The organism is Arthrobacter sp. A2-55 (assembly GCF_025548615.1).
Classification (GTDB): domain Bacteria; phylum Actinomycetota; class Actinomycetes; order Actinomycetales; family Micrococcaceae; genus Specibacter; species Specibacter silviterrae.
Map to the genome: position 1 here is coordinate 1 of NZ_JAJLOZ010000023.1, position 55,033 is coordinate 55,033.

Here is a 55,033-nt window from a genome sequence, read left to right on the forward strand (position 1 = left end):
ACCGGCGCCCCCGCCTCCCATGCCTCCGCCCCCGCCATTGCCGGACCCTCCGAAGATGCGGCCCAGCCCGTTGTAGCCCAGGGCCAGGTCCCAGAAGCTGTTGTTTGAGGACCCTGCCATGTAGGGCCGGATCGACACGGGAGTGAGCTCAAAGGCCAGCAGGTAGGCACCGGCGACAACAACAATTCCCCCGACGGCCGCCAAAAGGTGCAGCAGACGCCGTCCCAGGCTGGTGTTGGCCGCCCACAGGTAGGCCAGTCCCATGGCCGGGATGGTGAGGAAACCCTGCATCATCTTGCTGAGGAAGGCCAGACCGACCAGCGCGCCGGCCAGTGCAAGCCAACGCCAGCCGGGTTTTCCGATGGCCCGGACCACGGCATATGCGGCGGCCACCAGGCACAGTGTCAGGAGCGCATCCGGATTGTTGAATCGGAACATGAGTGCCGCCACGGGGGTCGCGGCAAGCGCCCCACCGGCGATCAGCCCGGCCGCCGGCCCGCTGACGCGTTTCACCGCTGCGTACAAAAGCGCGACGGCGGCCACTCCCATCAGTGCCTCCGGCAGCAAGACCGTCCAGGAAGAGAATCCAAACACCCGTCCCAGCAGGGCTGGGATCCACAGTGACGCGGGCGGCTTGTCCACCGTAATGGCATTGCCGGCGTCGAGGGAGCCGAAGAGCAGGGCCGTCCAATTCTTGGTGCCCGCCTGGACTGCAGCGGCGTAGAAGCTGTTGCCGTAGCCCGAGTTGTTGAGGTTCCACAGGTAAAGGAAGCCTGTGGCCACGATGAGTGCCAACGCACCGGGGCGCTGCCACCGCGGCTTGGCGGCGGATGAATTGATTTCGGGTTCAGTTGCCGCCGGCAGGCCGGACCCAGGCTGTCCCTGGGCCGGTGCCGCCGTGGGGCCTGTCGGTCTTGTCATGGCGCTCATTTGTCTGCCTCTGCCGTGGTTGAGAATTGGTGTGCGGGGGTGCGGAAGATCCAGAGCCGGAACGCCAGGAATTTCACCAGCGTCGCCACCAGGTTTGCCAGCACCACGGCCACCACTTCGATGGTCCGGTTGGGGCTGCCCAGCCCGTGGATGCCCCACAGCGCGCCCGCCGTCAGGACCCATCCGATGCCGAAGACAAGCAGGCCCAGGAATTGGTGGCGGAGCACTCCCTCCGGGCCGGTCCGGCCAAAGGTGAAGCTGCGGTTGACGGTGGTGTTGGCCACGGCGGACACCAGCAGGGCTGCAAAGTTGGACCACTGGGGGTCGGCCACCAGCCGGAAGCCGAGAAACAGCAGCACATAGAAGAGTGTGGATGCCACGCCCACGGCGCCAAAGCGCATGAGCTGGCCGAACAGCCTGTGCCGCGCCGCACCGCCGTCGTCCTCAAGGGGTTTTCGGGCCAGGGCTGCCCGGAGTTCGGCCACGGGTATGCGGCCGTTGACCAGGTCCCGGCTGATCCTGGCAATGCCGCGCAGATCGGCCACCGCCGTCGCGACAATGTCCACCTTGGAGTCGGGGTCATCGGTCCAGTCCACCGGCACTTCGTGGACCCGCAGCCCGCACCGCTCAGCCAGCACCAGCAGTTCGGTGTCGAAGAACCAGGCATCGTCAGTGGTGTGCGGCAGGAGCTGGCGGGCCACGTCGGTGCGGATGGCCTTGAAGCCGCACTGGGCGTCACTGAAATGCGCTGCCAGCACCCCGCGCAGGAGAAGGTTGTAGCTGCGCGAGATGAACTCCCGCTTCGGGCCGCGGACCACCCTGGAGGTGCGTGAGAGCCGCGTTCCCACCGCCAGGTCTGAATGCCCTGACACCAGCGGCGCCACAAGGGTGCCCAACGCGTTCAAGTCCGTGGACAGGTCCACGTCCATGTAGGCCACAATGGGCGACGGCGACGTCAGCCACGCCGTCCGCAAGGCGTGCCCGCGGCCCTTCATGTCCAGGTGCAGCACGCGGATGCCGCTGATCTCGCCCGCCAGGGCCCGGGCTATGGCCAGCGTGGAATCGGTGCTGGCATTGTCCGCCAGCGTGATGGAGCAGGTGTAGGGAAAGTTCTCTTCGAGGTGGCTGTGCAGCCGCCGGACACAAAGTTCCAGGCTCCGTTCCTCGTTGTACACCGGGATGGTGATGTCCACCAGGGCCGGCGCCGTGGGGGTTGGGCTGCTGCCGGAAAGGGCGCCCTGCGGCCCGTGCCCGGGGCGCGGCCGGGCCTCCAGCATGGTCGGGGGGTTCGATGTTGTTGTCATGGTTCAACCATCGCGGGGCAAAATCAGCCCAGTTTAAACCGAAGTTAAGTGCTGGCTGTGCATATTTTCCCGGCCGTCCTGGGATGGCCCGTCCTGGGACGGCCAGGTCCGTGTGCGTCAGGGACGGGCCGCAGGCAGGGCGATGGTGAATTCGGTGCCGGAGGGACCGCTGGTGACGGCGATGGTCCCGCCATGGGCCTCGACGATCGCCTTGACGATGGGCAGCCCTAGCCCCGTGGTCCCGTCCGTGCCGGAGCGGGCGGTGTCCGCGCGGGCGAACCTGTCGAAGATGCGTGGCAGGAATGCCGCGTCCATCCCCTTGCCGCAGTCGCGGACAGTGACGGCGGCTGTCCCCTCCGGGCGCGTTTCCAGGACCACCGTGACGGAGGTGCCCGGGTCCGTGTGCTTTTTGGCGTTGCTAAGCAGGTTGGCCACCGCCCGGTGCAGCTGGGACTCGTCGCCACGCACCATGACCGCCTCGGCGGGGACGTCGATGTTCCAGCGGTGCGGCACCGTTCCCGTGCGTGCGGAGGCAGCGGCGTCGGCTATTTCGGCATCGGTTGCCGCCTCGACCACCAGCTCGGTGAGGTCGAGGTCGGCCAGGGCCGGTGGCCGGCCTTCGTCATACCTGGCCAGTAGCAGCAGGTCGTCCACGAGGTTTTGCATGCGCAGGGCCTGGGACCGCACCCTGTCCATCGAGTCCCGGCCGCCGTCGTCCAGCTTTTGCGTGCGCACCACCAGGTCCGAATAGCCCCGGATCGATGCCAGCGGGGTACGCAGTTCATGGCTGGCGTCCGCCACAAAGCGGCGCACCTTGCTTTCACTTTCCTGCCGGGCCGACAGGGCTCCGGAAAGATTGTCCAGCATGCGGTTCAGGGCATTGCCCACGCGGCCCACTTCGGTGTCATTGTCGCTTGGCTCAATGCGTTCCACGAGTTCCACCTCGCCCGAATCCAGGTGCAGCTCGGCAATCCTGTTGGCCACGGTGGAAACCTCCTCCAGCGGCTTGAGGTTGTGGCGGATCAGCACGGTGCCGGCCACTCCGGCCGCGAGCAGGCCCGCCGCGGCCACCAGCGCCATGGTCAGGCCCAGGGAAGACAGCGTCCCGTCGAGCGTCCCGAGTGGCAGGCCCACCGTCACGATGCTGCCGTCGGAGGCCTCGAGCGACTCGACGCGGTAGGCGCCAATCCCCAGGTCCACGTTCGACGGCGACGCGCCGGGGGTCAGTGCCCGCAGCGCTGCAACGTCCGCGGAGCCAATCACATGTTGCTGGTATTGCAGGTCGATCCAGCCGGAGCGGGCGGTGTCCACGACGCCGTCGGTCACCCGCATCATGAGGATCCCCTCACCCTGGCCGGGGGCCTGAAGCGGGTTGGGCGGAACAGCCCCGGAACCGCCCGGCTGCCCGGGGTCCGGCACGTGGTCGGTGGCGGCATGGGCGGAGCGGCGCAGCTGCAGGTCGAGCTGGCCCGTCAGGTACGTTTCCATGGACAGGTAGCTCACCACGGCGATTCCGGCGCCGACGAACGCCAACAGCAGCAGCGAAACAGCTATCAACTTGGTGCGCAGCCTCATGCGGCGCCGGACCGGCCAGGGGCCGCGGCGGCTCATTTCTGGAGTCCTTCCCGCCACAAGATAACTCCCAGGCAGGGACTATCTTGCCGGCTTGAGCACATAGCCCGCCCCGCGAACCGTGTGGATGAGCGGGTCCCGCCCGGCGTCCACCTTCTTGCGGAGGTAGGAGATGTACAGTTCCACAATGTTTCCGTGGTCCCCTCCCGTGGACTGCCAGACATTGTCAAGGATCTGGCCCTTGCTCACCACCGTCCGGGCGTTGCCCATCAGGTAGCGGAGCAGCTCAAACTGCGTGGCGGTCAGCGCGATTTCCTCGCCGCCCCGGCGAACTTCACGGGTGTCTTCGTTGAGGACCAGGTCCCCGACCACCAGTTCGTTGCCGCCAAGGTCGGCCAGCCCTGACCTGCTGATGAGCCGGTACAGGCGCAGAAGCACCTCTTCCATGCTGAACGGCTTGGTGACATAGTCGTCGCCGCCGGCCGCCAGCCCGCCCACCCGGTCCTCGGCAGAGTCCTTGGCCGTCAGGAAGAGGGCCAGGACGCCGGGCTGGAAACTGCGGATGCGCTGCAGGGCTTCCAGCCCGTCAAAGGTGGGCATCATGACGTCCAGGACCAGGATGTCGGGCCGGAATTCCTTGGCCAGGCTGACGGCCTCCGGCCCGTCCGAGGCCAGCTCGACGCTCCAGCCGGCCATCCTCAGGCCGATGCCGATCAGCTCGGCCAGGTGGGGGTCGTCGTCGGCCACCAGTGCCCTGATGGGGGATCCGTCGGGATGGGAAAGGGTGCGCAGCTTGCCCAGAAACGCATCTGTGCCTTGTGGTTGTGCCATGGTCCCATCCTCCTTGGTGTTCGTACCGCCATCTTAAGCGCAGGATGTGTGGAAGCTGTGGGAAAGCGAAACGGGCCGGCTCAGAGGTTGCGGATCATGCGGGTGTTGCCCAGAGTGTTGGGCTTGACCCGGGCCAGGTCAAGGAATTCGGCAATGCCTTCGTCGGCGGAGCGCAGCAGTTCCGAGTACACCGCGGGATCCACGGCGCTTTGGTCCGCCATCACCTCAAAGCCGTGGCGGACAAAAAAGTCCACCTCAAACGTCAGGCAAAACACGCGGCGGACGCCAAGGTCCACCGCCTTTTCAAGGAGCCGTTCCACCAGCGCATGGCCCACGCCCTTGCCCCGCCAGGCGTCGGCGCTGGCCAGGGTGCGGATTTCGGCCAGGTCCTCCCACATGACGTGCAGCGCGCCGCAGCCTACGACTTCCCCGTCCAGCTCGGCCACCAGGAACTCCTGGATGGACTCGAAGTAGGTGACGGACTCCTTGGAAATCAGGATTCGCTTTTCGGCCAGCGGCGCCACCAGTTCCTTGATGGCCTGCACGTCGGAGGTGCGGGCGGGGCGGAGTGCAATGTCAAGGGCGGTAGCTTCAGCGGTCACGTGTTTAGTCTATGACGGAGCCGGCCCTGCACCTTGAAGCACCCCTTAAAGCACGACGCCGGTGACCCGCCTTGGGAAGGCGGGTCACCGGCGTCGTACTTTATTTAGGCGGAAGCGGTGATGGCATCCGGGATGGACGGCTTGGCCGTGCCCACGAATGTGAACTGGGCGTCGTCGCCTTCGCCTTCGACGTCCACTGCAATGACGTCGCCGGCCTTGATGTCGCCGAAGAGGATCTTCTCGGAGAGGTGGTCCTCGATCTCGCGCTGGATGGTGCGGCGCAGCGGCCGGGCACCCATGGCCGGATCGTAGCCGCGGGTGGCCAGGAGCACCTTGGCCGCGGGGGTGAGCTCGATGCCCATTCCCTTGTCCGCCAGGCGGCCCTCGAGGCGCGCCACCATGAGGTCCACGATCTCGATGATTTCATCCTGGGTCAACTGCGGGAACACCACCACGTCGTCAACACGGTTGAGGAACTCGGGGCGGAAGTGCTGCTTGAGCTCTTCCGTGACCCGGGCACGCATCCGGTTGTAGCCGGTCTGGGTGTCCGAACCTGACTGGAAGCCGGTGGCCACGGTCTTGGAAATGTCCCTGGTGCCCAGGTTCGTGGTCATGATGATGATGGTGTTCTTGAAGTCCACCACCCGGCCCTGGCTGTCCGTCAGGCGGCCGTCTTCCAGGATCTGCAGCAGCGAGTTGAACAGGTCCGCATGGGCCTTTTCCACTTCGTCGAACAGCACCACGGAGAACGGGCGGCGGCGCACCTTTTCGGTCAGCTGGCCACCTTCCTCGTAGCCCACGTAGCCCGGAGGGGCACCGAATAGGCGGGAGACCGTGTGCTTCTCCGAGTATTCAGACATGTCCAGCGTGATGAGCGCGTCCTCGTCGCCGAACAGGAATTCCGCCAGTGCCTTGGCCAGCTCGGTCTTGCCCACGCCGGTGGGGCCGGCGAAGATGAACGAGCCGCCGGGGCGCTTGGGATCCTTCAGTCCGGAACGGGTGCGCCGGATGGCCTGGGAGATCGACTTGATGGCCTCGTCCTGGCCGATGACGCGCTTGTGCAGTTCGTCTTCCATCTTCAGCAGGCGCGAGGACTCCGCCTCGGTCAGCTTGAACACGGGGATTCCGGTGGAGTTGGCCAGCACCTCGGCGATGAGTTCCTCATCCACCTCGGAAATGTCATCCAGCCCGCCGGACTTCCACTGGCGTTCCTTTTCGGCACGCGCCGAAATCAACTTTTGCTCGTCGTCACGCAGCGCCGCGGCACCCTCAAAGTCCTGGGCGTCAATGGCGTCTTCCTTGCGCTTCTTTACAGCCGCAATTTCACCGTCCATGGCCTTGAGCTCCGGAGGGGCCGTCATGCGGCGGATGCGCAGTCTGGCGCCGGCTTCGTCGATCAGGTCGATGGCCTTGTCCGGCAGGAAACGGTCGCTGATGTAGCGGTCCGCCAGCGTGGCGGCCGCCGTCAGGGCACCGTCCGTGATGGAGACTCGGTGGTGTGCCTCGTAGCGGTCGCGCAGGCCCTTGAGAATCTCAATGGTCAGCGGAACTGTGGGTTCCTGCACCTGGATGGGCTGGAAGCGGCGCTCAAGGGCCGCGTCCTTCTCAATGTGCTTGCGGTACTCGTCCAGCGTGGTGGCGCCGATAGTCTGCAGTTCCCCGCGCGCCAGCATGGGCTTGAGGATGGAGGCCGCGTCGATGGCGCCCTCCGCCGCTCCGGCACCCACCAGCGTGTGGATCTCGTCGATGAAGAGGATGATGTCGCCGCGGGTGCGGATTTCCTTCAGCACCTTCTTGAGGCGTTCCTCAAAGTCGCCGCGGTAGCGGGAGCCTGCCACCAGGGAACCCAGGTCAAGCGTGTACAGCTGCTTGTCCTTGATGGTTTCCGGGACGTCCCCGCGCACGATGGCCTGGGCCAGGCCTTCGACGACGGCCGTCTTGCCGACGCCGGGCTCGCCAATGAGGACTGGGTTGTTTTTTGTTCGTCGGGAGAGGACCTGCATGACGCGTTCCATCTCATGCTCGCGCCCAATGACGGGGTCGAGCTTGTTTTCGCGCGCAGCCTGGGTCAGGTTGCGGCCAAACTGGTCCAGCACCACGGATCCGGCAGGGGTTCCCTCCTGCTGCTGGCCGCCGCTGGCGACCGGCTCCTTGCCCTGGTAGCCCGAGAGCAGCTGGATGACCTGCTGGCGGACACGGCCCAGATCGGCACCCAGCTTCACCAGCACCTGCGCCGCCACGCCTTCACCCTCGCGGATCAGGCCCAGCAGGATGTGCTCGGTGCCAATGTAGTTGTGGCCCAGCTGGAGTGCTTCCCGGAGCGAGAGCTCCAGCACCTTCTTGGCGCGCGGAGTGAACGGGATGTGCCCGCTGGGGGCCTGCTGCCCCTGGCCGATGATCTCCTGAACCTGCTCCCGGACACCGTCCAGCGAGATGTTCAAGGACTCCAGGGCCTTGGCGGCAACACCTTCACCCTCGTGGATGAGGCCGAGCAGAATGTGCTCCGTGCCGATGTAATTGTGGTTGAGCATGCGGGCCTCTTCTTGGGCCAGCACAACAACGCGTCGGGCTCGATCAGTAAATCGCTCAAACATTTCGCCACACTCCTAGCTACTGCGTACCTTGATGCTACGCAGTGCCGGCCCGCCGTGGGGGCATGTTCGCCACAGGGGAAATAAGGGCGCCCTGCGCCCGCGCAGTTTAAAGCACGACGGCGGGGCCTCCCCAGGTGGGTGCCCCGCCGTCGTGCCGGTCCGGACGCTGCCGTCAAGGGCAGTCCCGGGCCGTTGTTGCTTGTTGGTCAGCCCTGCGCAGCCTGGTAGGCGTTGCGGATCTCGGCCTGGATGCGGCCGCGTTCGTGGACTTCATAGCCGTTGGCCTTGGCCCAAGCGCGGATGTCCCCAACATCGCTCTTGGCCTTGACGACCGCCGGTCCGCGGCCGCGCACTGCACGCCCACCTGCCCGGCGACCGGCCGAAATGTATTTGGCCAATGCCTCGCGCAGGGCTGCGGCATTGCCTGCGGACAGGTCAATCTCGTAATTGATTCCATCCAGGCCAAAGGTGATGTTTTCATCAGCCGGAGTTTGGTCAATGTCATCGACGAGTGTTACGTGAATCTTCTGTGCCATGGGGAATAGTCGCCTCACATATAATCGGAGCATTTTGCTTCACACCAAATTATGGTCGGTAAATGAGCCCCCGTCAAAGGAGAAACGCCTAAAGCTTATTGCAGGGGACGTTCTTCACTGCCTTCGGCTTCACGCTCGGCCTGCGCCAGGGCGTCACGCTCTGAACGGTCGGCATTAAAAATGGCCTTCATGGCGAAGTAAAAAAGAACTCCCACGCCTAATGAGGGGACAATAACTGCAACATAGTCCATAACGGTGCCGCTTCTACTCTGGTTTCATCAATGGAAAGAGGATTGCCTCGCGAATTCCCACGCCGGTAAAGAGCATGACCAGCCGGTCAACGCCCAAGCCGATGCCGCCCATGGGCGGGGCGCCATATTCCAGGGCGCGCAGGAAGTCTTCATCAAGGGCCATGGCCTCGGGATCGCCCGCGGCTGCCGCGAGTGACTGGGCAGTCAGGCGTTCACGCTGGATGACCGGGTCAATCAATTCCGAGAAGGCCGTCCCGGTTTCCTTGCCGTCAATGATCAAATCCCAGGCTTCAATGAGATTCGGCTTGTCCCGGTGGGGGCGGGCCAGGGGCTGCGCCGACGGCGGGTAATCGCAAACAAAGGTGGGGGAAATCAGCGTGGGTTCCACGATTTCCCCGAACAATTCAATGACCAGCTTTTCCGCATCCCAGGCCGGGTCAATTTTGATCTCGCGGGCGGCGGCAACGGCGCGCAATTGGGCCGCCGTCGTTGCGGGGGTAATTTCCTCGCCGACCGCATCTGACAACCCCTTGTAAACAGGCAGCCAGGGCCATTCACCGTCCAGGCTGATGGGCCCGCGGGCGGTCTCGATGATGCGGGATCCGACAGCGTCGGCAGCTGCCAGGATCATCCGTTGCATGACCTTTGCCATGGTGAACTGATCGCCGTAGGCCTCATATAGTTCCAGCATGGTGAATTCCGGGCTGTGGGTGGAATCAACGCCCTCATTGCGGAAAATGCGCCCCAGTTCAAACACCTTGTCCAGGCCGCCCACCACGGCGCGCTTGAGGTACAGCTCAATGGCAATGCGCAGGGTCATGGGCTGGTCAAATGCGTTCAGGTGCGTGCTGAACGGGCGGGCCGCGGCACCGCCGTGGACCAGCTGGAGAATGGGGGTCTCCAGCTCAATGTAGCCTTCGCCGTGGAGGGTGTCCCGGAGTGCCTTGACAATGGCGGAGCGCTTACGCACCTGCTCGCGAGCGGTGTCGCGGACAATCAGGTCCACGTAGCGCTGGCGCACCCGCATTTCCTCGGAAAGTTCTGCGTGCAGTACCGGCAGCGGGCGCAAGGCCTTGGAGGCCATCTGCCAGGAATCGGCCATGATGGACAGCTCACCGCGGCGGGAGCTGATGATCTCACCCTTGACAAAGACATGGTCGCCCAGGTCCACCAGCGCCTTCCAGTCCGCCAGCGCGGCTTCCCCGACATTGGCCAGCGACAGCATGACCTGCAGGCGGGTGCCGGCACCGGATTGCAGGGTGGCAAAGCACAATTTGCCGGTGTTGCGGACAAAGACCACGCGGCCGCTCACCCCGGCAATGTCACCCGTGGTGGAGTCAGCCTCCAATTCAGGGTATTTCTCCCGGATTTCCTCCAGCGTGTGGGTCCGTGCCACCCCAACGGGGTATGCCTCTTCACCCCGCTCGAGCAATTTGGCTCGCTTTTCCAAACGGACATGCATTTGCTCGGAAACGTCACTGGGCTCGAGGGTCACGGTTTTTTCTGCGCTCACAAGTCAATAGTTTAGTTGGTGAATCTGAATGAACCCTCCGTGGAGGGCGACAGCCGGCTGGAAGTGTCCCGGCGCCGGCTATGGGCCCGGGGCAGCTGAACCCGCGGTGGAGCCGCGCACCACCAGCTCGCTGTCCAGCGTCAGCGAGCGGCCGGCAGCACCGGGCCCGTCCAGCTCCTCCCCTGCCAGCAGGCGCAGCAGCTGCCGCCCGGCCGCACGGCCCAGCTCCGCTGCGGGGAGCCGGACGGTGGTCAGGCCCGGGCTCGACGTTTCAGAATATGGCAGGTCGTCAAACCCCGTGACGGCCAGCTGCCCCGGCACGTCCAGCCTGGCCACCCGGGCCTCCTGCAGCACCCCGTAGGCGTGCGTGTCGGTGCAGCACACTACGGCAGTCACTCCCTGGCGCTGCCACTGCGGCCACGCCCCCGCGAAGGCCTGCGCGGCCGCGGAGACGTCGATGGTGGTGCCTGCCTGCGCCGCGACCTCCATCCCGAGGGTGCGGGCATGCCGGCAAAAGGCCTCCCTGCGCACGCGGAAAGTTTCAGTGCCCGTGGTGCTGTCCAGGTAGGCCACCGTGGTGTGGCCCAGCCCGGCCAGGTGGTCAGCCAGCAGGACGGCGCCGGCGGCAACGTCAAAGTTGACCGACGGGGCGGCGCTCTCCACCCCCGCAGTGTCCAGCAGCACCATGGGCCCGGCGGCCGGCAGGGCCGCCAGGAATTCGGCGCTCGGGGCGTCCACCAGCAGTCCGGCCGGCCGCAGGGACAGGAGGGTCCGCACCTCGGCCGGCGTTGGCATTTGGCCGGCCTCCGTCACGGAAAGCAGCAGCTGGAAGGCGGCGCCGATCTCGGAGCGGACGCCGTCGATCACCCGGGCGAAAAACGGGTTTGAGACGTCGGGCGCCACCAGGATCACAATGTTGCTTCGCCCCCGCGCCAGTGAGCTGCCCAAACCGTCCACAACGTAGCCAAGCTCGCTGACCGCCTGCTCCACCTTGGCAATGTTGTCGGTGGAGACACGCCCTGCCGTCTTGCCGCTGGTGACCAGGGAAACCGTGGCCGTGGAAACCCCCGCCCGGGCGGCCACCATGGCCGCCGTGATGCGGGGCGGGCGCGCGCCGTCGGACGGCGGCATGGAGGCGGGGTGCATGCATCGATGGTACCGGCCCTGGACGCCACGGCGGCGCCCCCATCGCGTCAAGCGCTTGACGAAAATCACGTTAAGCGTTTGACGTAATTCCCCGCAGGGTGTCACACTGGATTTTCGGAACCCCGGGACAGCCGGGGAACGCCCCTGGCGCACACCCAGGCCGCCCGCCCCAAAGACGTGGAGAAAAATTGAGCACGACGCTGCCCCCTCAGCCCGCCGGCGCCCCTGCCCGCAAGATCATCCTGGACTGCGATCCCGGCCATGACGACGCCGTGGCCCTGCTGCTGGCCCACGGCAACCCGAACATTGAGCTGCTGGCCGTAACCACCGTGGTGGGCAACCAGACTCTGGAAAAGGTCACCCGCAACGCCCTGTCCGTTGGCACCATCGCCGGCATCACCGGCGTCCCGTTCGCTGCCGGCTGCGACCGCCCCCTGGTGCGCACCATCGAGAACGCCCCGGACATCCACGGCGACAGCGGCATGGACGGCCCGGACCAGCCCGAGTCCACGATCGAGCTGGACCCGCGCCACGCCGTCGACCTCATTATTGAAACGGTCATGGCCCATGAGCCGGGCACCGTGACCCTGGTGCCCACGGCCGGGCTGACCAACATTGCCATGGCCGCCCGCAAGGAGCCGCGGATTGTGGAGCGCGTGAAGGAGGTTGTCCTCATGGGCGGCGGCTACCACGTGGGCAACTGGAGCGCAGTGGCCGAGTTCAACATCAAGATCGATCCGGAGGCGGCGCACATTGTGTTCAACGCCGGCTGGCCCGTGGTCATGGTGGGCCTGGACCTCACCCACCAGGCGCTGGCCACCCCGGACGTGGTGGCCAGGATCGAGGCCGTGGGCACCAAGCCGGCCAAGTTCGTCATGGAGCTGATGGAATTCTTCACCAAGACGTACAAGGACGCCCAAGGCTTCGACTACCCGCCCGTCCACGACCCCTGCGCCGTGGCGTACGTCATCGACCCCACCGTCATGACCACCCGCAAGGTGCCCGTGGACATTGAGCTCACCGGCACGCTGACGCTGGGCATGACAGTGGCCGACTTCCGCGCCCCTGCCCCGGCAGACTGCAAGACTTCCGTGGCCGTGGACCTTGACCACGAAAAGTTCTGGAACCTGGTCACCGACGCCCTGGTGCGCATTGGCGAGGTGGACGCATGAGCGCCACCCAGGCCCTGGCCGGGGCGCGGAAGGGTTCCGGCAATGTCACGGCACTCATGGTGGCCCTGCTGACCGCCTGCATTGCCTTCCAGCTCAACGCATCGATGCTGAGCCCCGCCCTGGTCACCATGGGCGAGGAACTGCACACCAACCAGGCGGCCATCGGCCTGTCCCAGACCTGGTTCTTCACGGCCGCCGCCGTTTTCTCCCTGTTCCTGCCCCGCCTCAGCGACATCGTCGGACGCAAGAAGGTGCTCATCGCCATGATGGCCCTGATGGGGATCGGCTCCGTAGTCTCGGCCATGGCCCCGGACATCACCTGGCTGTTCCTGGGCCGGATCATCCAGGGCGTGTCGGGCCCCACGGTGCCGCTGTGCCTGATCATGCTGCGCTCCGCGGTTAAGGAACCCAAGCGGTACGGCGCCCTGATGGGCCTGATCACTGCCGTGAACGGCGGCATCGCCGGCATTGACTCCTTTGTGGGCGGCTACTTCGCCGAACACTTTGGCTTCCGCAGCATCTTCTGGCTCATGGTGGCCATCGCCGCCGTCGCCACGCTGTTGCTGTTCCTGCTGGCCGGGGAGAGCAAGCCCGGCGAGGGCACCCGGATGGACTGGCTGGGCGTGCTCTTCATCGTTGTTGCCGTGGGCGCGCTGCTGACCGCCCTGAATGAGGCCACCAAGCTGGTGGGCGGAGTCACCGCGGGCCCGCTGGTGGCCTCCCTGGGCCTGGCCGTGGTGGCTGTTGCCGCATTCATGGCGTTCTGGGCCGTGGAGCAGCGGTCCCGGCAGCCCATGGTGGAGATCGTGCACCTGCGCCAGCGCTCCACCTGGGCGCCGCTGCTGACCACCACGCTGACCATGACGGGCATCTTTGCCGTCATCAACGGCATTGTGCCCGCCTACGTCCAGGCGGCAGACCCCGGCTTCCACATTGGCGCCACCGAGATGAGCCTGCTGATCCTGACCCCCTATGCGCTGCTGGGCTGGGTCTTTGGACCCATCACCGGCCGCCTGGCACCCGTGCTGGGCTATACGAAGATGCTGCGGATCGGGCTGCTTGGCAGCGTGGCGGCACTGGCCGTCATCGGCTTCCTGGGGCTGCACAACCTGCCTGCCATGATTGCGGGCACGGTGTTGCTGGGCATCATGTACGCCGGTACCGTGAACATCATGCTCAACGGCCTTGGCGTGGTGCTCTCCCCCGAAGGAAACCCCGGCTTCCTGCCCGGCATGAACGCGGGCGCGTTCAACCTGGGCGCCGGACTCAGCTTCCTGGTGCTGCCCGCCATCCTGGTAGCCACGGCTCCCCTGGGCGGACAGGGCTCCTACCTCACCGTCGTGGTGGTTTCCCTCGCCATCACCGTCGCCGCCCTGGCCGCGTCGCTGCTGGTGCCCCAGCCCGTTGACGCGGAGGTTGCCCCGTGAGCGCCGCGGAACCGGGCGCACGCATTGTGGTGGCGGGCTCGCTCAACGCGGACCTGACCATCTATTGCGAACGCCTGCCCCTGCCCGGCGAGACCCTGCACGGCACCGGCTTTGCCGTCAATCCCGGCGGCAAAAGCGCCAACCAGGCCGTGGCGGCGGCCCGCCTGGGCGGCCGCGTCACGCTGGTCGGCGCCGTGGGTGCGGACCCCAACGGCGACATGCTGGTGGCGTCCACGGCCGGTGCCGGAGTCGACGTCAGCCATGTCCGGAGGGTGCCCGAACCCACCGGCGTGGCGGTCATTTCCGTGGAGGACAGCGGCGAGAACAGCATCATCATCTCCGCCGGGGCCAACGGCACGCTCGGCCCCGGGGCGATGGACCCGGCCCTGTTCGACGGCGCCGGCGTGGTGTGCCTGTGCCTGGAAGTCCCCCTGGAGACAGTCCTTGCCGCCGCCCAGGCCGGGCACGACGCCGGAGCAACAGTTCTGTTGAACCTCTCGCCTTACGCCCCGGTCGGGGATGCGCTGGCACACCTCACCGACGTGCTGCTGGTCAACGCCCACGAGGCCTCGGCGTTCCTGGGCGGGCTGGACATGCCGTCCGCCGACGCACCCCTCCCCGAGTGGCTGGCCGCCGCCGGCGCCTTTGCCGGTCGGGGCCTCACCAAAGTCCTGGTGACGCTGGGCTCCGCCGGCTCGGTGGTGCTGGATGTGGACAACACGGCCGAGCCCGTGGTGCGCATTGCCCCCACGAAGGTTGACGCCGTGGACACGACGGGTGCCGGAGATGCCTTCACCGGCGCGGTGGCGGCCCGCCTCGCGGCCGGCGACGCCCTGGCGGATGCAGCGCGCTACGCCTCGGTCGCCGCAGCGCTGGCCGCCACCCGGAAGGGCACGCAGACCGCCTACCCGTCCGCCAAGGAAGTGGCAGCGGCCATCACGGAATAACGCCGAGGTGGGCCGCCGCAGCGCGGAGCGGAATTGGGGGCTGGCGGCGCGGTGCGGGCACCAGCCCCCAATTCCGTGCAGCGCGGAGGTCCGCCGCGCCCGCTACCCCAGCGTGACGTTGTCGATGAGGCGCACCGGCCCCACCTGGGCGGCGATCAGGGCGAGGGCCTGTCCCGTGAAGGGCGTGTCCTGGCAGTTTTCGGCGCGCACGGCCAACGTTTCCGGGTCCACCACTTCCAGGTAGTCCAGTGCCACGCCGGGAATCATGTGGACCAGTTCCTCCGCCGACGGGATGTCCAGGGGCTCGTGGGCGTCGGCACGCCGGCGGAGCAGGCGCAGTGCGCGGGAGAGCACCAGGGCGTCCTCCCGCTCCCTCCCCGAAAGGAAGCGGTTCCGGCTGGAGAGGGCCAGGCCGTCCGGATCGCGCACAATGGGCACGGGAACAATGTCCACGGGGAAGTCCAAGTCAGCCACCATGCGGCGCACCAGTGCCAGCTGTTGGGCATCCTTTTGGCCGAAGTAGGCACGGTACGGCTGCCGTGTGCCGCCGTCGCGCGCTGAAAGGCCGGTGCGGGGGTGCGCCAGGTGCAGCAGCTTCGCCACCACCGTCAGGGCGCCGTCAAAATGTCCGGGCCGCGAGGCCCCCTCGTAAAGGCTTCCCAGCTTCCCGGCGGTGATGCGCACGGCCGGCTCGCCGGTGGGGTACATTTCCTCCACTGAAGGGGCAAACATGATGTCCACGCCCGCAGCGTCCAGCAGTGCCAGGTCGGCCTCCGTGGTGCGCGGGTAGCGGTCCAGGTCCAAGGGGTCGCCAAATTGCAGCGGGTTGACGAAAACGCTGGCCACCACCACCGCGTTTTCGGCCACGGCGGCCCGCGCCAGTGCGCCGTGGCCCTCATGGAGGGCGCCCATGGTGGGCACCAGGCCAAGCGTGCCGGGGTGGGTGGACGTCTTGGCGGCCAGCAGGGAAGCGCTGGCAGCCTTCAGTTCGGCAACGGTGGTGACCAGGGTGGTGCTCATGTCAATCGCTTTCTTCGGTGGTTGGTTCCTGCGGGTGCTGCGCGTCGGGCGCGCCGCTGACGTCCGTGCCGCCGTCGTCCATGCCCAGGGCGGCCTGCACGCCCAGGTAGGCCTCGGCGGACAGCAGTCCGCGGCGCGCGGCCCGGACCGCCGTAGCGGAGGACAGCGCCAGGTACGCGTCCACAATGTCCGTGGCGGAGGTGTCCAAGGCGTGTTCGCGCAGCGCCTGCGTATGGGCGGCGACGGTGCCGTAGTCCCCCCGCGCCACGGGCCCGGTGAGCGCCTGCTCCCCCGACGCCAGCGCGTTTTCCAGCGCGGCGCGCAGCAGCGGGCCCAGGACCTGGTTGGGCGCCTCGACGCCGATCTCGCCCAGGATTTGCGCGGCCTGGGCAACGAGCGTCACGAGGTGGTTTGCCGAGTGTGCCAAGGCGGCGTGGTACAGGACGCGGTCTGCCTCGGCAATGACCACGGGCTCGGCGCCCATTTCCACCACAAGGGCCTGGGCGATGGGCAGCATGGGCGCATCGGCCGTGACGCCGAAGGTGCAGTCCAGCAGGCGCGTCAGGTCCAGGCTCATGCCGGTGAACGTCATGGCCGGGTGCAGGGCCAACGGGATGCCGCCTGCAGCCTTGACGGGGGCCAGCACGCCCGTGCCGTAGCGCCCTGACGTGTGCGCCACGAGCTGGCCCACCTGCCACGCCCCTGTGGCGGCGAGGCCGGAAACCAGCCCCGGCAGGGCGTCGTCGGGCACGGCCAGCAGCACCAGCTCCGAGCGTTCCACAATGTCCGGGATCTCCAGGACGGGGACGCCGGGCAGCAGCAGTTCGGCCCGGTCCCGGGATGCCTCGGACACTGCCGCCACCCCGACCACGGCGTGCCCGGCAGCGCGCAGCGCCGCACCCAGCACCGCCCCCACCTTGCCGGCGCCGATGATTCCCACGCCTAGGCGTCCGGGCTTAATGGCCATGGTTGTTCTCCTGCGGGGCTGGTGGGATGAAGGGGTCCATCGCCGGCGCCAGCCAATGCTCGGAGCGGTGGATGCGCCGGGCGGTGGCGGCACGGAGGGCTTGTTCGTCGAAGAGGCGGCGCCCGGCGTCGGCTGCCATGTGGCGGACCACCGGGCGGATGGGGCCGGCGGTGGAATGAAGTTCAAAGTCGACTAGGCCAAGAGCTGCCATGAGGGGGCCCTGGCGCAGGCTCAGTGACTGGGTGCGCTCGTGCGGGACCACCTGGAGGCGGCGGAAAAAGAAGCCGTGCCGGCACAGCAGGGCGGTCCGGGTGGCGCAGTAGGCGTTGCGGCGCCAGGCAAGCGGGTCAATCCAGCGGGCCGGGCGGGGGCTGTGGATGAAGCCGTGACCCTCAAACGGCCCCTTGAGCCCGGCCGTGAACACGTCAAAGGGGTTGTCCACGCCGGGGTCGGGGAACACCAGGGCCAGCACGGCCATGACTTCATCGAGCGTCCCTGCAGGCAGCAGCACCGTACGGTTGCCGTGGTCAGAGCGGTCGTCGCCGTAGCCGGCCACGTTGACGTGCACCCGGTACCAGCCAAACGGCCGCCAGAGGGGGCCCTGGCTGATGCCGACTGCCTGCACCCGGCCCGGGGGGATGGTCTGGGCACGGGTTTCCAGCATCCCGTAGTGCAGCCGCACGCCGTCGGGCGAGAGTGCCACACGGAAGTTGAAGTCGCCGGTGATGGCCTTCCAGTAGGAGGCGCCGAAGCCGATGAAGATGGGAACGAAGCCGATCAGCACGCCGATTTCCCGGCTCCAGACGGCCAGCACGACGGCGGCCGCCAGCGCGGCAATGACCACAATGGTCAGGCTGCCAAACACCACGGAGCCGATGATGCGCCCCGGGGACAGCGACAGCACCGCCCGTTCGGGCGCCTCGGTGACATCCTGCGGGGCGTCAGGGTCGATGGCGACGCCGGCTGCCCGGGCCAGGATGGCCGCGCGCAGCCGTTTGGCCTCGGCCAGCTTGAGGAAGGACAGCTTGAACGCCGACTTGCCGCCGTCGGCCACGTCAAACTTCAGCTCCGCAAGGCCGAAGGCACGCGCCACCAGGGGCTGGACCACGTCGATGGCCTGCACCCGGTCGATGCGGGCGCGGCGCTGCTGGCGGAAGATGACGCCGGAGTTGATGTGGACGTCGCGGTCGGTCACCTGGTAGCGGGTAAAACGCCAGGAAAGGAAGAAGCCAAGGCCGAAAACCACCACGGCGGCACCCACCACGGCGAGCACGGCGCCCACGGGGGCGCCGGCGGCAAGGCCTTGCCCGCCCTGCCCGCGGGGCCCGCCGGAAAAAAGCGTGTCCAGGGAGTTGCGGCCAAAAATGAACAGCACGGCCGCCACGGCCACCCAGCCGCGCACCAGCGGCGAGACGGGATGGACGCGGTGCCAGTCTTCGGGCCCGTCGGTGCGGAAGCCCTCCCGGCCCGGCCGGCCGTCCAGGCCGACAGGGGGCTGGGCGTTCACAGCCCGGCCAGTTTCGCCTCACCGCGCGCGGACAGCTGTTCGCGCAGGCGGGCGGCCTCCGCGGCGGGGAGCCCGAACAGCAGGGCGTTGGTGCCGGGGGAGGCCGTGTGGAGGTGGATGGTGCTCAGGCCCAGCAGGCGCTCCAGCGGCCCCATGGTGACGTCAACGTACTGCATGCGTCCGTAGGGCACCACCATGATCCGGTGGAACATGATGCCGTGGCGGATCAGCAGGTCCTCATTGCGTTCAGCGTAGCCAATGGCGTGCACCTGCCGGGGCACCAGGGCCAGCACCCACACAACAACAAGCAGTGCGGCGGATGGCAGAGCCCAGGCCAGCCAGGCAGGAAAGCCCGGCCACACGCCGGAGCTGAGGAAGACAAGGGGAAGCGCCGAGACGGCAAGAATCGCCAGCCCGCCCAGCCCGCGCTGGATGAGCCGGGCCGTGATGAGCTTGCTGGAGACGCGCAGGAAGGTGACATCCGCGGGGTCAATGGCGCTTCCCTGGTGCCGGTTCCCGTGTTCGAGGCTAGGCAAACTCTTCCTCCCCGCGTCCTTCACGTTTCTCCCGCGGCTTCGGCGCCGCGTCGGTGTCCTCCGGCGGCAGCTTGCAAAAACGTTCCACGACCAGGCCCGCGGCCACCATGGCCGCGCCTCCCCCCATCATGACCACAATGTGCCAGATGACCGCGAGGTCGGGGCGCAGGGAAATGGTGGGCAGCTGGTCCAGCAGAATGCCCGCATGCCAGCCCAGCAGCACGGCGCCGGCGTAGGCACAGGCCTGGGCCAGGACCAGTGTGCGGGCCGCCAGCAACGGGTCCAGGTGCTTGTTGCGGTTTCCGTCGCGCCAGCGCCGGACCTTGAAGCCGAGGATCAGGCATACGGCCACGATGAGTCCCATCGTGGCCAGTGAGCTCAGTGGCAGCACGGGCAGGGCAAGGCTGGCCCGCTGCGTCAGCTCCGTTGCCACCCACCCAACCGCCGCCAGGACGATTGTCACCACCACCAGCCATGCAGGCCGGATGGTCCGCATTGTGCCCTTCATGATTGCCTCACCCGTTTGCGTTGCTTGTCATGATTCAACCGTACAGTTTTTTCCTTAGGGCAGCGCCGTGCCAAGGCCCGGTGGTTCCAGCTCGGCATGTTCAATCCCGGCCATGTCCGCCGCGGCCGCGGCCAGGGCGGCCACGGGCTGGCCGGAGAGGACGGCGCCGGGGTCCATGAGGGACCACGGGTAGAGCACAAAGGCCCGCCCGGCAGCCCGGGGATGCGGCAGCGTCAAGGCAGGGTCGTCGCTGACCAGCTCGCCGTACGTGATGATGTCCACGTCCAGGGTGCGCGCACCCCAGCGGACCTTGCGTTCGCGGTGGTGCGCCAGTTCCACGCCCTGGCAGTGGGCCAGCAGTTCCAGCGGCGCCAGCGTGGTGTCCACCGCAATGACCATGTTCAAAAAGTCGGGCTGGCCCTCGGGTCCGCCCACGGGCTTGGTGGAAACCACCGGCGAGACATCCACCAGGCGCACTTCGGGGCGGTCCACCAGGTCGGCGACGGCGGCCGAGAGGGTTCCGCGCCGTTCCCCGAGGTTGCTGCCCAGGGCCAGGATGGCCCGCGTCCAGGAGCCTGGCCCGCTCATGCCCTGCTCCGGAAAACGTTGATGCTCACGTCGCCAAACGGCACCTGGATGGGTGCCTTGGGCTTGTGCACGGTCACCTCGACGGCGGAGACCGGGGGGAAGTCCGCCAGGATGCGTTCGGCAATGCGCACGGCCAGGGTTTCAATCAGGTCGAAGGCGTCCCCGCGGATCAGCGCGGCAATGGCCTCGGCCACCTCGCCGTAGTGGGCGGTGTGGGCGAGGTCGTCAGTGGCGGCCGCCTCGGCCAGGTCCGCGTGCAGCACGGCGTCAACAATGAACGGCTGGCCGTCGCGTTTTTCGTGGTCAAACACGCCGTGGTAGCCAATGGCCGTGATGCCCGTCAGGGTGATGGTGTCGGGCCGGCTCACAGGGCGGCCCCGGCCTGCCCGGCCAGGCGCGCCTCACGGTTGCGCCCTCCCACCAGCAGGCGGGCGGCGACCTTGGCAGCGTCAAGGCTCGCACCGACGTCGTGCACGCGGACGCCCCAGACCCCCTGTGCGGCGGCAAGGGCGGTGGTGGCCGAGGTGGCGTCGTCGCGCTCCTTGGGGGCCGCGGCCTTGCCTGCCGTGGTCAGCAGCGAGCCCAAAAAGCGCTTGCGGGAGGTGCCCACCAGAACCTTGTTGCCCATTTCCGCCACCCGGTGGAGGTTGGCGAGCAGTTCCCAGTTTTGCTCGGCGTTCTTGGAGAAGCCGATGCCCGGGTCCACAATCAGCATTTCCGGCTTCACGCCTGCTGCATAGAACCGTTCGCGGACTTCGCCCAGCTCACGCACCACGTCGTCCACCACATCCGTGTAGGTGGTCAGCGAATCCATGTGGCGTGAATCGCCGCGGCTGTGCATCAGCACGTAGGGAACCTGGCGTTCGGCGATCAGGGCGATCATGTCAGGGTTGACATTGGTGCCGGATACGTCGTTGATGAGCCCGGCACCGGCGTCGAGCGCCAGCGCCGCGGTGGAGGCGTGGCGGGTGTCAACGCTGACCAGGGCGCCGGCCTTGGCAAGCGTGGCAATGACGGGCATGATCCGCCGCTGCTCCTCCTCCTCATCCACATCCAGGGCGCCGGGCCGGGTGGACTCCCCGCCCACGTCAATGATGTCCGCGCCGCCATAGAACATCCGCAGGCCGTGGGCTATGGCGGTGTCAATGGAGTCGTATTCGCCGCCGTCGCTGAAGGAGTCGGGGGTGCAGTTGAGGATCCCCATCACCAGCGTGCGGTCGGTGGGCAGGGCGGCAAAGCTTGCCATGGCGGTGCGTGCCCGCAGCACGGGCAGCGGGGAGGTGGCCGGACCGGTGCCCGGTGCGGCTGCGAGGGAATCCATTGTGGTGTTACCTTCCGAGAATCAGGCTCATGGCCTCGGCCCGCGTTGCGGGCTCGTGAAGCAGGCCGCGCACCGCGCTGGTGACGGTTTTGGCCCCTGGCTTGCGCACGCCCCGCATGGACATGCACATGTGTTCGCATTCAATGACAACGATGGCCCCGCGCGGCTTCAGGTGCGCCACGAGGGAATCGGCGATCTGGCTGGTGAGGCGTTCCTGGACCTGGGGCCGCTTGGCGTAAATGTCCACCAGCCGCGCCAGCTTGCTCAGCCCCGTGACGCGGCCGTCGGAGGACGGGATGTAGCCCACGTGGGCGCTGCCGTGGAAGGGCACCAGGTGGTGCTCACAGGTGGAGTAGAACGGGATGTCCTTCACCAGCACCATTTCCTCGTGGGAGATGTCAAAGGTGGTGCCCAAAACTTCGCCCGGATCCTGGTGGAGCCCGGCAAAAACCTCGGCATAGGCCTTGGCCACCCGCTTGGGCGTGTCCATCAGCCCGCTGCGGTCAGGGTCCTCCCCCACGGCCAGCAGGATTTCACGGACTGCCGCCTCGATGCGTGGCAGGTCCATGTGCCCGCCGTGGCCGTCCGGGGGGGAAGCCTGGGCGGCGGGCGCAGTGAAGTGGGGTTCGTCGAAATTGGTCACGGGTGTGATCCTATCCGCTATTGCGGCCGGCCCGGGAGTTGTTCGCCGTCGGGCTTGCCCAGATCGCGGCCGGGCACATGCCCCGGCGCATCCACTTCGCCCTGCATGTGGGCGTTGGCCAGCTGGTCCTGCGGCGCCACGGAATCGGGGGACGGTTCACCGGCAGCCAGGGCCTCGCGGCGTTCCTTTTCGGTGACCACGGGGGGCAGTTCGGAGACCGGCCGGGACTCCTTGGACAGCCAAACCTTGCGCTGGGCCGGCCTGCGCAGATCGGCGAAGATCTCCGCAATCTCAGCCTGGTTCAGGGTCTCGCGCTCCAGCAGTTCCAGGGCCAGCCGGTCCAGGACGTCGCGGTTCATGATGAGCGCCTCGTAGGCGTCGTCGTGCGCCTGGTCGATGAGCTTGCGCACCTCCTCGTCCACGATGGCAGCCACCGATTCGGAGTAGTCCCGCTCGCTGCCGCCGCCGGCGCCCAGGAAGGGCTCACCCGCGCCGGCGCCGAGCTTGACGGCGCCAATGCGTTCGCTCATGCCGTACTGGGTGACCATGGCGCGGGCCGTGCCGGTGGCCTTTTCGATGTCGTTGGAGGCACCGGTGGAGGGGTCGTGGAACACGATTTCCTCCGCCACACGCCCGCCCATGGCGTAGGCCATGTTGTCCAGCAGCTCGTTGCGGGTGATCGAGTACTTGTCATCCTCCGGCACCACCATGGTGTAGCCCAGGGCACGGCCGCGCGGCAGGATGGTGATCTTGGTGACGGGCGCCGTGTTGTGCATGGCCGCCGCCACCAGGGCGTGGCCGCCCTCATGGTAGGCGGTGATCTTGCGTTCCAGTTCCTTCATGACGCGGGTGCGCTTTTGCGGCCCGGCCATGACGCGGTCAATGGATTCATCCAGGGCACGGTCGTCAATGAGCTGGGCGTTGGAGCGGGCCGTGAGGAGGGCGGCCTCATTGAGCACATTGGCCAGGTCGGCGCCGGTGTAACCTGGCGTCTTTTTTGCCACGGCGTTCAAGTCGACGCCGGGTGCCATGGGCTTGCCCTTGGAGTGGACCTTGAGGATTTGCTCGCGGCCCAGTCGGTCCGGAGCTTCCACGGGAATCTGGCGGTCAAAGCGGCCCGGGCGCAGCAATGCCGGGTCCAGCACGTCGGGGCGGTTGGTGGCGGCGATCAGGATCACGTTGGTCTTGACGTCAAAGCCGTCCATTTCCACGAGCAGCTGGTTGAGGGTCTGCTCGCGTTCGTCGTTGCCGCCGCCGATGCCGGCACCGCGGTGGCGGCCCACGGCGTCGATCTCGTCCACAAAGATGATGGCCGGGGAGTTGGTCTTGGCCTGTTCGAAAAGGTCGCGGACGCGGGAGGCGCCGACGCCGACGAACATTTCCACAAAGTCCGAACCGGAGATTGAGTAGAACGGCACGCCCGCCTCGCCGGCAACCGCGCGGGCCAGCAGGGTCTTGCCGGTCCCGGGAGGGCCGTACAGCAGCACGCCCTTGGGGATTTTGGCGCCGACGGCGGCAAACTTGCCCGGATCCTGCAGGAATTCCTTGATTTCGTGGAGTTCCTCCACGGCCTCGTCGGCACCGGCCACGTCATTGAAGGTGACCTGGGGGTGGTCCTTGGTGATGAGCTTGGCCTTGGACTTGCCAAACTGCATGACCTTGGAGCCGCCGCCCTGCATGCGGGAGAACAGGAACCAGAAGATGAGGCCGATCAGCACGAACGGGATCAGCAGTGACAGCATGCTGGACCAGAAGTTGTTGGATGCCGGCTGGTCGTCAAAGTTTTTCAGGTTCGCGCCGTCGATCACGGCCGCCACCGTGGTGGCGCGGTAGCCGCCGTAGTAGAACTGCACGGTTTTGCCGGCCTTGGTGCCGTCCGGGGTGGTGTAGTCGTCCTTGAGGATCATGTCCACCCGGCCCTCGGAGCCAAAGATCTTCGCCGAAACCACCTGGTCGTTCTTCAGCAGGGCCAGGCCGTCGGAGGTGTTGATCTTCGTCTGGCCTCCGCCGGCCAGCGTGGCCAGGCCTGCGCCAATGAGGATGACCACCACAATGATCCAGATGAATGGACCCTTGAAGAGTTTCTTGACTTTCATGTGTTCGGGGCCAGGCCCCGTCCCTCCCGCTCAACCAATGTGAAAAAACGACCGGCGGCACAGCCGCTTGCACGCGATACTAGCTTTACACCGTTCACAGTCCAACACGTACGGGAAGCGGCAATAGTTCCCTGAGGGCATAACGAATTGCGGCGCATTGCCAAAAATGCGCCCGTTCCCGCTTTCCGCCCCCGTTGGAACGGGCGGGCAAAGCGGGAACGGGCGCAGCCGGTGCGGATGCTATTCGTAAATGTGCGGTGCCAGCGTGCCGATGAAGTCCAGGTTGCGGTACTTCTCGGCAAAGTCCAGGCCGTAGCCCACCACAAACTCGCTCGGGATCTCGTAGCCGACGTACTTGACGTCAATCTCCACCTTGGCGGCGTCCGGCTTGCGCAGGAGCGTGCAGATCTCCACCGAGGCGGGGCCGCGGGAGATGAGGTTGGCCTTGAGCCAGGACAGGGTCAGCCCGGAGTCGATGATGTCCTCAACAATGAGCACGTGCTTGCCCATGAGGTCCGTTTCCAGGTCCTTGAGGATCCGCACCACGCCGGAGGACTGCGTGCCGGAGCCGTAGGAGGACACTGCCATCCAGTCCATGGTGATGTGGCTGTGGAGTGCGCGGGAGAGGTCGGCCATAACCATCACCGCGCCCTTGAGGACACCGACCAGCAGGACGTCGCGGCCGGCGTAATCTGCATCGATTTCCGCGGCCAGCTCGGCTACACGCGTTTGGATTTGTTCCTTGGTGTAGAGAACGTGCTTGAGATCGGCTTGGACGTCTTGTGAATCCACCAATTGCTCCTGTTTGTGAAGGATTTTGTGACATGTGTGTTGCTGCTGGGCAGTGTATTCGGGCGAGTCTAGGGCACGCCTGCACTGCGTCTCAGGACAAGCTTCCCATAGGCGGCGCCCTCGTGTGGAACTGCCTGGCTGCGGGAAATTCGGTACGCGCTGACTTTTCCCGCCATTTGCACAGGCCCGGCGGAGCCTTTCCGATCCAGCAGGGCTGCCGCCGCCAGCAGCCGTTCCTGGCTGGGCTGGACGCCACCAAGCGCGACGGCGGCCAGCGCCAGGACCCTCATCCGCAGGGCCGGGGCCAGGGCCGCCAAGTCATTTTCACCGAGCCTGATTTCCGCCGGTTCAGCGCTGCCGGCTGGGGTTGAAGCCTCGGCAATGCGGGCATATTCGGCGCCGGCCAGCTCATCCAGGTAGTCGGCATCCGGACCCAGGATGGCTGCCGAGCGCGCCAGTGATTCAACGATTCCCGGGCCCAGCTCCGCCGCGAGGAACGGCAGTACGTGGTGCCGCACGCGCACGCGCAGGTAGGCGTCGTCGAGGTTGGCGGGGTCATGCCACGGCTCCAGGCCCAGGGCCTCGCATATGGCCAATGTCTCATCCCGGCGCAGGGCTAGGAACGGCCGGCAGTAAACGCCGCGGCGTTCGCGCATGCCGGCCAGGGACCGTGTGCCGGAGCCGCGGGCCAGTCCCAACAGTACGGATTCCGCCTGGTCGTCCAGGGTATGGCCCAACAGCACGGTCTCCGCCCCCAGCTCACGGGCGGCCGCGTCCAGCGCGGCAAAGCGGGCTGCCCGGGCGGCAGCTTCCGGGCCGTCGCCGCCGTCGTGCAAGTCAACAGTCCGCAGCTGCACGGGATCCAGGCCCAGTCTGCGCAACTGGGCCGCCGTCCGTTGGGCAACCTCCGCGCTGCCTGGCTGCATTTGGTGGTCCACCACAATGGCGCCCGCCCGGATTTCGCCGCGGGTGGCAAAGAACGCCGTAACGGCTGCAAGTGCCAGCGAATCCGGGCCACCGCTGCACCCCACCAGCACCAGCGGCGGGTTGTCCACAGGATGGCGCCTGCCCGTGGTGGTTAGGCCCAGGAGCCCGGCCACCAGTTTCCGGGCCTTGCCCACCGTCGGGTCAAGGCGGCCGCGGGGGCGGATGCCGGCCTCCGGCATTTAGAGTCCCATCCGCTCAACCCAAAGGCGTGCACTGTGGATTTCCGGTTCGGTGGGCAGGTTTTCCGCCTGCACCCACACCGTGTTGAAGCCGTCCATGCTCACCAGGGCCACCACGTCGCGCACAAATTTGGCGCCGTCGCTGTATTGCCGCATTTTTGCATCCAGGCCCATGAGGTTGCGGATGAATTTTTCAATCAGGCCGCGCTCCTTCCCACGGTTGTTGAAGCGCTGCCGGATGGTCCGCACGGTGGGCACGATGGCCTGGTCCACGCCGTCCATGACCACGTTGGCGTGGCCCTCCAGCAGGCTCATGACGGCGGTGACGTGGGACAGCGCGGCCTTCTGGGCCGGATCCTGCAGCAGGTCAAGGATGCCTCCCCGGCTTGGCATCGCGTCGCCGCCACTCGGCGACGACTTCCGCCCGCCCATGGCCTTCACCGCCTGCAACAGCCGCTCCCCCAGGTTTTCAGTGTCCCCCACCAGCAATTCACCGAGCTTTTCAATTTCGCCCAGCATGTGGTGCCGCAACCACGGGGCCGCGGCAAACTGCACCCGGTGGGTTTGTTCGTGCAGGCACACCCACAGGCGGAAGTCGGCCGGGTCCACCTTGAGTTCCCGCTCCACCGTGAGAATGTTGGGCGCCACCAGCAGCAGCCGCCCGCCGGGGGCAGGGGCGTTCGCGCTCTGGCCGGGTGCCGGGGCCAGTGCGGCGAAGGGGTCGTACTGGCCCAGGACCTTGCTGGAGAGGAATGCCAGTGCGGCGCCCAGCTGGGCCCCGGTCACGGTGGAACTGACGGCCAGGGCGCCGGCGGACGTGCCGTTCCGGGACGCGGCCTGCTTGGCTGCGAGCGCCGTCATGATGGGATCCATCATGACGGAAAAGCTCTGGGTGTTGGCCTTGGCCCAGGAGGCCCTGTCCACCACCAGCACCTCGGAATCGCGCAGGTCGCGAGCGGCCTCCAGGCGGCTGATGTCGTGGACGTAGGGCACCGACTTGTCGGCCATGAGGTGCAGGTTCTCAACGGCCTTGGCGATTTCGGCGCCGTTCATGGCGGGGCCTGCCGGGGCGAGGCTGCCCGCCGTCGTGGCAGCCAGCTCCCAGTTGATCATGGAGGCGGATGGGGCTGCTGGGCTGCTGGGCTGGCTCATGTTTCCCATCAGATCACACTTCCCTGCATGGGACTTAGCTCTTGGCGATGATGGCCGCGGCGGTGTCGATGGACGGCATGGCCGACGCCGGCCCGCCCGCCAGTTTGTTGCCCATGATGGAGAAGACCAGCAGGCGGCCCTCTGAGTTGACCACGTATCCGCTCAGCGTGGACACGGTGTGGAGGGTGCCGGTTTTGGCCCGCACCAGGCCGGCCGCGGCTGCCGTGACGGGACCGGTGAAGCGTGCGCCGAGGGTGCCCGTCAGCCCGGCGATGGGCAGCCCACCCAGGGCCTGGCCCTCGTCAGTGCCGGCATGGGCCACCAGGAAGGAAACCACCTGCACCAGCTGGTGGGCGCTGATCAGGTCGCCCACGGCCAGCCCGCAGTTGTCCACCGTGGAGACGCCGTCCAGCGGCAGGCCCAGGCTGGCGAGCACGGCGCGGACAGCCGTGACGGCGCCAGTGTTGGACGCTTCCTGCCCCTGCTTCACCGCCACCAGGCGCGCCATGACCTCGGCCACGTAGTTGTCTGATTCGGCCAGCAAGTACTGCACCTGCTGCGCCACGGTGGCCGATTCCACCTTGGCCAGGACGGTTCCGGTGCCGGCGGTGGTCCGGGTGATGGTCCCCGTGGTGGGAACCCCCGCCTTCTCCAGGGCTGCGGCAAATGCCTCGGCCACGGCAACGGCGGAGTCCTGGGGGCGCGGGCCGGAGGTGCTGCCGGGGCTGGTGCGCCCGCCATACAGGGCCATGGGGTAGATCGGGGCGATTTCGCCGGCGTCGACGTCTCCCATGTCCCAGCCGGGGTTCAGGGCCGGGCCGGTAAACAGGGAGTCGTCAATGGCCAGCTTGACGGGGCCGGTGGTTCCGGCGGCGGCCAGGGCCGCGGCAGTCTTTTGGGCCAGGGTGGCCAGGCCCGCGTGCCCCATGGCGGCCTGGGGATCGCTCTCCCCCGCGGCCAGCATGGAGTCGCCGCCGGCCTTGAGCACCAGGGTCCCCGGCACGGATCCCTGGACCACTGACGTGTCCATGCGCGTGTTGGCGCCCAGGGACTTCAGTGCCGCCGTCGCCGTCAGCAGCTTCAGGTTCGACGCCGGCGTCCGGGCGGCGTCCCCGTCCTTGGAATAGAGGACCTTCCCGGTGGCGGCGTCCGCCACATAGGCGCTGAATGTGCCGCCGTCGAACGCCAGCGCCGCGTCAAGCCCGGCGGTCAGCGCGGCAGGGTCCGGCAGCGGCGCAGCCGCGGAAAGCGCGGAGACGCCGGAAATGCCCTGGAGGGTGGTGGGGGCCAGCTGGGCTGCGGGGACTACGGCGGCGGTGGCCGCATCGCGGGGCAGCAGGGCCGGGTACAGGTTCAGCCCGGCAGGAACGGTGACGGCGGCCAGGGCAAGCACCAGCAATCCGCCCGTCACAACTTTAGACGTGCGTCCCATGGTGCTGGTGTGTTCCTTCGGGGCTGTGCGGCCCGGCAGTCAGAGCGCGCAGGCAGGTCGGGTCCCGGCCGGATGACGCGGGGTGGGTGGGGCCGGTGCACGCAGCAGTCAGTTTCTGTGGAGCAAAATCGGCCTATATCCTCATACTAGAGGAAATTTTACGCGATCGGCCGCGCCAAGCCGCGCCGTCCACCTGATGAGGAGCACCCCATGAAGCATGACGTCACCATAGAAATCCCGCGCGGCTCACGCGTCAAGTACGAGGTTGACCACGAGACGGGCCGTGTCCGCCTGGACCGCGTGCTGTTCACCTCCATGCAGTACCCCACGCACTACGGCTTCTTTGACAACACCCTGGGCGAGGACGGCGACCCCCTGGACGCCCTGGTCTGGTACCCCGACGTCGACCTCTTCCCGGGAATCGTGCTGGATGCACGCCCCATCGCCATCTTCAACATGGAGGACGAGTCGGGCGGAGACGCGAAGCTGGTGTGCGTGCCCGCCGACAAGCGCTTCGACCACATCCAGGAGGCCTCTGACCTGGATCCTTTCCTGATCAAGGAGATCGAGCACTTCTTCACCACCTACAAGGACCTTGAGCCGGGCAAGTGGGTCAAGGCCGACGGTTGGGCAGACCGCGCCGCCGCCGAGGCGGAGCTGGAAGCCTCCATCAAGCGATTCGGGGCTGAAGGCCACTAGTCCTCAAGCACGACGGCGGCGCCCCCTGGGACCACCGGCCATTGGGTCGGTGGGCATCCCGGTGGGGCGCCGCCTTTTTGCGTTCACCGGCCGTGGGCAGTTCTGCCCATGGCGTGGCGCAACGGGCCCTGCCTACGATGTTCACGCCGCACCACTGCGGGCAACCCGGAACAAGGTAAGGACCCACATGGACGGATTCATTGGTGCGGATGTTGCGGACCTCCGCGATTTCGCCAAGACCATGGACAAGGCCTCCCATGCGTTGCTGCAGGAGGCCCAGTTGATCTCGGGTGCCGTCAATTCAATCCGCGGCTGGCGGGGCCCGGATGCCGACCGTTTCCGGCAGACCTGGAATTCCAGCCACCGGCCCACCATGGCCTCAACGGCCTGCTCCCTCCAGACCGTTTCGGACCTGCTGCGAAAGAACGCCCAGGAGCAGGAGACTGCCAGCTCCGCTGCGGGCCTGGGTGGCGGCGCGACCGGCGGCGGGGGTGCCGCCCTGCCCGTCCTAAAGGACGTCTTCGACACCGGCATGGGAGCCAAGGGACTCGGCTCACCTCTCTGGCAGGCCTGGAAATACCACCGACTGGGGCTGGATGAGTGGGGCAAGACCAGGGAGGTCCTCACCAATTGGGACGACGCCGGGAAGTGGCTCAAGGGCGGCCTGGATGAACTCCGCGCAGGTGGCAAGGCCGGCAATGTCCTGAACGATCTCAAGGCGGGCATTCCGTACAGCGCGGCCTTTGAGGAAGCGTCCAAATTCTCCAAGGGCATGCGGCTCGCGGGCGGCCTGGCCGCCCCGCTGAATATCGCCGGCGGCATCCACGACATGATCTCACCTCCCCACGGCGGCTGGCGGGGTGACGGCGACCGCGTGGCAGGGGGGCTGTCCGTGGTGGGCGGAGTGGGCAGCATCATGCTGATGACCGCTGGGGGTGCCGCCATGTTGGGCCCGATCGGCGCGCCGATTGTCATCGGGGCCGGCATCGTGGCCGGCGCCTGGGCCCTGGGCAACCTGGTTGCCGACAACTGGGGCAGCATCACCAACTTCGCCAAGGATCCGGGCAAATACCTGGGCGAGGGTCTCAAGGATGTTGGCAACATGGCCAAAAACGCCGGCAGTAAAGTGGTGGATGGCATAGGCAGTGCGGCCAAGTCGGTCGGCAAATTCCTGGGAGGGATCTTCTGATGAGCACAAACACAGTCCAGTGGACCGAACGGGACGTGGAATGCGCAGCCGGCGTGCTCGGCCTTGCATCCCCGGAAGGTACAGCCCTGCCCACGCTGACTGACGAAGAAATTACGGCCCTGGACGGCGTCCAACGCGAACAGGCCGTCCCCACTCCTTGGCTCTCGGCCCAGACTGCGGACCGTGACGTGTTGTGCGGCGTGGCCCTGCGAGGCCTGCTGGCCAAGGAATGGGCCTACCCCGTCATCTTCGAAGGCGAGACCGAGCCTTCGCGTCTGCACGCCACCGAGGAGATCACCGGCACCCTGGCCCTGCGCCGCACCAGCCGGCAGGTGGCTTCCCTGGAGCGGACGGTGTCCACCGGCAAGCGCTGGCTGTTCATCTACATCCACGACGACGGCGCCCTCCTCGAGGAGATCGATGAGAGCGGCCTCCACGGCTTTACAGTGGTTTCCCCGGATCAGTCCGCACAACGGCTCGCCGCCTTCGCCGATCCCAACGGCGCCGCAGCCGAGGAGTCTGCACCCAAGGCTTACACCGAGGCGGAGTTCGAGGCCGCGGGCGAGGCAGGGTTGCTGGCACAAACACAGGCAGCCAGCAACATGGCCGTCTTCCAGACCGATCGCGGTGACGTGCGGACGCTGACCGTCTACACGGCCCCGGACTCGGTGCACGTCCTCACCCCGGAACTGCGGGACGGCACCCTGGCATTGTCACTGCGGGAAGTTTCCTCGGCGTCCCTCGAAGAAGCGTTGAGCGGACTTCTGACCGCGCAGTAAACGCCCCGCCGAAGTAGTCCCGACCAAGGCTACGCCAGCCATTGCACCACGGGGCCAGCGCGTTTCACCCCGCACCAAACTTCTGCACAGCGCCTATCAGCACCGCACCGTTCAGCACAAGACATAAGGACGACATGGCCAAGAAAAATACGTTCGGCGGCCCCACCCGGCTGGTGGACGCAGCCAATGGCCGCCCCGTGTGCCAGTTCACCGCCAGTGGCCACTACTACGTGCGCGCCACTGCCACGCGGCATTTCTGGGGCCGCATCCTGGATGGCGCAGTGTTTCTTGCCGCCTACTTGCTGTTGGCCGTGCTGCTGGCCGCCGGCCAGCTCGCGGCGGGAGGCGGCGGCATCCCGGTAGTTTCCTTGGTGGTCCTCTGGTTTGTGCTTCTCTACGTTTACGGCATGGTTTGGGGAACATGGGGGCTGGCCGGAGATAGGGCGGCGCGCATGCGCAGCGTCCGCATCGCCGACGGCACGCTTTCAGGACCCTGGATTGGGGGATGGCGGGCCATTGCATGGTCCTTCCTTCCCCTCTACATCTTCTTCATGATCGCCAGCCTGTTCGACGGCGGTGTGGACCACACGCCGGGGTACGTGCCTCTTGACCTCGAGTCCGGACTGGCCAAGGGAAGACAGCCGGTGGAGGACGCCGCCCTTCTTGCGCGCGAACAGGCGCAGGCCCAGGCGCACGCACAATTACCCAAGCTCTACGGGAAGGACCCTGATGGAAGGGCGTAACTGGCTGGTGCGGCGGGCGGAGGCCCGGCTGGCCACGGAGATGGGGGGCCTGGTCTACATTGCCTCTTCGAGGCGGATCCGCTGGACCTGGCTGCTGCCGTGCATGGTCCTGGGTTTCGTGTACGGCGTGATCGGGCAGTTCGTCATCTCGCCGCGATCATCGGCTACCACGCCCGACAGGTTTGGGAACATCCCGCTGTTCCTCGTGACGTCGGTGCTCACGGGTTTGGTTTTGTGGGCCCTGACCTTTGCCATCGCCTTCCGCAAACTGTTGGTGTTCGACGGCGGAATGGTCACCACCTATGCCCAGCAGTCCACGACGCGCGTTTTTCCCTGGGCCGACGTGAACCCCGCCTCCGTCATGGCTGTGACCGCCGGCCCAGCTGGCCCGACCTCACTGTTGGCTGCCAAACGGCTGACCAAGCTCGGCGTCCGGGGGAAGTATGCCGTGGTCTTCGAGGGCCTCCCCCGGCCCAACAAGGCTTCGGCGGCCGGACAGACGTCGGCGCCTGGCTTCTGGACCTTTGAGACCTCCCAAGATCCCGCACCATTGGTCCGCGTCATTGAGCAGGCCATGATGAAGTCGGGCGTCCCGGGAGCGGCCCGGATCTGTGCAAGGGCGCTGCCGCCGCATGTCCTGACAGAACGGACCTCTTTGGACTGAGCCGTCTCCGGGCACAAACGCGCTTGTGGCCGCCGCCCCCAATTTTGTGCCGGTTTTAGAAGGGGTAGGGTTCGGTGTTTTGTGTGTGGATGTAGGTGCGGCCGGTGGGGGTGGTGGTTTTGGTTTGGCCGGGTGTGTAGGGTCCGATGGTCCAGCCGGTGGCGGGGTCGGTGAGGAGGCGTTCCCACCAGCGGGAGCCGGCGGCGAGTTCGCGGGCTTGTGCGGGTGGGATGGGTCCGTAGCCTTCGAGGTGGCCGGGTTCCTCGCTGGTGCCGAGGAGGGTCAGGGCCGGGACGGTGACGCTGATTTTGGCTGGTGTGCGGGGCCGGGACCAGGCTTCCGGGACGGGGTGGGCCGCCCCTTCCGATGCCCCGTTGGGCCATGAGCAGTCCGGCACAGCACCCGGCGCAAACACGAGCGCAAACAGCAACGCGAACACCAGCGGCAGCCTCAGCGGCAACAACCAGCACGGAAACGACAACGGGCACCGCACCATCCCCGTCAAGACCGCCGCTCAGCTGGAACTGGCCCTGTCCATCGTCAACCCGGGTGAAACCATCCAGCTGGCCAAGGGCACCTACGTGGGCAACTTCTCCACCACACGGGCGGGCACGGCGGAAAAGCCGATCCGCCTGGTTGGCACCGCGGACAGCATTCTCATCAACTCCGGGACGTCCGGCGCGGCCCCTGCCTGCCCTGCGCCCACCGAGGGCTAGAATTCCGGCTACGGGCTGTGGCTCTCCCACGCCCCGCACTGGGAGCTGTCCGGCTTCACCATCAACGATTCCAAGAAGGCCTGGTCATCGACGCCTCCCCCTTCGTCACGGTTGACGGCATTTCCATGACCCGCATTGAGGAAGAAGGCGTGCACTTCCGCGATTCCTCCAGCGACGGTGTCCTCAAGAACTCCACCATCGCCCACACGGGGCTGGTGAAGCCCGGCTACGGCGAGGCGGTCTACATTGGCTCGGCCAACTCCAACTGGAAGTGCTTTGGCAGCAGCAACGGCGTGGACGGCTCGGACCGCGTCCAGGTGCTCAACAACCACCTTGGGCCGTTCATTGCCGCAGAGCCGGTTGACATCAAGGAAGGCACCTACGACGGCGTGATTCGTGGGAACTTCTTCGACGGGCAGGGCATCACGGGCGAGAACTCCGGCGATTCCTGGATCGACGTCAAGGGCAACAACTACCTGATCGAGGGCAACACCGGCACCTTCGCACTGCCGGGCGTGTTTGCCAACGGCTACGAAATCCACACGCAGATCGCCGGGTGGGGCTGCGGAAACGTGTTCTCCTCCAACACCGTCACCAACGCCGTCAAGGGCCTGGCCAACGTCAAGGTCACGGCCCGCCCCATAAGCGGTGGCGGCCAACTACAGGAGGCTGCGCAGGACCGTGGCGGCGCCGTCGTCGTACACCGAGCCGGTGACCTCGTTGGCGGCGGCCCGCACGCCGGCGTCGGCCTGTCCCATGGCCACGCCTCGGCCGGCCCACCGGAGCATTTCAATGTCGTTGGAGCCGTCGCCGACGGCGACGGTCAGGGCGGGGTGGATGCCCAGCCGGGCCCGCAGCTTTTCCAGCGCCGTGGCCTTGGTTACCCCGTTTGCGGCGATGTCCAGCCAGGCGCTCCAGCCCACGGCGTAGGTGACGCCGTGCAGGCCCGCGGCCTCGATGGCGGCGGAGAAGTCCTCCATGCTGGCTTCGGCGCTGTTGACCACCACGCGGACGGCTTCGGCGTCGAGCAGGCGGGCAAAGTCAACTCCCTGGGCCTCGATGCCGAAGCTGGCGTCCTGAAAACGCGAAGTGGAGAGGAAGTTGCCGTTGGCGTCTTCCAGGGCAAAACGGGCACCGGGAACCTTGGCCCGGAGGGTGTTCAACGCTGCACGGGGGCTGAAGGTGACCCGTTCGGTGATCTCGTAGCCGCGCTCCAGGGACGGGTCCAGCCTGAGGGTGACCCCGCCGTTGGAGCAGACGGCAAAGCCGCGCTCCAGGCCGATCCTTTCCACGATGGGAAGCACCGCGCCCAGGGAGCGGCCCGTGGCCAAAATAACCTCGTTGCCCGCATCCACCACGGCCCGGGCGGCATTGCGGACGCCGCTGCTCATGTTGCCGTCGTGGTCCACCAGGGTGCCGTCGACATCCAGGGCCACCAGGTGGCGGTTGATTGCTGCTGCAGTTGCCGGGACTGCGATTTCCTGGTCATCGATGCCAGGGACGGCTGTATTTGCTGTCATTGTCATATCTCCAGTGAACCAGACGCCGCCTGCATAAGGCCAAGGCAGGAGCCCTTAAACCCATGAACGCCGGGTGAATACTCACAGCGAAGTGCACAGTGTGAGTATTAACCCGGCGTCCATCTTGGGCCGCGGGGACTACAGGACCGGGAACACTTCCATGCCGCCCAGGTACTTTTGCAACGCCACGGGGACATTGACGGAGCCGTCTGCATTCTGGTGGTGTTCCAGGATGGCGACGATCCAGCGCGTGGTGGCCAGCGTGCCGTTCAGGGTGGCCACGGCGCGGGTGCCGCCCTTGCCGCCGTCGTCCGCCGCCACACGCTCACGGATGTTCAGGCGGCGGGCCTGGTACGTGGTGCAGTTGGAGGTGGAGGTCAGCTCACGGTAGGCGTCCTGGGTGGGCACCCAGGCCTCACAGTCAAACTTGCGTGCGGCGGAGTTGCCGAGGTCGCCGGCGGCCGTGTCGATGACGCGGTACGGCAGTTCCACCTTGGCCAGCATTTCCTCTTCCCAGGCCAGCAGCCGCAGGTGTTCCTCTGCGGCCTTTTCCACCGTGGTGTAGACGAACATTTCCACCTTGTTGAACTGGTGGACCCGGATGATCCCGCGGGTGTCCTTGCCTGAGGCGCCAGCCTCCCGGCGGTAGCAGGAGGACCAGCCGGCGTAGCGCACCGGTTCGTCGACGTTGATGATCTCATCGGCGTGGTAGCCGGCCAGGGCCACCTCGGAAGTGCCCACCAGGTAAAGGTCGTCCTCGGCGAGGCGGTAGATTTCGGCGTCGTGCTTGACGTCGAAGCCTGTGCCGGCCATGGTTTCCGGGCGGACCAGGGTGGGGGTGATCATGGGGATGAAGCCGGCCTCGATGGCCTGGTCCATGGCCAGCTGCAGCAGCGCCATTTCCAGGCGCGCGCCAACACCCTTCAGGAAGTAGAAGCGCGAGCCGGAGACCTTGGCGCCGCGTTCCATGTCAATGGCGCCAATGAGCTCGCCAATTTCCAGGTGGTCGCGCGGGCTGAAGTCGGGGAATTCGCGCGGCGTGCCGACGGTCTTGACGGTGATGAAGTCGTCCTCGCCGCCTTCGGGCACGCCGTCCGAGACCAGGTTGGGCAGGGCCCGGACCAGGGCGTCCTGGGCCGCACCGGCGTCGTCGGCGGCTGTGGAGGCTGCCTTGACGGCGGCGGCCAGCTCTTTGACCTCGGCCAGGAGGGCCAGCTTTTCCTCGCCCTTGGCTGCGGCCACCTTCTTGCCGAAGGCCTTTTGCTCGGCACGCAGGGACTCAAAGCTGCTGATCGAGGACTTCCTGGCTGCATCCGCGGCGATGATTGAATCCACCACTGACGGCTCGGCCCCACGGGCGCGTTGGCTGGCGCGATATTTTTCGGGATTTTCGCTGAGGTCTCTGACATCGATCACGCCCTAAGCCTATCGAATCAATCCAAGTCGAACGGCTAAGGTTAGAGAATCATGCCTACCGAAGCCCTCGTCGCCATCATCGTGCTCATCATCGTGCTTGCTGTGGGATTCAGCTGGCTGGGTGTGCGCAAGCTCGCCCAAAAGCACACGCGCAGCGCGGTGGCCGAATCCCCCCACAAAATCCACGCGGACGCGCAGAAGGTGGCGTTTATTTACAACCCCACCAAGATAGGTGCCGACGCAGCCAAGACCCTGCTGCTGCGCTCCACCAGCCTGGCGGGCTGGCCGGAGCCCATCTTCCTGGAGACAACGGCGGAGGACCCGGGGGTCGCCATGGCGGGCCAGGCGCTGGAGGCGAAGGCCGACGTCGTTATTGTGGGCGGCGGCGACGGCACAGTGCGCGCTGTGGGCCAGGCCCTGCGGCACACCGAAGTTCCCTTGGGCATCATCCCGCTGGGCACGGGCAACCTGCTGGCCCGCAACCTGGAACTGGACGTCAACGACATTGCCGGCAATGTCCAGGTGGCCCTGTTCGGACACCAAAGGCACATCGACGCCGGCCTCATGGAGCTGGAGAACGAAGTCACCGGGGCGGTGTCAAAGAAGTCGTTCATGGTGATTGCCGGGCTGGGCATGGACGCCGAAGTCATGAACGACACCAATTCCAAGCTGAAGGAGTCCGTGGGCTGGCTGGCCTACAGCGAGGCCGGCCTGCGCCACATGGCGGGCCGGCGCAAAAAGGTCAGCATTGCCCTGGACGACCAGCCGGCCCAGCAGCGCAAGGTCCGCTCGGTGCTGTTTGCCAACTGCGGGCTGCTGCCGGGAGGCATCGACTTTGTCCCCAATGCCCTGATCGACGACGGCGTGCTGGACGTGGTGGTCATCAGCCCGCGCAGCGCCCTCGGCTGGATGGCAATGGTCGGCAAGGTGGTCTTCCAGCACAATAACCGCCTGCCTGTCATTGACTTTTACCGCTCCCAGCAGCTGGTCATCCGGACCGTGATGCCCGTGGAGACACAGGTCGACGGCGACCCGTCGGGCACGGCCACCGTGGTCAAGGTCAGTGTTGAGCACAAGGCCGTGCTGGTGCGCGTGGCGGCCCCCAACACGCCCGCGTAGCACTTTCCGGCTGTTGCGGTTCGAACAGCCGCGGAGCTAGTCGGTTTCGGGGCGAAGCGACTGCTCCTTGATCAGGCGTTCTTCCTCGTCAAAGCGCAGCTCATTGGCGTCGTCGCCCTCGTCGCCCACCGAGGTGTCCCGGCCCTCGATAGTGCCCGGGTTGACAATGGTGCCTTCCTCGCTGCTGTCCTTGGTTCCTGGAGAAACCATTGTGAGCCACCCCTTCCCTGACATGGGTGGCAACGCAGTGGTTTCCACCCGACCCGCGCAAACTCCTTGCGCAGATATGCAAAGCATAGGCTTGCCCGGCACTTCCTGAAAGGGGGCGGCCCCTACCTGCCCAGCAGCGCCTTGACCCAGGCGTCGGCCTCCGCGAACGCCTGGTCCGCATTGTAGGGGTGGACCACCGGCGGCTGTTGGTCCGCCCGCGGATACGAACCCAGAAATGACAGGCCCGGGCTCACCCGGTGCAGGCCGCGGAGGGCGTCGGCCACGCGGGCATCCCCGATATGGCCGTCCACGTCCACGCTGAAGGAGTAGTGGCCCAGGAACTGGCCCGTGGGGCGTGACTCGATGCGGCTGAGGTTCACGCCGCGGCTGGCAAACTGCTCCAGGATCTCCATCAGGGCGCCGGGGCGGTCCTCCGGCAGCGGAATTGACAGCGTGGTCTTGTCTGCTCCCGTTGGTGCCGGGAGCAGGCCGGGCCGGCCCACCAGGACAAAGCGGGTCACTGCCCCGATGTTGTCCTCAATGCCAGACGCCAGCACGGCCAGCCCGGTCCGCTCCGCCACCAGGGACGCGCAAACGGCTGCCTGGTAGGCCGGGCGGTCCTCCAGCAGGCCGTACGCGGCGGCCGCCGTCGAATTGCTTGGCACGTGCACGGCGTCGGGCAGGTTCGCTTGGAACCAGTCGCGGGTCTGGGCCCACGCGTGCGGGTGCGTGCCCACATGCGTCACGTCAGCCAGGGACACGCCAGGCCGGGCCACCAGGACAAAGCTGACCGGCACCACTGCCTCGGCCAGGATCCGCAGTTCGTCCCCTCCGGAAATGGCATCCAGGGTGGCCGGAACGCCGCCTTCAATGGAGTTTTCAATGGGCAGCATGGCCGCCAGCGCCTCGCCGGCGCGTACCTTCGCCAGGGCGGCGGCAGTGTTGGTGGACGGGATGCGCGGCGCCGCGGCCGCGCCGGGAACCTGCAGCAGGGCCGACTCCGTAAACGTCCCCTCCGGGCCCAGGTAGGTGTAGGGCAGGGTGGATGGGCCGGGCGCGGAAGTCATGGGGTGCCTGTCAGGTGGAAGGGATGTGGTTTACAGGACGCGCGGGGTTTCGCCGTTGTCGGAGACCATGGGCTTGCCAGCCTCAAGCCAGGCACCCATGCCGCCCACCACGTTGAACGCCGTGTAGCCGTTCTGGGTCAACCAATTCGTGGCGCGGAAGGAACGTCCGCCGGTGCGGCAGATGACGTTCAGGTCCACGTCCGGGTCCAGGCTGTCCAGGCGCTCCGGGAGCTGCTCCAGGGGGATGTGGAGGGCGCCGTCAATGTGCCCGGCCTCCCACTCGTAGTCTTCACGGACATCCAATATCACGGCGCCGCCAGCCAATTCCTCCACCGTGACGTTCATGATGTCTGACATGGTCATTTCTCCTGCTTAAAAGGGGTGCAATCCTGTTAAGCGTATCGCCCGGCGGCCCGCCCCAATGTGACGTCCCACGTCATAAATGCAAAAATTGATCAAGTGAGCTTATACAAAAGCCCTGCCGCCGAGGCTGAGGCAACCCCCGACCACCGCGACACATCGTTCTTCGGACAGCCGAAAATGCTGCTCAACCTCTTCAGTGTTGAGCTGTGGGAACGGTTCTCCTTCTACGGCATGCAGGGCATCCTGGCCTATTACATGTACTACTCCGTCACCAAGGGCGGGCTCGGAATTGCCGAAGGCACCGCCCTGGGCATTGTGGGTGCCTACGGCGGCGGCGTGTACCTGTCCACGATCCTGGGAGCCTGGGTGGCGGACCGCCTGCTCGGCTCCGAAAAGGTGCTCTTCTACAGCGCCATCCTGATCATGGCCGGCCACCTTTCCCTGGCCCTGCTGCCCGGCGCGGCGGGCCTGGCCACCGGCCTGATCCTGATAGGCGTGGGCTCCGGCGGGCTCAAGGCAAACGCAACCTCGCTGGTGGGCACCCTGTACTCCTCGGGCGACGGCCGCCGTGACGCCGGCTTCTCCATCTTCTACATGGGCATCAACATTGGCGGCCTGGTGGGCCCACTTGTCACCGGGTGGCTGCAGGTCACGTGGGGCTTCCACCTCGGCTTCGCAGCCGCAGCCGTCGGCATGGCACTGGGCCTGCTCCAGTACGGCCTGACCCGCAAAAACCTGCCCGAATCGGCGCACCAGGTGCCAAACCCGCTGCCAGCCAAGGACTACCGCAAGGTGGGCGCCCTGGCGGGTGCCGCCGTCGTACTCATCATTGCAGCCGTGGCCCTGGGTCTGATCACCGCCGAAAACCTGAAGTGGGTCATTGTGGCGGTGGTGGTGCTGGCCGCGGTGGCGTACTTTGCCGTGATCCTGGCCAACAAAACCGTGACCGGCCCCGAGCGCAGCCGCGTGTATTCCTTCATCCCGCTGTTCATTGCCAGTGCCGTGTTTTGGTCGCTGTTCCAGCAGCAGTTCACGGTGGTGGCGCTGTACGCGGACAAGCGCCTGGACCGCACCGTGCTGGGCTGGGAGATGCCCGCCAGCTGGGTGGGCTCGATCAACCCGGTGTTCATCATTGTCTTTGCCGGCGTGTTTGCCGCGCTGTGGACCAAATGGGGCAACCGCCAGCCCGGCACGCCCGTGAAGTTCGCCGTGTCGCTCATGGTGATGGGCGCCGCCTACCTGGCGTTCATCCCGTTTGCGGGCATGGCCGCGGTGCCCATGCTGGCCATTGTCTTCATTCTGCTGCTCTTCACGGTGGCAGAACTGCTGCTCTCCCCCGTGGGCCTGTCGCTGGCCACCAAGCTGGCGCCCGCCGCGTTCCAGACGCAGATGGTGGCGCTGTTCTTCCTCTCCGTCTCGCTCGGCACGGCCATGTCCGGCGTGCTCGCCCAGTGGTACGACCCCTCCAACGAGTCCCCGTACTTCCTGGTGATCGGGCTCGTGGCCATTGGCTTCGGCGCGCTGCTGCTCCTCGCGGCGAAGCCCATCAAAAGGCTCATGGCCGGGGTGCTGTAGCGCTTCTTTAAGCACGACGGCGGCCCCCGGGTTTGGGGGCCGCCGTCGTGCTTTGCTGTGCTTGGGTTTGCCGGCTCAGAGGCCCGAAACCACCGAGGACCACTCGCTGCTGCTGGCGTTCGGATCGTAGCTCAGGGACGACGCCAGGAAGACCAGGAAGGCATAGATCCCCACGTAGATCACCAGCGCCAGGTAGTTGGTGATCAGGCCCGTGATGGAGAACGGCTTGCCTTGCGGGCTTTCCTTCTTCATGCCGATGTGGCCCAGCACGATGCCCACGATTTGCGGAACTATCAACCAGCCGGCAATGAAGAGCGACACCAGGCCGATGATCATGCTGGACAGGCTCAGCCCGCGCGGGCCGCTGGTGGCGTCAATGTAGCCGGGGCCGCCCTGGTAAAACGTGGGCGGGGCAAACTGAGGCTGCTGGAACTGCCCGGCGGGCCCGCCGTACGGGTTCTGGCCGTACTGCGGTTGCCCGTAGGGGTTCTGGCCGTAGGGCGGCTGGCCGTAGGGATTGTCCGACGGCGGCGTGTAGGGCACGTCCGACTGCGGCGGGCCGGGCGGGGCCGTATACCCGGGGGGCGTGTAGCCCGGAGGCGTTCCGGGATATTGCTGCGGCTGATCCGGCTGGTTGGACACGGGTGGCTCCTGCTGGGTGCGGCCCGGTGCGGGGCCAAGTGAATGGGGGAAACTTGGCTTCCATCGTAGTCCAGCATTTGGTCCGCCCCGGCATGCCTGGGCCCAAAAGGGTCCACACTGTGACAAATGCGTGCGAACGGCGGCACTGCTCTGTCATGCTGGGACCATGGCTAGCCGCGCGGGCACTGTTGCCCTTCCCCAGGACCTTGTTGACCTCACAGCGTTGATGGACGCCTACTATGACCTGTCCCCGGACCTCTCCGATCCGGCGCAGCGGGTGGCCTTCGGCACCTCAGGCCACCGCGGTTCCTCACTGAAAACATCCTTCAACGAAGGCCACATTGCTGCCATCACGCAGGCCATCATTGAATACCGCAACGGGCAGGGCTTCACCGGTCCCCTGTTCATGGGCAAAGACACCCACGCCCTGAGCGAGCCGGCGCAAAACACGGCCCTGGAGGTCCTGGCGGGCAACGGCGTCGAGGTTTTGATCGATGCACGCCACGGCTTCACCCCCACCCCTGCCGTGTCCCACGCCATCCTCACGTACAACTTGGGGCGCACGGAGGGAGTTGCTGATGGCATTGTGGTCACACCCTCCCACAACCCGCCCACCGACGGCGGCTTCAAGTACAACCCCCCGCACGGCGGCCCGGCTGATTCCGACGCCACCGGGTGGATCGCCAACCGTGCCAACGCCCTGCTCGAGGACGGGCTGCGCGGGGTGCGCCGCGTGCCGCTGGCCGACGCCCTGAACGCCTCCACCACGGGCAAGTTCGACTTCCTCTCCAGCTACGTCGACGACCTCCCCTCCGTCCTGGACCTGGACGCCGTCCGCGCAGCGGGCGTGCGCATCGGCGCCGACCCCATGGGCGGGGCATCCGTGGACTACTGGGGCGAGATCGGCGAGCGCCACCACCTTGACCTGACTGTGGTCAACCCCACCGTGGACCCGCAGTGGGCGTTCATGACCCTGGACTGGGATGAGAAGATCCGCATGGACTGCTCCTCCCCGTTTGCCATGGCATCCCTGATCAACAAGCTCTCCGCCGGGGCACCCTTCGACATTGCCACCGGGAACGACGCCGACGCCGACCGGCACGGCATTGTCACCCCCGACGCCGGACTGATGAACCCGAACCACTACCTGGCAGTGGCCATCCAGTACCTGTACACGCACCGCCCGCAGTGGCCTGCCGGGGCCGGTGTGGGCAAGACCTTGGTGTCCTCCTCCATCATTGACAGGGTGGCCGCCGATCTGGGCCGCAAGCTCGTGGAGGTTCCCGTGGGCTTCAAGTGGTTTGTCCCCGGCCTGCTCTCCGGCGAGGGCGTGTTTGGCGGCGAGGAATCCGCCGGCGCCTCCTTTGTCAAGAGGGACGGCTCAGTCTGGACCACGGACAAGGACGGGATCCTGCTGGCGCTGCTGGCCTCGGAAATCACGGCAGTCACCGGCAAGTCACCCTCGGCGCACTATGCCGCGCTGACTGACCGTTTTGGGGCGCCGGCCTACGCGCGGATCGACGCCGCAGCCACCCGGGAGCAGAAGGCCGCGCTGGGCAAGCTGTCCGCCGCCGACGTCAAGGCCACCACCCTGGCGGGCGAGGACATCACGGCGAAGCTGACGGAGGCGCCCGGCAACGGCGCGGCCATCGGCGGGCTGAAGGTCACCACCGACAGCGCCTGGTTCGCGGCACGCCCTTCCGGCACCGAGGACGTCTACAAGATCTACGCCGAATCGTTCAAGGGAGCCGAGCACCTGGCCCAGGTCCAGGCGGAGGCGAAGGCCCTGGTCGACGGCGTCATCTCCTAACGACAGGCACAAGCCGCCGCACACCCGTCAGTGATGGGCGCCGAGCTCGTGTTCGGCGTGCCCCACGGGCTCCAGTTGGAACGTGGAGTGCTCGATGCTGATTGAGAAGTGGCCTGCCACGCACGTCTGGAGCTGGTCCAGCATGGCGGGGGCGTGGCCGTCGTGGAAGCATTCTTCATCCACCACGACGTGCGCGGAAAGGATCGGCAGGCCGGTGGCGATCTGGCTGGCGTGCAGGTCATGGACGGCACGGACGTGGTCGATTTCCAAGATGTGGGCGCGGACTTTGTCCAGGTCCAGCCCGGCGGGGGTTGATTCGAGCAGCACGCCAACGGTTTCCAGCAGCAGTTTCACGGTGCGCGGGAGTATGAGCGCGCCGATCAGCATGGCCACGACGGCGTCGGCCTGCATCCAGCCCGTGGTGGAAATGACCACGGCCGCCACAATGACGGCCACCGAGCCGAGCGCGTCATTCATGACCTCCAGGAACGCGGCTCGCATGTTGAAGTTCTTGCTGCGCCCGCCCATCAGCACCAGCAGGGAAATGACGTTGCCGGCCAGGCCGATGGCTCCAAACCAGATCATCTCCCCGGAGGCAATGTCAGCGGGATGGAACAGCCGCTGCACGCCTTCCACCAAAACCACCAGGCCGACGGCGAGCAGCACCGCAGCCTGCGCGGTTGCGGCCAGCACCTCGGCGCGGGCAAAGCCCCAGGTGCGCCGGTTGGTCGAGGGCCGGGCCATGAGCCGGGCCGCGAGCAGCGCCATGGCCAGTCCGCTGGCATCGGTGAGGACGTGGGCGGAGTCAAAGAGCAGGGCCAGGGAGCCGGTCAGCAGCGCGCCGATGACCTGGAGGACAAAAACGGCCAGCGTTACGCCGAGGGCTGTCAGCAGGCGGCCCTGATGGGTCTCCCCCGGGGCGCTGCCACGCGAATGGCCGTGGGAATGATCGTGTCCTGACATGCCTCAATAGTACATCCATTGCTGAATCCATCAAAGGGTGTACCATATTGAGAATGAAGCCCATTAGCAATGCTGCGGTGCTGGCCCGGTTTGGCTACGCCATCTCAGACCCCACCCGGGCGCAAATCCTCATGGAGCTGGCGCAGTCACCCAGCTATCCGGCGTCGTTGGCGGACAAACTGGGGGTCTCGCGCCAAAGCATCTCCAACCACCTGTCCTGCCTGCGTGACTGCGGGCTCGCCGTGGCGGTGGCGGAGGGGCGCCGTTCACGCTACGAACTGGCCCACCCCGCCCTGTCCCACGCCCTCAACGACCTGCTCGGCGTGGTTTTGCAGGTTGAGCCCGGCCACCACGCGAATGGTGCAGGGGGACGCCCGGACTAGGGTGCAGCGCCTGCCGGCGGCTGGGGACCGCCCAGCACCAGCCGGCGGACGGGCTCGGGTAGCAGCGGCCGGCTGCACTTCAGGTTCAAGCCGTCGTCAACATGGAGCAGCTCGCCCGGTTCCAGCATCCGCCAGCCGGGATCGCCGTCCATGGGTTCCGTGGCCACCACCACCGACCGTTTCCCGGCCAAATCCTGGCTGTGGCCGTGAATGCGGGCGGAGTCGACCGCCAGCGGCCGGCCGTCCGCGTGCCCTCCCGGCTGGCGTTCCAGGACGTGGAGTTCGTGGGTTTCCGGATACCGCAGGGCCCACAGCTCCGTGGCCGTGGACATGACCAGGTTGAGGCTGTAAACCGGCAGGTTGCCGGCAATCCAGCCGACTGCCGCAGTGATTCCTGCCGCCACGTCGCCGCGGTTCCTTCTGGTTTCCAGCGTGACCAGGGCAAACATCCGCTCGCTGTCCGTTTGCCCGCGGACCAGGCCCGCGCCGCCCAAGCCGGCCAACCGCGCGTCGAGCTTGTCCAGCTCGCCAAAGGCGCCGTTGTGCGCAAAGATGCGCCCGTCCTGTTCGAACGGGTGGGTGTTGGCCTCCGTGTGGGCGCCCGTGGTGGCGTACCTGACGTGGGCCACGAACGTGGTGCTTTCCAGTTCACGGGCCGCGGTGGCAAATGCCGCGTCCTCGTAGGCGGCGATGGCCTGTTTTGAAATTGCCGGCTGGCCGCCCGCCGTGAAAATGCCGATGCCGGTGCCGTCGGGCTCGCGGCGGCTCTGTTCGGAGAGGCTGTCCGGGGCCTTGAGCAGCCAGAATGTCGCCTTGACCGGATCAGCTCCGGCATGCAGTCCAAAGAGCCTACACATATCGTGATCCTAGTCGCGAAGCGCGGAAATGGGTGGTTGGCGGCCCTCCCGACGCGGCCGGGGCGCCCATGCCGATATTCTTATCCGTGGCCGCACACAGTTGAAGCAGCGCACGGAAGAGGCACGCAATGAGTTTGTTGGGCACCAAATGGACCGTCCACGGGGATGGCAGGACCATCAAGCCAGGCCAGGTCGTTTCACCGGATGAGAGGCTGAGCTGGCCGCGGACCGTCGGGATCGGCCTCCAGCACGTGGTGGCCATGTTCGGCGCCACGTTCCTGGTGCCCCTGCTGACCCACATGCCCCCGGCCACCACCCTGTTCTTCTCCGGCATCGGCACCCTCTTCTTCCTGGTCCTCACCCGGGGCCGCGTCCCCAGCTACCTGGGCTCCAGTTTTGCCTTCATTGCCCCGATTCTGGCCTCGCAGCAGCAGTTTGGCGTGACCGGGGCGCTGGGCGGGGTTGTGGTGGCGGGCGTAACGCTGGCCGTGCTGGGCCTGGTGGTGCAGAAATTTGGCGCCACCTGGATCAACCGCCTCATGCCGGCGCCGGTCACCGGCACCATCGTGGCGTTGATCGGGCTGAACCTGGCACCGTCCGCGAAGTCCAACTTTGAAAAGGCGCCCGTCACGGCCATCACCACCTTGCTGGTCATCATCCTGGTCAGCGTGCTGTTCCGCGGAATCCTGGGCCGGCTGGCCATTTTGGTGGGCGTGGTGGCCGGCTACCTGGTGGCCGTGCTGCGCGGCGAGGTGGACTTCTCCAAGCTCCACGAGGCCGCGTGGATCGGCCTGCCGCACTTCCAGACGCCCGTGTTCCACTTTGCCGTCCTGGGCCTGTTCATCCCCGTGGTGCTGGTCCTGGTGGCCGAAAACATTGGCCATGTTAAGTCCGTGGCCCTGATGACGGGCGAGGACCTGGATCCCTATGCGGGCCGCGCCATCATAGCCGACGGCGTTGCCACCACCCTGGCCGGCCTGGGCGGCGGCTCCGGCACCACCACCTATGCCGAAAACATCGGCGTCATGGCGGCCACCAAGGTGTATTCCACGGCCGCTTACTACGTGGCCGGTGCGGCAGCCCTGCTGCTCAGCTTTTCCCCGAAGTTTGGCGAATTGATCGCCACGGTGCCGGTGGGCGTGCTGGGCGGTGCCGCCACGCTGCTGTACGGCATGATCGGCGTCCTGGGCGTGCGCATCTGGGTGCAGAACAAGGTGGACTTTTCCAACAACATCAACCTGACCACGGCCGCCGTCGCACTCATCATTGGCGTGGCCGACTTCACGTGGAATGCCGGCCAGCTCCAGTTTGCCGGCATTGCCCTCGGCACCGGGGCCGCCCTGGCCGTCTACCACTCCATGCACGCGCTGGCGAAGTGGCGCGGCACGGCGGGCGACCCCCTCGAGCCCGAGAAGGAACCCGCGCAACACTGACCCCCGCCCCGTTGACATTCGAGATAACCACCGCGGAGCTGCCCCGGGGAGGTGGTTATCTCCAACTTCGACGGGGGGCTAGATGCCGTTGAGGGCTTCCGAGGTGGCCCGCGCGGTGTAGCGGGCGGCGTCGGCCAGGGCGGCCTCCGGGGAGCCTGCCACGTCGGTGGCGCTGACAGCCGCCACGACGCCGTGGCCGGCCAGTTCTGCCTGCGTGACGCTGATGCGCCCGGCCACCACGACGACGGGCAGTCCCCTTGCGTGGGCGGCGTCCGCCACGCCGATGGGCGCCTTCCCGGACAGCGACTGCTCATCCATGGACCCCTCGCCGGTGATGACCAGGTCCGCGCCGTCAAGGGCGGCGTCCAGGCCCACCATTTCGGCAACCAGGTCAAAGCCGCGCTCAATCGAGGCATTGGCGTAGGCCACAAACAGGGACGGGAAGCCGCCGGCGGCGCCCGCGCCCTCAATGTTGATGTCCACCCCGGTGCTCTCCCGCACCAACGACGCCAGGTGGCGCAGGCCGGCGTCGAGCTTCTCCACGGCGTCCGCGTCCGCACCCTTTTGCGGGCCGAAAATGTGGGCGGCGCCGTTGTAGCCGTACAGCGGGTTGTCAACGTCCACGGCCATGCGGATCTTCGCCCCGGCCAGGCGGGGGTCCAGGCCGGAGGCATCGATCGCGGCCACGTCCAGGAGGGAGCCGCCGCCCAGCGGGACCAGGTTGCCATGAGCGTCCAGGAGCTTCAGGCCCAGCGCGCGCAGGGCCCCGGAGCCGGCGTCGGTCATGGCGGAGCCGCCCAGGCCGATGATGACCTCGGTGGCGCCGGCCTCCAGCGCGGCGGCGATGAGCTGGCCGGAACCGTAGGAGTGCGCCCGCAGCGCGTTTTCGACGGTGGGCTCGGAAAGCAGGTAGCCGCTGGCCTGGGCTGTCTCAATGACGGCCACGTGGGTTTCCGGGTGCACCGCCCAGGCGGCTCCGACGGGCTTGATGATTGGCCCCACCACGGCGTTGAGGCGCTCCTGGAAGCCCGCCGCGACGGCAGCCTCCAGGGTTCCCTCGCCGCCGTCGGCCACGGGCAGGGTGGTCACCACGGCGTCGGGGTAAACACGGAGAGCGCCTTCGCTCATGGCGGCGGCCGCTTCGACGCCGGTCAGGGTGCCCTTGAACTTGTCAGGTGCAATCAAAATTCGCATGGTCCCATCCTGCCAGCCCGGGGCGGATGTTACGCAGTCGCCGCCGGCGCCCCGGGGCCCGCCGGCCAGTAGCCGCGCCGTCGCATGACGGCGGCCAGCAGGTCCGCGCGGTCCGTCATGATCCCGTCCACGCCCAGGTCCAGGAGCTGGTCCATGTCCGCCGGCTCGTTGATGGTCCAGACGTGCATCTTCAGCCCCGCCCGGTGCGCGCGTCCCACCGAACGCCGCGTCACCAGGTCCACGCCCATGGCCCGGCGCGGGATTTGCAGCACATCCACGCCGGCCATCATGGCGCGCAGCAGGGGGATGGGCAGCCACGGGCTGAGCAGCGCGTAGGCCAGCAGCAGCTTTTGGCCCGGCGAGCTAGCCACCGGCCGGCTCAGCCGCGACAGCACGTCCTTGCGCCTCCGGCCGGAAAAAGACGCCACGCACACCCGCTCATGCAGGCCAAACTCCTCGATGAGGGCCGCCAGCGTTGCCGCGGACCCTGTGTCCTTGACGTCAATGTTGAAGCGCGCCGCGGGCAGCGCCTCAACAAATTCACGCAGGGTGGGGATGGGCTGCTCCCCGCCGATGCGTGCTTCGCGGACGACGGCGTACGGCAGCTCCGCGATCCGCCCGGCCCGGTCGGTGATCCGGTCAAGCGAGGTGTCGTGGAAGACCACCGTGACGCCGTCGGCCGTGGTGTTGATGTCGGTCTCGAGGTACTGGTAGCCCAGCTCGAGGGCCGCCCGGAACGCGGGGAGCGAGTTCTCCCAACCCTGCAGGCAGAAGCCGCGGTGCGCGATGGCGAGCGGGATGGGCGAATCCAGGTAGGGCTTCGTGACCCTGGCCGTCTTCACCGCCTAGGCCAGCCGCAGCGCGGCCAGGCGGGCCTCGATGACCTGGGCAACGCCGTCGTCCTCGAAGCGGGGGGCGGTCAGCGCGGCGGCGGCGAGCGCGTCAGGGTGCCCGCTGGCCATTGCGTAGCCGGCACCGGCCCAGCCCAGCATCTCGATGTCGTTGGGCATGTCCCCGAACGCCACCACGTCCGCCGCCGCGATCCCCTTCGAGGCGGCATATTCGGCGAGCGTGACGGCCTTGTTGACCCCGAGGGGGCCCATTTCCAGCAGGGCCAGCGTGGGGGCGGAATGCGTGACGGAGATGAGGCCGCCCACCTTGGGCCGGACCAGGTCCAGGAAGTCGTCGGCGTTGCCCGTGTGGAGGACGGCCAGCATTTTGATGATGCCGCCGCCGGCCATGGCGGGGGTCAGCTGCTCCGGTTCCAGGCCGGCCAGGGACGGCGGCTGCTCCGCGCCGAGGAAGCCGGGCTCCACATGGAATCCGTCCAGGCTTTCCAGGGCAAAGCGGGGCTCGGGCGCCAGGCCGGAGATGATGTCGCGGACGTGGCTGACTGTCTCCCAGGGCAGCAGGTGCGAGGCCACCACGGACTCGCTTTCCAGGCTGTAGGTGACGGCGCCGTTGGAGCAGATCACCGTTCCGGTGTGGCCCACCTGCTCCCGGATGGGGTCCAGCCAGCGCGGGGGCCGTCCGGTGACGAAAACGATGCCGATCCCTGCCTCCGCGGCGGCCTGGAAGGCCTCCAGGGTGCGGCTGCTGATCTTTCCGTCGTGTCCGAGGATGGTTCCGTCAATGTCACTGGCAATTAAGCGCATACCCTAGGCTATCCAACTTCGCCGGGCCTGTTTCCGCGCAGCCGCGTCATGCCACCTCGAAAATGCCGGTGATCCGGGCCCGGGCCAGCGTGTGGAAGTGCAGGTTGAAGCCGAGCACGGCCGGGGTGGCGTCGGCGCCGAGGTCCAGGGCCGGAACGTCCACGGCATGGACCACCACCATGTAGCGGTGCGGCCCGTCCCCGGCGGGGGGTGCCGAGCCCATGTAACCGGGGAACCCGCCGTCGTTCTTCAGGGTCAGCGAGCCGGCGGGCATGCTGCCGGAGCCGGCGCCTTCGGGCAGGGAGGTCACGGACGCCGGGATGTTTGCCACGGCCCAGTGCCAGAAGCCGCTGGCGGTGGGGGCGTCGGGGTCGTACATGGTCACGGCGAAGCTTTGGGTGGCGGCGGGGAAGCCGGACCAGGCCAGCTGCGGGGAGAGGTCCCTGCCGTCCGGGTGCCCTCCGGGGTTGACCTGCCTGACGGGCATGGCGCCGCCGTCGGCCAGGGACGTGCTGGCCAGCGTGAAGCCGGGGACGGGGGCGAGAAATGCGTAGGGATCGTAGTCAAACATGGTTCAGCCTTCCTGCAGTTCGGTGCGGTTGGGTGGGTTGGCGCCGGCGCGGGAGACCGTAATGGCGGCGGCCCGGGCGGCGTAGCGGATCAGTTCCTCGAGCTGTTCGGCGGTGATGGCGCGCAGGGTGGTGCGGCGCTGGGCACCGTCCAGTTCGCGGTCCACCAGGGCGGCCAGCAGGGCCGCCATGAAGGAGTCGCCGGCCCCCACGGTGTCCACCACCTTCACGGCCGGCACGGCGCACTCCGCCTCCCCGGCCGCGCACACCGCCCACGGGCCTTCCCCGCCCCGGGTGACAACCACGACGGCGGGGCCTTCCGCGCCGCCGTCGGCCAGCCACCTGCGGGCCGCCGCCAACGGGTCGGTGCCCGGATAGAGCCATTCGAGGTCTTCATCGGAGGCCTTGACCACATCCGCCAGGCGGACAAACTTTTCCGCCTGGGCGCGGGCAAAGGCCACGTCCTTGATGATGGTGGGGCGGCAGTTGGGGTCGTAGCTGATGGTGGCTGAGGGGTGGGCTGCCACCACGGCGTTGAACACCTGGTCCGCGCCGGGGGCCAGCATCGCGGCGATGGATCCGGTGTGCAGCAGGGTGGTGGCGGCCAGCATGAAGTTGGGCATGCCGTCCGGCCCGGACAGTGCGGCGGGCAGTTCCCAGTCCAGGGTGAACTCGTAGCTGGCGGCGCCGTTGCCGTCCAGCACGGCCCGGGCAATGGAGGTGGGCCGGCTGTCCGGGGTGACCGGAACCAGCACGTCGTTTTCCTTGAGGTGCGCCGCCACCAGGGCACCGTACGCGTCCTTGCCGAAGCGGCCCAGGAACTGGACGGGGTGGCCCAGCCGGGCCAGGCCAACGGCCACGTTCATGGGGCTGCCGCCCACATGCGGCACGGCTTCGCGCCCCGGGCGGACCACTTCATCAATCAACGTCTCACCAATTACCGTCAGCATGGCAACAGCCTACGGCCATCCGGCCCGACGCCACCCCCTGTTACCCGCGTTACTCGCGCCGAAGGGGTCCGGCGCTTAAGCTCGAGGATATGAGCAGCCATTGGGAACGCCTTGACGAATCACTGCGGCCGTCCGTCACGGCGTCCGTTGCGGCCTATGAGCGCGCCCTGCCGGAGCTGAAGCGGGTCACCTCGGAGATGGAATCCCTGGTCCGGGACGTCATGGAGGACGCCCAGGACAAGCCCCTGTTTGTCACCAGCCGGACCAAAACGGTGGAATCGTTCCGCGAAAAGGCGTCCCGCATGGTGGTGCCGGAGCCGGGCGCCGCCCCCGCCCTGCAGTTCCCGGACCCGCTGCGCAACCTCACGGACATGGTGGGCGTGCGCGTCATCACCACGCTCCCGGGCGAAAACGCGAACGTGGCGAACCTGATCAAGCGCCGCCGGAACATCTTTGACTGCCGCGGGGACAGGGAGAAGGACATCGGCTCCATCGAGTCCGGCACGTACGGCTACTCCAGCCGGCACCTGATCCTGCGCAGCATCCAAAACGCCGTGGTGCGCTCCTACCAGGGGGCGCTGGACCCTGAGGCCAAGGCCAGCGGCAGCTACTTCTTTGAGTGCCAGATCCGCACCATATTCGCCCATGCCTGGAGCGAGATTGAGCATGACATCCGCTTCAAGGCACAGGATCCGCGTGCCTGGAGCCCCTACTTTGACCGCCAGTTCACGGCCACGGCGGCCATGCTGGAGACCGTGGAGTCCGCGTTCTCCGAACTGCACGAGCGGTACGAGACCGTCACCAGCTATTGGGATGCCGAGGGCGAGGGAGGGGAGTCACTGACCCCGAACCGGATCAAGGCCGTGTGGCAGACCCTGCTGCCCCATGTGGACAGGAAGGCCGACGACGACTGGGGCTGGGCGGCCGAGCTGGTCCATGCGCACGGGCTCACGCAGACCATCGACCTGGCGGCGCTGCTGCAGCCTGACATCATCTCCCACGTCCGCAAGGCGCTGGACCACCGCTACTCCCCCGGCCCCGACCGGCTCCTGGACGACCTGCTGCTGTGGCAGTTTGGGCAGCGACACATTGACCTGACGGCCGAGGAAGCCTCCGCCGAGCAGACCCCGCGCCGGGACAGCCTGCAGCGCCGCCACCAGCAGATGCAGCGCTACCGCACGTCGATGGGGTTCTAGCCCACACCGATTGGGCTTGTCGGTTTTTGGAAGCGGACGTACGCAAAAATGCCGCCGTTTACGCAATTTGCACACCCAGCAGCTCCAGGATTCGGGCCACCTGCCGGGCGGCGTAGTCGAGCGGGTCATTCATTCCGAGGGCAAAGCCATAGAGGAGCGACGCACCTATCGATTGCATAAGCAGCTCCAGGTCCTCGTTCCCCAGGGTTTGGCCGGCCATCCGTTCCAGCCCGATGTTCAAGGCCTCGCCCAACAACGGCTGGTGGTTGCGGATGATCTCCTGCAGCTCGGGGTCGCGCCCGGCCTCGAGAATGGGATTGAGCCTGGTGGTGACCACGTCCGGGCCCAGCCTGGGGGCAAAATAGATGGCCATGAGCTGCGCTGCAACCCAGGCCAAGGTGGATCCACGGCCCGTGTTCGTCAGGGCAACGCATTTCCGGGCAATCCCCAGCGCGCTCTGGGCGCGCAGGTCCTCGGCTCCTGCCACGGCGGCCCGGTACAGCTCCTTCTTGGAGGGATAGTAGTAGTTCCCGGAGCCTGCGGCCAGCCCGGCAGCCTCGGCAACGCGACGGTGGGTCACGGCGGAGGGGCCCTCGTCAATGAGCAGACGCGCGGCGGCCGCCGCCATCAGCTCCTGCTTCGCCTGACTGCGATGCTGCTTGATTTTCTCCACCCCCCTGCCCGCGGTCCAGCCGGAATAATTTCGCCCGCCCCGGCGCTACATCAAAAGCCATACACCAGTATGGCTTTATGAATGGACCGTGCGGCCCACACCTAAGGGAAAGCGATTGCACCATGAGCATGGCAACCGAAGCTCTCAAGATCGACTGGGCGACCATGCCCACCTACAACACCATCATGTCACTGGCGGCCGGAGCGGGATTGCTGGCCGTGGTCATTTTTGCCCGCGACCTCTTCGGGCTGCGCCGCAACAAGGATGCGACACTCAGCACAGACGGCTGGTCCCTGGCATTTGGCGTGCTCGGCGTGATCCTCACTGCCACGGGCCTGCACATGACGCTGACCTGGCCGCTCGCCGCAGGGGGCTTCCCGTTCGACAACATCATTTTCGGTGAAACCAGCCTGGGCTTCGGCGTGCTCCTGCTCGGGGCGGCTTTGTACCTGTGGAAGCGCGGTGCGGCTCTGGCGTCCGCCGTGGACCCGGTGGCTTTTGCCGCCACTACGGCCCGCCCATTGTCCCTCTTCGTTGGCGGGCTGGGACTGAGCCTGTTCGCCATCGCGGCCGCCGGCATCACCTACCAATTGTTCGCCGCCCCCGCCCAGGAGCCGATTTCCGGGGCATTCGCCGCCTATCCCATGATTGAGGCGACCTTCATGTCCGGGCTCTTTGCCGTCGTCGGGGTCGGCGCGGTGCTCTTCCCCGTTGCAATTGCAAAACTCCGCACGGCGGGCACGGCAGCGGCCGGGCTGGTCAAGACCATCGGGGTGGCCTGGTTTCTGACCGGGCTGGCATTCCTGCTCTTTGGCGCCATGAACTATTTCACCCACATCGGCCTGATCGTCCACACCATGTAGTCCACAGCATGTGGCAGGCCCGGCCGGCGCCCTACCGTGCGCCGGCCATCGCGGCACCAATTTTAGGCTCGCGCGGTCCCTGGTGGACTTCGCCGAGGCGGCCGCGGACCTCACATCCAAATAGTGAGATGATTTGTTCAAGGGGCGGACAAGGCGGAAAATAAACAGGTGCCTCAGTCAACTAATACCGCCCCAAAGACCACCTCAACAGCCCGGCCGGACCGCACCGCGCTCATCGCCGTCACCATCTTTCCCCTGCTGGTCATTGCGGCCGGAATCCTCGGGTTCCTGCTCCCCGGCTCGTTCAAACCGTTGGCCCCGTCGGTGCCGTACCTGCTCGGCATCATCATGTTCTGCATGGGCCTGACGCTGACCCTGCCCGATTTTGCCGCCGTCGCCAAGCGGCCGTGGGCCGTGGCCCTGGGCCTCGCAGCGCACTACGTCATCATGCCGGGGGCCGGCTGGCTCATTGCCACGGGCCTTCACCTGAGCCCCGAACTGGCGGCCGGTGTGATCCTGGTGGGCTGTGCACCCAGCGGGACGTCCTCCAATGTGATGGCTTACCTGGCCAAGGGTGATGTGGCCCTCTCAGTGGCCGTTGCCACGATCTCCACCCTCGTGGCCCCCATCGTCATGCCTGCCCTGACGCTCTTCCTGGCGGGCTCATTCCTCCATGTGGACGCAGGCGCCATGATGCTCGACATTCTCAAGACAGTGCTGCTGCCCGTCGTGGCCGGGCTGCTGGCCCGGCTGTTCCTCAACCGGATGGTGGACTTTGTGCTGCCCGTACTGCCGTGGATTTCCGCCGTCGTCATTTCCCTGATCGTGGCCATTGTGGTGGCCGGCTCTGCCTCGAAGATCGTGGCAGCGGGCGGGATCGTCTTCCTGGCCGTTGTCCTGCACAACGGCTTCGGCCTGGGCCTTGGCTACCTGGCCGGCAAGGCGGGGCGGCTGGACGCCCGGGCGCGCCGCGCCCTGGCATTTGAGGTGGGCATGCAGAATTCCGGGCTGGCTGCGACGCTGGCAACGGCCCATTTCTCCCCGCTGGCCGCCCTGCCCTCGGCAGTGTTCTCCGTCTGGCACAACATCTCCGGCGCCGTGGTGGCTGCCTGGCTGGCGCGCAAGCCGCTGCCGGACAAGGTGGCTGCGTAGCAGTTTCGGGTGGTGGGGTGCCGTGTCCCTCCGGGGCATGGGGAGTCCTGCATGGGGAGGACACCCCATCGACGGGTGCG

At 67.0% G+C, this 55,033-nt stretch carries 57 protein-coding genes; 17 read left to right on the forward strand and 40 right to left on the reverse strand.

Annotated elements, in window-relative coordinates:
• The 10 genes from LPN03_RS08210 to LPN03_RS08255 all read right to left on the reverse strand — a co-directional run.
• The coding region (locus LPN03_RS08210; RefSeq protein ID WP_262453855.1) for a glycosyltransferase family 39 protein at positions 1 to 921 on the reverse strand (921 nt) is incomplete at its 3' end.
• Positions 922 to 926: 5 nt separating this feature from the next.
• Positions 927 to 2,234, reverse strand: coding sequence for a bifunctional glycosyltransferase family 2/GtrA family protein (locus LPN03_RS08215; protein ID WP_262453856.1), 1,308 nt, complete (start codon positions 2,232 to 2,234; stop codon positions 927 to 929).
• 117 nt (positions 2,235 to 2,351) lie between these two features.
• Complete coding sequence (locus LPN03_RS08220; RefSeq protein WP_262453857.1) at positions 2,352 to 3,845, reverse strand: sensor histidine kinase; 1,494 nt, start codon at positions 3,843 to 3,845, stop codon at positions 2,352 to 2,354.
• Between the two features lie 42 nt (positions 3,846 to 3,887).
• On the reverse strand, positions 3,888 to 4,637 hold the full coding sequence (locus LPN03_RS08225) for a response regulator transcription factor (RefSeq protein WP_262453858.1): 750 nt from the start codon (positions 4,635 to 4,637) through the stop codon (positions 3,888 to 3,890).
• Positions 4,638 to 4,717: 80 nt separating this feature from the next.
• Positions 4,718 to 5,239 (reverse strand): amino-acid N-acetyltransferase, encoded by a 522-nt coding sequence (locus tag LPN03_RS08230; protein WP_262453859.1) that lies wholly within the window; start codon positions 5,237 to 5,239, stop codon positions 4,718 to 4,720.
• A 104-nt stretch (positions 5,240 to 5,343) separates the two neighbouring features.
• Entirely contained in the window at positions 5,344 to 7,833 is a 2,490-nt protein-coding gene (locus LPN03_RS08235; RefSeq protein ID WP_165180424.1) for an ATP-dependent Clp protease ATP-binding subunit, read from the reverse strand.
• Between the two features lie 206 nt (positions 7,834 to 8,039).
• Positions 8,040 to 8,369 carry a histone-like nucleoid-structuring protein Lsr2 gene (locus LPN03_RS08240; protein WP_165180425.1) on the reverse strand — a complete coding sequence of 110 codons (330 nt, stop codon included), beginning with the start codon at positions 8,367 to 8,369 and terminating at the stop codon, positions 8,040 to 8,042.
• A gap of 95 nt (positions 8,370 to 8,464) precedes the next feature.
• Positions 8,465 to 8,620, reverse strand: a complete 156-nt coding sequence (locus LPN03_RS08245) for a hypothetical protein (protein WP_262453860.1) — start codon at positions 8,618 to 8,620, stop codon at positions 8,465 to 8,467.
• A gap of 13 nt (positions 8,621 to 8,633) precedes the next feature.
• Entirely contained in the window at positions 8,634 to 10,082 is a 1,449-nt protein-coding gene (gene lysS, locus LPN03_RS08250) for a lysine--tRNA ligase (RefSeq protein WP_262453888.1), read from the reverse strand.
• Between the two features lie 129 nt (positions 10,083 to 10,211).
• Positions 10,212 to 11,279: a LacI family DNA-binding transcriptional regulator gene (locus LPN03_RS08255; protein WP_262453861.1), complete on the reverse strand. Its 1,068-nt coding sequence runs from the start codon at positions 11,277 to 11,279 to the stop codon at positions 10,212 to 10,214.
• A 188-nt stretch (positions 11,280 to 11,467) separates the two neighbouring features.
• Between LPN03_RS08255 and LPN03_RS08260 the strand changes: the two genes are divergently transcribed.
• From LPN03_RS08260 to LPN03_RS08270, 3 genes are read left to right on the forward strand one after another with little or no spacing between them, the layout of a single operon-like run.
• Positions 11,468 to 12,451, forward strand: coding sequence for a nucleoside hydrolase (locus tag LPN03_RS08260; protein ID WP_262453862.1), 984 nt, complete (start codon positions 11,468 to 11,470; stop codon positions 12,449 to 12,451).
• Complete coding sequence (locus LPN03_RS08265) at positions 12,448 to 13,878, forward strand: MFS transporter (protein ID WP_262453863.1); 1,431 nt, start codon at positions 12,448 to 12,450, stop codon at positions 13,876 to 13,878. The genes LPN03_RS08260 and LPN03_RS08265 overlap by 4 nt, the downstream gene beginning before the upstream one ends.
• Positions 13,875 to 14,825, forward strand: a complete 951-nt coding sequence (locus LPN03_RS08270; protein ID WP_262453864.1) for a ribokinase — start codon at positions 13,875 to 13,877, stop codon at positions 14,823 to 14,825. The genes LPN03_RS08265 and LPN03_RS08270 overlap by 4 nt, the downstream gene beginning before the upstream one ends.
• A 102-nt stretch (positions 14,826 to 14,927) precedes the next feature.
• Here the strand turns inward: LPN03_RS08270 and panC are convergent, their stop codons facing one another.
• The 14 genes from panC to dacB all read right to left on the reverse strand — a co-directional run bounded on the left by panC (position 14,928) and on the right by dacB (position 28,553).
• Positions 14,928 to 15,845 (reverse strand): pantoate--beta-alanine ligase, encoded by a 918-nt coding sequence (panC, locus tag LPN03_RS08275; RefSeq protein ID WP_262453865.1) that lies wholly within the window; start codon positions 15,843 to 15,845, stop codon positions 14,928 to 14,930.
• A 1-nt stretch (position 15,846) separates the two neighbouring features.
• Complete coding sequence (locus tag LPN03_RS08280; protein ID WP_262453866.1) at positions 15,847 to 16,812, reverse strand: Rossmann-like and DUF2520 domain-containing protein; 966 nt, start codon at positions 16,810 to 16,812, stop codon at positions 15,847 to 15,849.
• Entirely contained in the window at positions 16,802 to 18,319 is a 1,518-nt protein-coding gene (locus LPN03_RS08285; RefSeq protein ID WP_165180431.1) for a PH domain-containing protein, read from the reverse strand. The genes LPN03_RS08280 and LPN03_RS08285 overlap by 11 nt, the downstream gene beginning before the upstream one ends.
• Positions 18,316 to 18,855: a PH domain-containing protein gene (locus LPN03_RS08290; protein WP_165180432.1), complete on the reverse strand. Its 540-nt coding sequence runs from the start codon at positions 18,853 to 18,855 to the stop codon at positions 18,316 to 18,318. Before LPN03_RS08290 ends, LPN03_RS08285 begins: the two co-directional genes overlap by 4 nt.
• Positions 18,848 to 19,351, reverse strand: coding sequence for a DUF3180 domain-containing protein (locus LPN03_RS08295; RefSeq protein WP_165180499.1), 504 nt, complete (start codon positions 19,349 to 19,351; stop codon positions 18,848 to 18,850). The genes LPN03_RS08290 and LPN03_RS08295 overlap by 8 nt, the downstream gene beginning before the upstream one ends.
• Before the next feature lie 66 nt (positions 19,352 to 19,417).
• A complete protein-coding gene (gene folK / locus LPN03_RS08300; RefSeq protein WP_165180433.1) occupies positions 19,418 to 19,951 on the reverse strand; it encodes a 2-amino-4-hydroxy-6-hydroxymethyldihydropteridine diphosphokinase in 534 nt (177 codons plus the stop codon).
• Positions 19,948 to 20,319, reverse strand: coding sequence for a dihydroneopterin aldolase (gene folB, locus LPN03_RS08305; protein ID WP_165180434.1), 372 nt, complete (start codon positions 20,317 to 20,319; stop codon positions 19,948 to 19,950). Before folB ends, folK begins: the two co-directional genes overlap by 4 nt.
• Positions 20,316 to 21,272, reverse strand: coding sequence for a dihydropteroate synthase (gene folP, locus LPN03_RS08310; protein ID WP_165180435.1), 957 nt, complete (start codon positions 21,270 to 21,272; stop codon positions 20,316 to 20,318). The genes folB and folP overlap by 4 nt, the downstream gene beginning before the upstream one ends.
• Before the next feature lie 7 nt (positions 21,273 to 21,279).
• A complete protein-coding gene (folE, locus tag LPN03_RS08315) occupies positions 21,280 to 21,915 on the reverse strand; it encodes a GTP cyclohydrolase I FolE (protein WP_165180436.1) in 636 nt (211 codons plus the stop codon).
• Positions 21,916 to 21,932: 17 nt separating this feature from the next.
• On the reverse strand, positions 21,933 to 24,011 hold the full coding sequence (ftsH, locus tag LPN03_RS08320) for an ATP-dependent zinc metalloprotease FtsH (protein WP_165180437.1): 2,079 nt from the start codon (positions 24,009 to 24,011) through the stop codon (positions 21,933 to 21,935).
• A gap of 240 nt (positions 24,012 to 24,251) precedes the next feature.
• Positions 24,252 to 24,803, reverse strand: coding sequence for a hypoxanthine phosphoribosyltransferase (hpt, locus tag LPN03_RS08325; RefSeq protein ID WP_165180438.1), 552 nt, complete (start codon positions 24,801 to 24,803; stop codon positions 24,252 to 24,254).
• 68 nt (positions 24,804 to 24,871) lie between these two features.
• Positions 24,872 to 25,969 carry a tRNA lysidine(34) synthetase TilS gene (gene tilS / locus LPN03_RS08330; protein ID WP_165180439.1) on the reverse strand — a complete coding sequence of 366 codons (1,098 nt, stop codon included), beginning with the start codon at positions 25,967 to 25,969 and terminating at the stop codon, positions 24,872 to 24,874.
• Positions 25,970 to 27,130 (reverse strand): zinc-dependent metalloprotease, encoded by a 1,161-nt coding sequence (locus LPN03_RS08335; RefSeq protein ID WP_262453868.1) that lies wholly within the window; start codon positions 27,128 to 27,130, stop codon positions 25,970 to 25,972.
• A gap of 25 nt (positions 27,131 to 27,155) precedes the next feature.
• Positions 27,156 to 28,553 (reverse strand): D-alanyl-D-alanine carboxypeptidase/D-alanyl-D-alanine-endopeptidase, encoded by a 1,398-nt coding sequence (dacB, locus tag LPN03_RS08340; RefSeq protein WP_165180441.1) that lies wholly within the window; start codon positions 28,551 to 28,553, stop codon positions 27,156 to 27,158.
• A gap of 210 nt (positions 28,554 to 28,763) precedes the next feature.
• On the opposite strand from dacB, the gene LPN03_RS08345 reads away from it, so the two are divergent.
• From LPN03_RS08345 to LPN03_RS08365, 5 genes are all read left to right on the forward strand, one after another.
• Entirely contained in the window at positions 28,764 to 29,252 is a 489-nt protein-coding gene (locus tag LPN03_RS08345; protein ID WP_165180442.1) for an inorganic diphosphatase, read from the forward strand.
• 187 nt (positions 29,253 to 29,439) lie between these two features.
• Positions 29,440 to 30,441: a WXG100 family type VII secretion target gene (locus LPN03_RS08350; protein WP_165180443.1), complete on the forward strand. Its 1,002-nt coding sequence runs from the start codon at positions 29,440 to 29,442 to the stop codon at positions 30,439 to 30,441.
• Complete coding sequence (locus tag LPN03_RS08355; RefSeq protein WP_165180444.1) at positions 30,441 to 31,220, forward strand: hypothetical protein; 780 nt, start codon at positions 30,441 to 30,443, stop codon at positions 31,218 to 31,220. Before LPN03_RS08350 ends, LPN03_RS08355 begins: the two co-directional genes overlap by 1 nt.
• 134 nt (positions 31,221 to 31,354) lie before the next feature.
• On the forward strand, positions 31,355 to 31,963 hold the full coding sequence (locus LPN03_RS08360; RefSeq protein WP_165180445.1) for a hypothetical protein: 609 nt from the start codon (positions 31,355 to 31,357) through the stop codon (positions 31,961 to 31,963).
• Positions 31,950 to 32,627, forward strand: a complete 678-nt coding sequence (locus LPN03_RS08365; protein ID WP_262453869.1) for a hypothetical protein — start codon at positions 31,950 to 31,952, stop codon at positions 32,625 to 32,627. The genes LPN03_RS08360 and LPN03_RS08365 overlap by 14 nt, the downstream gene beginning before the upstream one ends.
• Positions 32,628 to 32,682: 55 nt before the next feature.
• Here LPN03_RS08365 and LPN03_RS08370 read toward each other — a convergent pair whose 3' ends face one another.
• The gene (locus tag LPN03_RS08370; RefSeq protein ID WP_262453870.1) at positions 32,683 to 33,024 is read right to left on the reverse strand and encodes a hypothetical protein; all 342 of its coding nucleotides are present in this window, start codon (positions 33,022 to 33,024) and stop codon (positions 32,683 to 32,685) included.
• On the opposite strand from LPN03_RS08370, the gene LPN03_RS08375 reads away from it, so the two are divergent.
• Complete coding sequence (locus LPN03_RS08375; RefSeq protein WP_262453871.1) at positions 33,002 to 33,343, forward strand: hypothetical protein; 342 nt, start codon at positions 33,002 to 33,004, stop codon at positions 33,341 to 33,343. The genes LPN03_RS08370 and LPN03_RS08375 overlap by 23 nt on opposite strands.
• Positions 33,344 to 33,351: 8 nt before the next feature.
• Here LPN03_RS08375 and LPN03_RS08380 read toward each other — a convergent pair whose 3' ends face one another.
• The 3 genes from LPN03_RS08380 to serS form a co-directional block, all read right to left on the reverse strand.
• Positions 33,352 to 34,002, reverse strand: a complete 651-nt coding sequence (locus tag LPN03_RS08380) for a hypothetical protein (protein ID WP_165180449.1) — start codon at positions 34,000 to 34,002, stop codon at positions 33,352 to 33,354.
• Complete coding sequence (locus LPN03_RS08385; protein WP_165180450.1) at positions 34,003 to 34,869, reverse strand: HAD family hydrolase; 867 nt, start codon at positions 34,867 to 34,869, stop codon at positions 34,003 to 34,005. It lies immediately after the preceding gene.
• Between the two features lie 132 nt (positions 34,870 to 35,001).
• On the reverse strand, positions 35,002 to 36,279 hold the full coding sequence (gene serS, locus LPN03_RS08390; protein ID WP_165180451.1) for a serine--tRNA ligase: 1,278 nt from the start codon (positions 36,277 to 36,279) through the stop codon (positions 35,002 to 35,004).
• A gap of 51 nt (positions 36,280 to 36,330) precedes the next feature.
• Between serS and LPN03_RS08395 the strand changes: the two genes are divergently transcribed.
• Positions 36,331 to 37,398 carry a diacylglycerol/lipid kinase family protein gene (locus LPN03_RS08395; RefSeq protein WP_262453872.1) on the forward strand — a complete coding sequence of 356 codons (1,068 nt, stop codon included), beginning with the start codon at positions 36,331 to 36,333 and terminating at the stop codon, positions 37,396 to 37,398.
• Between the two features lie 36 nt (positions 37,399 to 37,434).
• Here LPN03_RS08395 and LPN03_RS08400 read toward each other — a convergent pair whose 3' ends face one another.
• The 3 genes from LPN03_RS08400 to LPN03_RS08410 all read right to left on the reverse strand — a co-directional run bounded on the left by LPN03_RS08400 (position 37,435) and on the right by LPN03_RS08410 (position 39,032).
• Positions 37,435 to 37,608: a hypothetical protein gene (locus LPN03_RS08400; protein ID WP_165180453.1), complete on the reverse strand. Its 174-nt coding sequence runs from the start codon at positions 37,606 to 37,608 to the stop codon at positions 37,435 to 37,437.
• Positions 37,609 to 37,730: 122 nt separating this feature from the next.
• Positions 37,731 to 38,675, reverse strand: a complete 945-nt coding sequence (gene pheA / locus LPN03_RS08405) for a prephenate dehydratase (protein ID WP_165180454.1) — start codon at positions 38,673 to 38,675, stop codon at positions 37,731 to 37,733.
• A 30-nt stretch (positions 38,676 to 38,705) separates the two neighbouring features.
• Positions 38,706 to 39,032, reverse strand: a complete 327-nt coding sequence (locus LPN03_RS08410; protein ID WP_165180500.1) for a rhodanese-like domain-containing protein — start codon at positions 39,030 to 39,032, stop codon at positions 38,706 to 38,708.
• Positions 39,033 to 39,134: 102 nt separating this feature from the next.
• On the opposite strand from LPN03_RS08410, the gene LPN03_RS08415 reads away from it, so the two are divergent.
• Positions 39,135 to 40,613 carry a peptide MFS transporter gene (locus tag LPN03_RS08415; protein WP_262453874.1) on the forward strand — a complete coding sequence of 493 codons (1,479 nt, stop codon included), beginning with the start codon at positions 39,135 to 39,137 and terminating at the stop codon, positions 40,611 to 40,613.
• A gap of 75 nt (positions 40,614 to 40,688) precedes the next feature.
• On the opposite strand, the gene LPN03_RS08420 is transcribed toward LPN03_RS08415, so the two are convergent.
• Positions 40,689 to 41,255, reverse strand: coding sequence for a DUF4190 domain-containing protein (locus LPN03_RS08420; protein WP_262453876.1), 567 nt, complete (start codon positions 41,253 to 41,255; stop codon positions 40,689 to 40,691).
• A 166-nt stretch (positions 41,256 to 41,421) separates the two neighbouring features.
• On the opposite strand from LPN03_RS08420, the gene pgm reads away from it, so the two are divergent.
• On the forward strand, positions 41,422 to 43,065 hold the full coding sequence (gene pgm / locus LPN03_RS08425) for a phosphoglucomutase (alpha-D-glucose-1,6-bisphosphate-dependent) (protein ID WP_165180456.1): 1,644 nt from the start codon (positions 41,422 to 41,424) through the stop codon (positions 43,063 to 43,065).
• Between the two features lie 27 nt (positions 43,066 to 43,092).
• Here pgm and LPN03_RS08430 read toward each other — a convergent pair whose 3' ends face one another.
• Positions 43,093 to 44,028: a cation diffusion facilitator family transporter gene (locus tag LPN03_RS08430; protein ID WP_262453877.1), complete on the reverse strand. Its 936-nt coding sequence runs from the start codon at positions 44,026 to 44,028 to the stop codon at positions 43,093 to 43,095.
• Positions 44,029 to 44,081: 53 nt separating this feature from the next.
• Between LPN03_RS08430 and LPN03_RS08435 the strand changes: the two genes are divergently transcribed.
• Complete coding sequence (locus tag LPN03_RS08435; RefSeq protein ID WP_262453878.1) at positions 44,082 to 44,411, forward strand: ArsR/SmtB family transcription factor; 330 nt, start codon at positions 44,082 to 44,084, stop codon at positions 44,409 to 44,411.
• On the opposite strand, the gene LPN03_RS08440 is transcribed toward LPN03_RS08435, so the two are convergent.
• Positions 44,408 to 45,268 carry a class II glutamine amidotransferase gene (locus tag LPN03_RS08440; protein ID WP_262453880.1) on the reverse strand — a complete coding sequence of 287 codons (861 nt, stop codon included), beginning with the start codon at positions 45,266 to 45,268 and terminating at the stop codon, positions 44,408 to 44,410. The genes LPN03_RS08435 and LPN03_RS08440 overlap by 4 nt on opposite strands.
• 128 nt (positions 45,269 to 45,396) lie before the next feature.
• On the opposite strand from LPN03_RS08440, the gene LPN03_RS08445 reads away from it, so the two are divergent.
• On the forward strand, positions 45,397 to 46,701 hold the full coding sequence (locus LPN03_RS08445; protein WP_262453881.1) for a uracil-xanthine permease family protein: 1,305 nt from the start codon (positions 45,397 to 45,399) through the stop codon (positions 46,699 to 46,701).
• 78 nt (positions 46,702 to 46,779) lie between these two features.
• On the opposite strand, the gene LPN03_RS08450 is transcribed toward LPN03_RS08445, so the two are convergent.
• From LPN03_RS08450 to LPN03_RS08470, 5 genes are read right to left on the reverse strand one after another with little or no spacing between them, the layout of a single operon-like run.
• Positions 46,780 to 47,895, reverse strand: coding sequence for a glycerate kinase (locus LPN03_RS08450; protein WP_262453883.1), 1,116 nt, complete (start codon positions 47,893 to 47,895; stop codon positions 46,780 to 46,782).
• Positions 47,896 to 47,924: 29 nt separating this feature from the next.
• Positions 47,925 to 48,737, reverse strand: coding sequence for a glycerophosphodiester phosphodiesterase (locus tag LPN03_RS08455; protein WP_262453884.1), 813 nt, complete (start codon positions 48,735 to 48,737; stop codon positions 47,925 to 47,927).
• A 3-nt stretch (positions 48,738 to 48,740) separates the two neighbouring features.
• Complete coding sequence (locus tag LPN03_RS08460) at positions 48,741 to 49,550, reverse strand: HAD family hydrolase (protein ID WP_165183300.1); 810 nt, start codon at positions 49,548 to 49,550, stop codon at positions 48,741 to 48,743.
• 46 nt (positions 49,551 to 49,596) lie between these two features.
• Complete coding sequence (locus tag LPN03_RS08465) at positions 49,597 to 50,121, reverse strand: YbhB/YbcL family Raf kinase inhibitor-like protein (protein ID WP_262453885.1); 525 nt, start codon at positions 50,119 to 50,121, stop codon at positions 49,597 to 49,599.
• 3 nt (positions 50,122 to 50,124) lie between these two features.
• Positions 50,125 to 51,069: a carbohydrate kinase family protein gene (locus tag LPN03_RS08470; RefSeq protein ID WP_262453886.1), complete on the reverse strand. Its 945-nt coding sequence runs from the start codon at positions 51,067 to 51,069 to the stop codon at positions 50,125 to 50,127.
• An 89-nt stretch (positions 51,070 to 51,158) separates the two neighbouring features.
• Between LPN03_RS08470 and LPN03_RS08475 the strand changes: the two genes are divergently transcribed.
• Positions 51,159 to 52,265 (forward strand): GTP pyrophosphokinase family protein, encoded by a 1,107-nt coding sequence (locus tag LPN03_RS08475; protein WP_262453887.1) that lies wholly within the window; start codon positions 51,159 to 51,161, stop codon positions 52,263 to 52,265.
• A 58-nt stretch (positions 52,266 to 52,323) separates the two neighbouring features.
• Here LPN03_RS08475 and LPN03_RS08480 read toward each other — a convergent pair whose 3' ends face one another.
• A complete protein-coding gene (locus LPN03_RS08480) occupies positions 52,324 to 52,893 on the reverse strand; it encodes a TetR/AcrR family transcriptional regulator (protein ID WP_165183304.1) in 570 nt (189 codons plus the stop codon).
• 167 nt (positions 52,894 to 53,060) lie between these two features.
• Between LPN03_RS08480 and LPN03_RS08485 the strand changes: the two genes are divergently transcribed.
• Complete coding sequence (locus LPN03_RS08485; RefSeq protein WP_165183305.1) at positions 53,061 to 53,801, forward strand: DUF981 family protein; 741 nt, start codon at positions 53,061 to 53,063, stop codon at positions 53,799 to 53,801.
• A gap of 168 nt (positions 53,802 to 53,969) precedes the next feature.
• Positions 53,970 to 54,953, forward strand: a complete 984-nt coding sequence (locus LPN03_RS08490) for a bile acid:sodium symporter family protein (protein WP_165183306.1) — start codon at positions 53,970 to 53,972, stop codon at positions 54,951 to 54,953.
• Positions 54,954 to 55,033 lie beyond the last annotated feature (80 nt).

Coding starts and splice junctions, on each gene's coding strand:
- LPN03_RS08215 (WP_262453856.1), bottom strand. CDS start 2,234: ATGACAACAACATCGAACCCCCCGACCATGCTGGAGGCCCGGCCGCGC.
- LPN03_RS08220 (WP_262453857.1), bottom strand. CDS start 3,845: ATGAGCCGCCGCGGCCCCTGGCCGGTCCGGCGCCGCATGAGGCTGCGC.
- LPN03_RS08225 (WP_262453858.1), bottom strand. CDS start 4,637: ATGGCACAACCACAAGGCACAGATGCGTTTCTGGGCAAGCTGCGCACC.
- LPN03_RS08235 (WP_165180424.1), bottom strand. CDS start 7,833: ATGTTTGAGCGATTTACTGATCGAGCCCGACGCGTTGTTGTGCTGGCC.
- LPN03_RS08240 (WP_165180425.1), bottom strand. CDS start 8,369: ATGGCACAGAAGATTCACGTAACACTCGTCGATGACATTGACCAAACT.
- LPN03_RS08245 (WP_262453860.1), bottom strand. CDS start 8,620: ATGGACTATGTTGCAGTTATTGTCCCCTCATTAGGCGTGGGAGTTCTT.
- lysS (WP_262453888.1), bottom strand. CDS start 10,082: ATGCATGTCCGTTTGGAAAAGCGAGCCAAATTGCTCGAGCGGGGTGAA.
- LPN03_RS08255 (WP_262453861.1), bottom strand. CDS start 11,279: ATGCACCCCGCCTCCATGCCGCCGTCCGACGGCGCGCGCCCGCCCCGC.
- LPN03_RS08265 (WP_262453863.1), top strand. CDS start 12,448: ATGAGCGCCACCCAGGCCCTGGCCGGGGCGCGGAAGGGTTCCGGCAAT.
- panC (WP_262453865.1), bottom strand. CDS start 15,845: ATGAGCACCACCCTGGTCACCACCGTTGCCGAACTGAAGGCTGCCAGC.
- LPN03_RS08280 (WP_262453866.1), bottom strand. CDS start 16,812: ATGGCCATTAAGCCCGGACGCCTAGGCGTGGGAATCATCGGCGCCGGC.
- LPN03_RS08295 (WP_165180499.1), bottom strand. CDS start 19,351: ATGCGGACCATCCGGCCTGCATGGCTGGTGGTGGTGACAATCGTCCTG.
- folK (WP_165180433.1), bottom strand. CDS start 19,951: ATGAGCGGGCCAGGCTCCTGGACGCGGGCCATCCTGGCCCTGGGCAGC.
- folP (WP_165180435.1), bottom strand. CDS start 21,272: ATGGATTCCCTCGCAGCCGCACCGGGCACCGGTCCGGCCACCTCCCCG.
- ftsH (WP_165180437.1), bottom strand. CDS start 24,011: ATGAAAGTCAAGAAACTCTTCAAGGGTCCATTCATCTGGATCATTGTG.
- tilS (WP_165180439.1), bottom strand. CDS start 25,969: ATGCCGGAGGCCGGCATCCGCCCCCGCGGCCGCCTTGACCCGACGGTG.
- LPN03_RS08335 (WP_262453868.1), bottom strand. CDS start 27,130: ATGGGAAACATGAGCCAGCCCAGCAGCCCAGCAGCCCCATCCGCCTCC.
- dacB (WP_165180441.1), bottom strand. CDS start 28,553: ATGGGACGCACGTCTAAAGTTGTGACGGGCGGATTGCTGGTGCTTGCC.
- LPN03_RS08345 (WP_165180442.1), top strand. CDS start 28,764: ATGAAGCATGACGTCACCATAGAAATCCCGCGCGGCTCACGCGTCAAG.
- LPN03_RS08350 (WP_165180443.1), top strand. CDS start 29,440: ATGGACGGATTCATTGGTGCGGATGTTGCGGACCTCCGCGATTTCGCC.
- LPN03_RS08355 (WP_165180444.1), top strand. CDS start 30,441: ATGAGCACAAACACAGTCCAGTGGACCGAACGGGACGTGGAATGCGCA.
- LPN03_RS08360 (WP_165180445.1), top strand. CDS start 31,355: ATGGCCAAGAAAAATACGTTCGGCGGCCCCACCCGGCTGGTGGACGCA.
- LPN03_RS08365 (WP_262453869.1), top strand. CDS start 31,950: ATGGAAGGGCGTAACTGGCTGGTGCGGCGGGCGGAGGCCCGGCTGGCC.
- LPN03_RS08385 (WP_165180450.1), bottom strand. CDS start 34,869: ATGACAATGACAGCAAATACAGCCGTCCCTGGCATCGATGACCAGGAA.
- LPN03_RS08395 (WP_262453872.1), top strand. CDS start 36,331: ATGCCTACCGAAGCCCTCGTCGCCATCATCGTGCTCATCATCGTGCTT.
- LPN03_RS08400 (WP_165180453.1), bottom strand. CDS start 37,608: ATGGTTTCTCCAGGAACCAAGGACAGCAGCGAGGAAGGCACCATTGTC.
- pheA (WP_165180454.1), bottom strand. CDS start 38,675: ATGACTTCCGCGCCCGGCCCATCCACCCTGCCCTACACCTACCTGGGC.
- LPN03_RS08410 (WP_165180500.1), bottom strand. CDS start 39,032: ATGTCAGACATCATGAACGTCACGGTGGAGGAATTGGCTGGCGGCGCC.
- pgm (WP_165180456.1), top strand. CDS start 41,422: ATGGCTAGCCGCGCGGGCACTGTTGCCCTTCCCCAGGACCTTGTTGAC.
- LPN03_RS08430 (WP_262453877.1), bottom strand. CDS start 44,028: ATGTCAGGACACGATCATTCCCACGGCCATTCGCGTGGCAGCGCCCCG.
- LPN03_RS08435 (WP_262453878.1), top strand. CDS start 44,082: ATGAAGCCCATTAGCAATGCTGCGGTGCTGGCCCGGTTTGGCTACGCC.
- LPN03_RS08440 (WP_262453880.1), bottom strand. CDS start 45,268: ATGTGTAGGCTCTTTGGACTGCATGCCGGAGCTGATCCGGTCAAGGCG.
- LPN03_RS08445 (WP_262453881.1), top strand. CDS start 45,397: ATGAGTTTGTTGGGCACCAAATGGACCGTCCACGGGGATGGCAGGACC.
- LPN03_RS08450 (WP_262453883.1), bottom strand. CDS start 47,895: ATGCGAATTTTGATTGCACCTGACAAGTTCAAGGGCACCCTGACCGGC.
- LPN03_RS08460 (WP_165183300.1), bottom strand. CDS start 49,550: ATGCGCTTAATTGCCAGTGACATTGACGGAACCATCCTCGGACACGAC.
- LPN03_RS08465 (WP_262453885.1), bottom strand. CDS start 50,121: ATGTTTGACTACGATCCCTACGCATTTCTCGCCCCCGTCCCCGGCTTC.
- LPN03_RS08470 (WP_262453886.1), bottom strand. CDS start 51,069: ATGCTGACGGTAATTGGTGAGACGTTGATTGATGAAGTGGTCCGCCCG.
- LPN03_RS08475 (WP_262453887.1), top strand. CDS start 51,159: ATGAGCAGCCATTGGGAACGCCTTGACGAATCACTGCGGCCGTCCGTC.
- LPN03_RS08480 (WP_165183304.1), bottom strand. CDS start 52,893: ATGGCGGCGGCCGCCGCGCGTCTGCTCATTGACGAGGGCCCCTCCGCC.
- LPN03_RS08485 (WP_165183305.1), top strand. CDS start 53,061: ATGAGCATGGCAACCGAAGCTCTCAAGATCGACTGGGCGACCATGCCC.